This window comes from Trichormus sp. NMC-1 (genome assembly GCF_001858025.1).
GTDB lineage: Bacteria > Cyanobacteriota > Cyanobacteriia > Cyanobacteriales > Nostocaceae > Anabaena.
Window position 1 is genome coordinate 119,406 of the sequence record NZ_LZQD01000005.1, and the last position, 57,184, is coordinate 176,589.

A 57,184-nucleotide genomic window follows, 5' to 3' on the forward strand; every position below is an offset into this window, starting at 1 on the left:
GTATTGTCAAGTAAGCACTCTGGCTATTCCCCAAGAAGGATTAAGGACTCATCTGAAAGAATTTGGATTTATAAAATTGTTTAGGAAAGACTTTAAAAAGGAAGACTCTAGACATTATATTTTATATCTACTAGATGAGGAGAAAATCAAAGACATAACCAGAAGTACCTTTATCACAATTCATGATACCCATTGGGGTATTGAAACATTTCATCGAGCCATAAAACAAGTATGTGGAATTTGTCGGTTCATGGTTAGAGATACCTGTGCAATCAAAACTCATATATTTTGTTCACTTCAAGCTTTTGTGAAATTGGAGTTTATGCGCTCTGAAAATATAATTAGCAATTGGTATGAAGTACAAAGGAATCTGTTTACTTCTGTTGTCCGTGAGCATATTTTTGCCAACCTTCGCAAGGATGCCATTATCTAGACTACATAGATGATATTTTTTGTCAATGCGTAAGTCCTATGATCTTATGAAGTTCTAGGAAATTTAGAGGATGTTTTCAAAATATTTTATTTAGAGATCAAATTGCTCGAAACCTAACCCCAACCCCTTCTCTACCAGGGAATGAGAGTAAGAATCAAAGCCTCTCTCCCTGTATCGGATACCCTACGGGCAGCCTCTCCGCGTCTATGGAGAGGGGTTGCTAGTAAACTTGGCGATTTTTCAAACATCCTCTAAGGGAACACCAAAAAATAAATTACCCAAAACCAAAATTGTAGGGTGGGTTACGCTGCGCTAACCCACCATTATTCCTTCAGTTTATGGTGGGTTACGGACTACCGTCCTATAGCCTGCGTGGCGTAGCCATACCCACCCTACTTTGCGATTTTTCAAACATCCTCTAAAAGCCTGTTTCTTTGTAGGACATAGGACTCTTGAAAGTCTTGACAAAGAAATGATATTAGCGTTGCTAACTGCTAGTTGTTGGTGTTTTTAGTTCATTAGTCATCATTCACCTAACTGAGATTTTATTTTTTGGGTGGAGTAAAACCAAATATGGAAAAAATCCAGTGATACCATTCTTGATGAGTAGTCACGAAAGTTAAAGCTGATTCCAAATCTACATCTAAATCTTTGTTATAAATACTGATAATGAGATCATAAATCAAATCAAAGAGAATTCTATCTTGTTTATTGAATAAAATAAAGTTCCCATTAGCACTATTTTCTAGTTGTTTGATTCTTTCCTTACCTACCTTACCACTAATCTCTGGTTGACGTTCATCTCTAATTAAATCAAACTTACTTTGAGGATTATTAATAACTAATTCATTAAAATTAGTAATACGACTCGTAAAGGGAGTTCCACTAATTTCTAGAAAAGCAATTACATGATGTTTCTGCCCATGTTGTATAACAATATGTTCTGGTAATACCCTTTTACCTAAACGATATTGTGTTAATTTAAATGACTGGATGTGAGTTAAAGCTTCAGCAATATTCCTCAATTTACCAATATCATCACCATCACTAATAATCGCTGCATTATGATATTTTTGTTCCAACTCTGTTTTGTGTTCATTTAAATATTCAATCACAGGATTTACAGAGATTGTAGTTTCACCAGATAAATAGGAAGAAATATTGATTATTAGCTCGAAGATTAAAATATTTACTCAAATACTCTAAAGAATAACTATCTAAATTTGGAAAACAGTCTTTAGCTAGAATCCAGGTACAATCAAATTGTAAATTTTGCCAAGGTAAACCAACTTGTCGAAAACTACGTTTGAGGATATCAATATCATGTTCTGCATAGTGACAGATGATTTTTTTATCTTCAACAATAGTCAGAAATTCCGTTAATAATGTTTTCAGACTTTTGAGATTTAAAACATTTTGAAAACCATGAGAATTACCATCACAAAAACCTTCATAAATGACCACACCTTGACTATCAACAATAGCTAATTCACTTAAGTTGGGGTTGCCTTCAGTATCTAAGATAACAAAGTCCATAAAATTTTATTTGTAAGTAGATTATCGTAATGCCTGTGATAATTAAATCATAAACTATAAAAGACTGAAAAGTGTTTTAAGTAGCCATCATGAACTGCGTACACCAGGACACATGAAAAACTTCTTATTCCCCTCATCGCTTGCGGGGAGGGGTTAGGGGTGGGGTCCAGGAAGAATCTTTTTAAAGTTGGATTTAACTCACTGCTTGAGTCATTCCCAGGAATTTTTGTGTTTGTGCGGTGATACCAAATAAGCTATCTGCATGACAGAATATTTCCCAAGCGCGAACTCCCATAAAACCAATACCTGCAACTGCCAAGGGAATTGCTGCTGCGCCTAAAAGTGCCGCAATTGGCGGAAATATCATGCAGATTGTTAAAAGAATTCCTGTAATTACAGCACCAGAAATGCCAGCTTTGGCGGTAGCTATGGCAACTTTCTGCACTAACTCCTGCTGTGTAATTTTGCCTTCAACGCATAATAATGAGTTTTCCAATATGGAGAATACTAACTCAATTACTGCGGCGGCAACTGCTCCTTTGATAACTGCGCCAACTACCTCTGCAACTGCTGCTTTAAATGCTGCATCAGCCAAAACCTGCTTGGCAACTGCTAGTTCTTCTGGAGTCATATCCACACCACCACGGGCGCGATTAACCCAAAATTGCTCAAAAATGCCGTTAGTAGCTTCGCTTCCGCCACCATTGACATGAGCTTGAATATGGCTCCAGTCTTTATCTTGACAAAATTCACGAATTGCCTCTGGGCCTTGAGCGCGAATTTGTGCCGGAATGCTTTCAAATACGTTGGCTGCTTCTTGAATATTTCGCATTCCACCGCGCACACCAGCCCGTGCAAATTTGAGTTGTAAACCTGCTGGTAAGTTCTCAAACCGGATATTGTTGGCTATTTTGAAAGTTTCTTGAGTAGCAATTATACCAGCACTAGCTATGGAACTGGGCGCTGCTTGTGCAAAATCGACGATCTGAGTTGTAGTTTCTTGAACTTTAGCAATGACTTGGTTAGCCAAATTTTGAGTATCGGTAACTGCTGCTTGCACCTTAGCGGTTAGCGATTCAATAGAATTTAGGTTGATTTCCATATTTTAGATTTTAGTTAAACTTGCATACTTAGATTATCAGCCTATTAATCCTCATCTGGCAAGTTCAAAAAAAACTTGAGATAGAGATTGCCACAGTACATACACGGGATTATTATTCCTTTTTCGCTGACCAATTTCTAGCTAGTCAGGCTATATTGCAATTAATAGATCATGAGAAAAAACGCCTGTGTTTCCTCTTTACGACGAAAACCCAACGCGAATCACTCCGTATTTCACTTACGGATTGATTGGCATGAATATTGTCATTTTCCTGCATGAAGTAAGTTTGTCTAATGAACAATTGGAGCAGTTTTTTCAGCTATATGCCTTAATACCAAGAGAGTTCACAAACAACTTAGCTGGTGAGTGGACAACGTTATTTACTTCACAATTTTTACATGGCGGTTGGTGGCATCTCATATCCAATATGCTTTATTTATGGATATTTGGTAACAATATTGAAGAACGCTTAGGACATTTAAAATATCTGATTTTTTATCTGTCTTGTGGTGCTTCTGCTGCCTTATGTCAATGGTTTATTGGCATAAATTCTGCTATTCCTTCTTTGGGGGCTAGTGGTGCAATTGCTGGGGTTTTAGGTGCTTATCTTCTTTGGTTTCCGCAAGCGAAAATTAAAACCTTAGTTTTTTTAGGGTTTTTCGTCACCATCATCAATGTTCCAGCAGTGGTAATGATTGGTCTTTTCTTTATTCAAAATCTCATTTCTGGTTTTGCCAGTCTGCAAGCATCTGCCAATATGAGTGTTGAAACTGGGGGAGTTGCTTACTGGGCGCACATCGGCGGCTTTGTGTTCGGGATGATTTTTGCCCCTCTGTTTAGGTTGTTTCAGGGTGATTAGGCGCTATTTTTTGCGGAAAATAGCGGAAATTTCGGCGGCTGGTTCGATTACTTCCAGGTCTATCTCAGGCGTAGCGGTAGGTAATTCTACTAGTTCTTCAGGTAGATTAACTTTGATATCAGCACCATTAATAATAGATCCTAATAGTCCTAATTCATCTTCTAGCAATTGATCAATGGCTTCACCCAACATATTTTCTTGTGTATAGTTTGGTCGTGCCACCAGGACTATACCATCACTATAGGGTTGGATTAACAATGGATCATTGGAAATGCTGAGAGGATTAGTATCTAATATGACTAAATCATAGCGCTCGCGTGCGTCTTCTATCAGGCGGCGCATTTCGCTCGATTCTAGGATAGCAGCAGATTGACGTACTGGCCCTGCGCTGGGAATAATGTATAAATTTTCTACATCGGGAACTAAGCGAATACAGTCACTCAAGCTGGAATAATAAAGCAGTGGTTCCATAGTGGCATAGGTGTCAGGAGCAACTTTCAGAGACCAAGCGCGGGAGGGCGATCGCAAATCTGTTTCGATAATCAAGGTTCTTTTCCCAGCCAGTGCGGAAGCTATACCCAAGTTATAAGCACTCACTGTTTTACCCTCTTGGCTACTGACGCTAGTAATCAATATTACCTTTAAGTTTTTACCACCTATGCGGCGTAAATTACTGCGAAACTTTTCATAAAACTCTAAATATGGCGAATCTGGAGAAAGTATTACTGGTAAGGCTTCTGGATCTAAATTATCAACAGGGATCAAAGGCAATTCTCCCAGCAATAGCACTTCTTTTTGTTTGAGACTTTCGCGGATATCCTCTCTGGTTTTGAAAGTTCCTTCCAGTGACCCTAACAAAAATATCACACCACCACCAATGACCATACCCAAGAAACCACCGATAGCCAATGTCGCAGGGACACTCTTTGGTTTAATAGGAACAGCGCTAACTGTTGGCTGGCTGGCAATACTAAGACTACTGACAGTTTCTGCTTCTGCGGTTTTAGCATCAGTGAGCTTTGCTTGCATTTGGTCATAGATAGCTTTTTTCAGACCAACTACCTGCTCCAAACGCGATCGCTCTAATTGTTTATTGGGTACAAGCGAAGATTCTCGTCTTAATTGTTCCTCCTGTTCCTTTTGCTGTTTTAGTTGTTGTTCTAGCGTCTCTTTTTGGGTTTGCAAAGCCACCATTTGGTTTGCTAATGCCTGCCGTGTAGGATCTAGACTACTTTGGGTACGAATACCCTGAACATTACCTTGGATAGGGGCTGCAATCCCACCACCTCCTAACACCTCAGCGGCACGTTCTTGGAGTAATTCTTCAGAAGCTTCTTTTTGGCGCTGTAATTGAATCATTGTCGGGTGTTCAGGTCGTAAATCTTTTCTGAGAAGGGCAATTTGTGATTCAGCTTGATAAATTTGCGATCGCAAGTTGGCAATAATTGGATCAGCGCTCAAAGCCGAAGAAACATAAGCCTGTCCAACTGTTAACCCCAACTTATTTTCTAAACTACGGATTTGGGCATCAATTCCAGAAATGGTAAATTCAAGTTGCCTTTGTTGATTTTGGCTCGTAGTAATACCACCTAGCAAACTTCCATTTTCAGCTGCCAAAATTGCTGGTCGTTCCCGGCGATCATATTGTTCTAGTTTATTCTCAGCAGCTTGGAGTTCTTGCTTAAACTCTGGTAAGCGATCGTTCACTTTTTTAATAATAGCTTTTAATCGTCCAGTATTAATCTCGCCACTCAACTGAACCATTGACTTCATCAACTCGTCCAACACCTCTTTGCCTCGGTTGGGATTGCTATCTACATACTTAAGGATAATACCTGAAGAATTTAATTTCCCAGTTGCGTCTGCCTTAGGCAATTTAATTGACACATTTGCACCAATGGTTTTTGGCTTAGTTTTTACTTTGGCTGCTACATTTTCAATAATTTGGTTGGATAATAAAATTTCTTCTGTCAGTTCCTTACCTTGTTCTTGAATTTCCGTACCAGTTTTAGAGAAAGAAATTGTGGGACTAACGTAGTTCATAGCAGATTCTGCTACATAACTAACTGGTGGATCTGGTTGTATTGCCACTACTACTGAACCAGCTACTACCAAAGAAAAACTAGCTAATCCAATCCATTTATACTTTTCAAACGCAATAAGATAGCGTTTAACAATTGGTGGTGTCATATTATTTAATTAGTTATTAATTATTAGTTATGAGTCATAAATGGTTTCTGGAAATTATTTATTTGTACCTCCACCAAATAAGCCGCTACCAAAGTTTTCAAAAAAACGGATAAATGATTGCACATTAAAATAGGGCTGGGTAAGGGTACTCAATAAATTAGTAAGTTTACCAACAAGATTTCGACCAACAACAATCACATCATTATCTTGCAGTGCCACATTTTGAGAAGCATCACCACCAAGTGCCTTTTTGGCATCAAGCTTTTGAGTAACAGCTTTGCCTTTTTCAGGATCAAAACGAACCAAGGCAATATCCCTAAGATTAGCCGTATTCAGAGGAACACTTCCTAACACATCTAGAAATGTACTACCATTGGGCAGCGATTGTGTAGCAATTCCTCCTGCGGCATAGTTTAAAACTCGGATTTTAATCTGGGGGATAGCTAAATTGGAACGTGCCACCAATTTGCGATCATAACCGTCATCAGTACCTAGTTCCCGGCGAAGTATAATTATTGCATCCCCATCTTGTAAGCGCAGGTTAGGTAGTGAACCACCATTTTGCAACGCTGCATATAAGTTAATATTTTGGGAAACTATGGAACCATCTGTTAATTTACGACGAATTACCACTTGTCGTAGGTCTGCGGTCAAGGTGGAACCACCTGCTAAAGGTAAAATATCAGTAATTCGAGGCATTCCTGAACCCGCAGAATAAATTCCTGGACGAAATACTTCCCCCGTAATAGTAACTTGTACTGGTCGCATCTGTGCTAAAGATACTATAATTATATCAGTAGTAATACGACTTAAAGCCAAGCGAATTTTTTCTTGGGCTTCATCTAAACTTAAGCCTTGTATAGAAATTTGCCCTACTTGTGGAATCACAATATTGCCGTCTTGACTAATTGTGGCTTGAAAACTCAAATCTGGACGTTGCCCACTCAGTGATAACAATATCTTGGGATTAATGACATAACGATCTAAGCCTGCTCGAATTTTTTCCTGTGCTTCTTGCAAACTCAAACCTTTTAAAAAAATTACTCCCAATAGGGGGACGACAATATTTCCTTCTAAATTAATTGCAGCTTGAAAACTTAAGTCTGGAAAACGCTCAACTGTCACAGCAATAGAATCTCCAATTCCTAACTTGTATGGGCCAGGAGGACGCTGAACCACAACGCTAATTCCATCTCCTATGCCTAAGAGATAGCGGTTGAATTGCGGAGAAATTTCGTCTGCATTAGGAGATATAACTTCAGAACTTGTAGGAGGTATGGGAAATTGTTCTGGTGATTCTGTTGAAGATGGTGAAGGCTGCGCTACAACGGGTAGGATAGATGTGGTTAAGCTAACACTCACCTGAAGAGTTAAAAAACACAGGGCGCTGAATTTACGCATATAAAAACTGGGAACCATCAACATCAGTGTAGTATAGTTAAATAATATACTTTAAAGAGCTTTGGCCATCAATGCAGTTTGCACTGTTGCACCGAGAGACTCAAGCTTTGTCCAAGATGTTTCCACTTGCCCAAAAGGCTCCATTGGTATCAGAATGCTCACAGCCACCCAAGGAACACGCTTTTTTTGCCACTGTGCCAATTGGTCTGCCACAAACCACTTTAGTGGAGATGAAGTTCCACCATCGGGCATCGCGTACCATTGTAAAACAGCAAAAGTTTGTTGTTGTGTCGTAGCCCGAAAAAATCTAGCTTCAACTTTTTTGGTGGCATTTGACTCTGAAACGGAAGGCTGTTTCACAGTAAATTCAGCATCACGATATTGAGCTATGTTCCACTTTCCCCAACTTAATTTCCCCCAGCCGTTAACATCTGTCCACTCTATCTCTGGTTGATCTCTAGGTCCGTTTTGTGGTAGCAACAGCAGTATAACCTCAATTGCTGAATCTTCTGGCTTGAGTATCTGTAAAGACCATTTATGTTCGCCAATTTGTGATTCTGACTGTTTAATGGTTTGCCACCCAGGAAGACTTAATCCCACTTTCCGAATATTTTTCAATTCCTTGAGTTGAGTAATTGGTGGTGGCTGTTTCCATGACCATTTTCCTGTTAGGTATCCAGGAACTGCTCCCACTACTAACAGCAGTACCAGCAATATTAGCACTGCTACCTGACTCCATTGCTGTTCCTTGAAAAACTTGGATAAGGAAGTCATTAGTAAAATTTTCTACACGTAGGCTACATTATACTATAGCAGGTGACATTTTGTACTTTCTGCAACCTGCAATCTGCTGTATGTAAATATGAACTAGGCTAAAAATCTCTTCCTATTTGCTTTGTCCCAATTAAGTTGTTACACCCAGCTACTTGTATTAGAAATCGACCAAATTCAAATATGCGTGTTCCAGAACCCTTGTAGAGACGTTGCATGCAACGTCTCTACATCCTTGTTTCACAAGATGTCTATGGAATTTTAAATTGTTTAAACTTCTCCCATTTCCTCGTCTAACTTAATTGCTGATGCTTCTGAGAAATAACTATTCATCCAATTTAGCAAAGGTATTAGTAATAACAACATACAACCAGAGTATAGGTCGCCACCCCAACCTTCATGTAGCCATGAAAAAGCTCCATCTTGGCCTGTACCGTGAAAGTATGCCAGTAAAGTGTTACGAATGATATTAGCAGTCACACTAATGACGACAGCAATAGATAGAAAGCCAAAAGTTATCCGCCGTGAAGATAAAGCATCTGTCCAATAAAGCAGCATTAAGCCCACATAAAGAGTGGTAAATAACATTTTCAAGCCTGCACAATAGGGGGCTACTTCCACAATTCTCCCTCCTATATATAAATTTATACCATCTACTACTACTGTCATCCCAGATTGATTGAGGATAAAGGCAGCTGTACCAGCAATAAAGCTTTGCAGAGGAAAGCTATAGGGAGTTATCAAGTAAGGTAATGCTGTTGGAGTGGCTAAAAATACTAGTATTAGGGGAAATCCTTGTAATTTTAACCCTGGTATTCCCTTGAACCATAAGCAAAGTCCTGACAGTATGATGGGCAAGGAAAGATTAACCCATTCAGTTACACCACTTAAATAAAAAATCACCCCTGTTATTAATAAGCCAAGGCCAATAGGATGGGTAATATTAGCTAAACGTTGCCACTGTTTCCGGTTTGTCCAAGCCAGATAACCAGCAAATGGGAGACCGATAATACCGTGGCTGAAATACTCATGTTCTATACTGATAGTTTTGTGCAGCCAACCATCTAACCAATGTAGCAATATAGGAGCATAAAGCAAGAGCAAAATTCCGAAAATTCCGAAACTTAACAATTGGGCTGTGTTTCTGCTTTTAATTTGTTGCTGGAGTGCCATAGTTATAATTCAAAATTTAAAACTCAAAAGTTAAAATTCAAACTTGCCATGAATACTGGCTATTGCTGAGTAAGTAAAATAAATTAAACTCAGTTTTCTTTTAATTCCCAACTTGAATTAATAGCATCTATCACTTCTGTGATTTGACTATTTTTCAAACCTGGATACATTGGTAAAGATAGTATTTGTTGAGATAGCTTTTCTGATTGGGGAAAGTCTCCTTGTTGATAACCTAAATAACTAAATGCGGGCTGAAGATGGCAGGGAATTGGGTAATGAATGCCAGTTTGAATTCCGGCTGCGGTCAGTTGTGCTTGTAATTGCTGACGTGATAGGGGGCAAGAATCATCAATTTTGATCACATAAAGATGATATATGTGTCCTGTGCCGCTTTGGTTTTGCATAGGAATAATACCAGCATAAGCTAACGGTGCTAGTTCTCTATCATACATCTGGGCGATGGTCAGGCGATCGCTATTCCACTGAGATAAATAGGGTAATTTTTTATGTAGTACAGCGGCTTGCAAGGTATCTAAGCGGCTATTCGTACCTGATTCGATATGTACATACTTTTGAGATGAGCCGTAATTTCGCAAGCGGCGCATTTTTGCTGCTACATCTGCATCTGTGGTCACTACCATCCCTCCATCCCCAAATGCGCCTAAATTCTTGCTGGGATAGAAACTAAAGGCGGCGGCAGTACCCACTGAACCTGCCTTATATCCTTCCCGTTCAGCCAGGTGTGCTTGGGCTGCATCCTCAAAAATTAAGACTTTGTGAGTATTTGCAAAATTTAATAATTGGCTTGGTGATACCATCTGACCATATAGGTGTACGGGAATAATAGCTTTGGTTTGGGGTGTAATGGCTTGAGCGGCTGCCTCCAAGTCAATTAAGGCGGTTTTGGGGTCACAATCTACTAAAATTGGTTTAGCGCCAGCATTGATGACACCAATCAATGTGGCGACAAAAGTATTAGCTGGTAAAATCACCTCATCACCAGCACCGATGTGACAAGCTTGTAGACCAAGAGCGATCGCATCGGTTCCAGATGCTACACCAATTCCATATTCTGTCGCAGATGCGGCTGCAAAGGCTGACTCGAAATCAGATAAAGCTTGACCTAGAATAAAATCTCCCTTTGTGAATACATCCTCAATTGCCTGTTGTAATTGAGTTTGAATTGGCTGATGTTGTGAGTTCAGGTCTACAAAAGGAACTTTAATCACCATTTGATTTATTACCAAGTAGTATCAAAAATTAAGTAGCAATATCCTAGCTCAAAAAGTAAAAATCCTGAAACTCAGTAAAAAGCTTTACTACCCATGATTAATCAGTCCTAGATACTTTTTCACCAACTCCCATAACTAAATAAAAAATTTTTGCCAAATTTGTGAATCGGAGGTGAAATTTGGGAATGCTAATAAATAGTAACCTGATCACAGCGGTTATAAAACTTACAGTATCTAGAAGTATCAAGGTAGCAGCGGCAATGGTAGAGCATGACAATAAATTATTTGCCCCCAATGATGGTTGGAATTCTTTACCAACCAAAGAACAACAACGCCTCAAACTATTGTCAGAATTAGGGTTGAAGCAACCCCAAACAATTCCGGTATTTGAAGAAGCCGCTCAAACCGCTGCCCACTTTTTGGACGCAGAAATTTCCATTTTGGGATTTATAGATCAAGAAATCCACTGGTTCAAATCGTCGGTAGGCTTATCAAGATTAGGACTAATGAATGATTTGGCACAAAGCCGTCAATTATTACGCCGAGATTCCTTTTGCACCCAAGTAGTAGAGACATCGCGAATAGTAGTTATTAATGATACTAGCGATACTAACAATACAGAAATAGCCTCCAGCAAGTTAGTGCAGAATTATGGTATCCGTTCCTACTTAGGAGCGCCATTAATTGATGCTTCTGGATATTGCCTAGGTGCATTGGCAGTGATGGATCGCAAGCACCGCAATTTTACAGAGCGAGATATTGAGTTTTTGCAAATTATTGCTCGTTGGAGCATGAGTGAATTTGAACGCAACCGATTGCTGCAAGGAAAATCAGAAGAAAGTCCTGCCCGCAGAATTCCTAGTTTTTCATTCCCAGAAGACCAAACAATAGATCTGAAAATTGCCCCACCGATTTTAGAACAAAGCTCTAGTTCTACTCAGCAACTCAAACTCGAACTTTTAGACCAGTTAACTCAAGAGTTACGTACACCTTTAACATCTGTACTGGGGATGGCTGGTGTTCTCGGCCGGGAAATTTATGGGCCTTTAACGATTAAGCAGCGGGAATATCTAGAGATTATCCAAAATAGCGGGCGTTACTTACTTTCCCTAGTCAATGAAATTACTGGTCTAGGAATCATGGATGATAGTTCAAATGTGTTGAACTTAGTCCCTGTAGATGTGGAAATGCTGTGTCAACAAGCTATCAATACCCTAGCAGAAGTAGCTGGTCGCCGTGAGCAAGATATTCGCTTATCTATAGAACCAGGACGCAATCGCGTTTGGCCTTTGGATAAAGATAAAGTGCGGCAAATGCTGTATCACTTGATCTTTAGTGTGATTCAACTTTCTGCAACAAGTAGTATTGTTCGTGTTCACGTTGCTTATAAAGAAGATACACTCAGTATTACCGTTTGGGTTTCCCATCCCTGGTTGGGAGATGGCATCAGCGAGATTGATCCTTACTTGCGCGTCGATTCTTTGCCAATGTTGGAAATGGTACGCGAGGCAGGAAAGTATAATATTCATTTAGAAAATCAGGAGGCTTGTCCCAAAATATGGGAGGAGTCAGAACACTTGATGAATAATCATTTAGGAATTTTGGTTGGCGCTACTGATGATAATTTAGCCAATTTATCTGGTAATCTGTCTCGTGAGAAACTAGGTCTGTTACTTAGCTGTCAGCTGGCAGAACTGCACAAAGGACAAATTTCGATTCAAGGTTCCCCAGAATCAGGATATCGTTATGTGATTACTTTGCCACGGCAATCGTCCACTTCCTCACAATGAATGATGTTTAATGACCAAGGGGAGTGTCAAAGATCAAATCAATTGTTAATCCTGACGGTGATCTTTGTATAGCGACCCCGATTATCATTAAAGCCAGCAATCCGTCAGGAATTGTGAACACATATTTTATAGTGGGTGTTGGGTGACTTATATATGAGCGTGATCAGTTAATTACTGCGTAAGAAGCCAAACTACACAATGTTCACAACCTCCGCTAGGATTGCTGTAGCTGCTAATTGGTCATAACATTTCTATGAATTTAGTCTGGCAAAGATTTACTTTATCCTCTGTACCTCTGAAAGAATATTTGACTACCAGCTACCTGCATCGGTTTCTGGTCGGTATCTTGCGTCCGTGGCGGCAAACTAGTATTTTAATGCAGTGGGGAGATACAATAGCGGCGGCTCTTCTCAGCCTCATCTATGGTTTTGCACCTTTTGTGTCCAGTAGTTTAATGCTGGTATTGTTGGTGGCTTGTATAGGATTCTGGGTGCTGCTAACTTTATCAGATGAAAAAAATTCTGGAAATCCAGCATCTGTCACTCCGATTCATCTGTTGGTATTACTTTATTGGGGAATAGCCGCGATCGCTACAGCCTTATCACCAGTGAAAAAGGCAGCATTGAATGACTTGGCAACATTAACACTCTATTTGTTACTTTTTACCTTATGCGCTAGGGTGCTGAGGTTTTCCCGATTTCGATCTTGGCTGATTAGTCTTTACTTACATATATCGCTGATTGTCGGCGTATATGGCATCCGACAATGGTTTTTTGGCGCTAAAGCCTTGGCAACTTGGGTCGATCCTGAGTCTCCTTTATCCAAGACTACAAGGGTTTACAGTTATTTAGGCAATCCCAATTTACTAGCAGGATACCTGATACCCGCCGTGATTTTCAGCTTGGTGGCTATTTTTGCTTGGCAGGGCCCGATGAGAAAAGCTTTAGCTGTAACGATGTTTGTTATTAATATTTCTTGCTTAGTTCTCACTTATAGTCGTGGTGGCTGGATTGGTTTATTGGTGGCACTTTTGACTGTGATGGCATTGCTAGTTTATTGGTGGAGTTTGGAAATGCCGACCTTTTGGCGAACTTGGTCACTGCCAATTATTGTGGGCGGTTTAGTTGGGGTATTGGTGCTGGCTGTGATTTTTGTCGAACCTGTACAACAGCGGGTTCTCAGTATATTTGCCGACCGCCAAGATAGTAGTAATAATTTTCGTCGTAATGTCTGGGATGCTGTTTTTAAGATGATCCGCGATCGCCCAATTATTGGTATTGGACCTGGACACCATTCTTTTAATCAGGTCTATCCTCTCTACCAACAACCCCGATTTACGGCTTTGAGTGCATATTCAATTTTTCTGGAGATTGCTGTAGAAACTGGCTTTATGGGTTTAGCTTGTTTTCTCTGGTTAATAATTGTCACCATTAATGCTGCATTTATGCAAATGCAACGGTTGCGACAATCCAGAAGTTTAGAGGGATTTTGGGTAATTGGAGCGATCGCTACTATTTTTGGTATGCTCGCTCACGGCACAGTAGATACTGTCTGGTATCGTCCAGCTGTTAATACTCTCTGGTGGTTCATGGTCGCCTTAATTGCCAGCTACTGGACACCTTTAGCGCCAGAAACTGCTCAACCCAACCCAGAAACCGCAACCAACTGATTTTCTTGAGTAAAATTATTCAGAGGTTTGATGTCAGCCTATACTGTATGAGGATTTGATGCTAATTTGCGGATAAGTGTGGTTGTCAGTATCTTTCTACTGACAACAGACTATTTTATTTTCATACCCAATTTGGATAGATCGTACTGTGATGACAAATTCCCAAAACTAACTCACATTCACTATACCCAATTCCAAATTTAAAATCCCAAATCCAAAATTGATACTAGTCCCTGTAGGTGCTGGCCCCTGGGGTATTGGGGTCACGGTAACGGGTTGGTTCATTTTCACGCTTTTTACCCGCTAAACCCGCTAGACCTAATAGACCAATCAATCCTAGCCAACCCCAATCTACATCGTTGCGATCATAAACAGTCGTGGTGCGGTCAGTATCAGTTCTCGGTTGATTCACTTGGGCTTGTGCGGGTAGAAGGCTTAAGGGCAAAATCCCCATACTCAAAGTGAGAACCCCAGCGCCAACAGCTTTGGTAAAATTACTTTTCATAGTCAGAAAGCCTCATCCTTTACTCAGATAATCACCACTGTACCGATTCTCACAATAAGCCACATCAACCTGCGGCTATAAACTAGGTTTCATCCCAAATCAGGCTGAGGATATATAATATTCTCTTTGCTGGAAGCCGTTTCTCAGTCCGCTGTGGTATTTGATTGACAGTCTCGCTCAATAACTTTTCATTGCCCGTTGAATATCGCGCTGGTCTTGACGACGTTTGAGGTCTTCGCGCTTGTCGTGAAGTTTCTTTCCTTTACCCAAGGCGATACTCACTTTTACCCAGCCGCGTTTAAGATACATTTTCAACGGGACGAGGGTTAAACCCTGCTGTTCTACCTTACCAATTAGCTTCCGAAGCTCTTGGCGATGCAGCAATAACTTGCGTGTGCGGCGCGGTTCATGATTAAAATATTGTCCACTAGAGGTGTAAGGTGAAATATGTGCATTTATTAGCCATGCTTCACCGTTACGAATCAACGCATAACCATCTTGGAGATTAACTTTACCCGCACGGATTGACTTGACCTCTGTTCCTGTTAGCTGAATTCCAGCTTCGTAGGTTTCCAGGATTTCATACAAATAACGGGCTTGACGATTGTCGGTGATAACTTTATAACCTTCGTTTTTGTCACTCATTGAAAATCTTGTTTGTGTTAAATATGCCTAAAAATTTCTTGAGACTGTTCTGTGAATCTATGGGAATAGTAATTTTAAGTGTAAATCAACTAAAAATGCATTCTTCCGTTAAATAATATAGGCTTGAGACTAATCAAGCTTACGTTTCAAGTAATCCTTTATCATAGCATTATAAATGCTTGATTAGATATTATCATCATAATTTCTTGATAGGTGAGCAATGGCTGCATCTGCTGAGAGAATTGTTACGAATTACAAAACTCTCAGCACTTAGTACACAACGGCGTAAGTCAACCAATCATTAAAAATTCCCGAAAAGCAGCTTAAACCAGCTTTTTTAAGTTTTAATTTCGCCCTGTAATACTACTCAACACAGAGAGTCTAATTTGCATCAAGTTTCATAAACACTTCTAAAGAATTTAAGATTTTCTTTATAAATAACTCTTAAGGCAGTCATTAGTAGGTAATCCTGTCATATTATGAAACATAAGAACACTATATATTGCCAGTGTCTATTAATAGTGTTCATAAAAGCAAATTGCTGAGTAACAAAAATGGTAGGGGTGTACTGTCCATGCCCTTGAAGATCCTTGTAGTGGATGACGACCTGGGCACTCGTCTGTCTATTAGTGATTATCTTGAACTGTCTGGCTATTCGGTGATCATGGCTGATAACGGTCAAGAGGCTTTGTCTATGGTTGACCAATATCATCCTGATTTGATTGTCACAGATATTGTCATGCCAAGGATGAACGGCTATGAACTGGTGCGTCGGGTGCGTCAACAAGCAGAATTTAGGTTACTACCTGTAATTTTGTTAACAGCGCGAACCAAAACCCAAGAAAGAATTCTGGGCTATCAATCAGGGTGCGATTTATATTTACCTAAGCCTTTTGAACTAGAAGAATTAGCCGCAGCTATTCGTAATTTGCTAGAGCGATCGCAAATTATCCAAACGGAGTACCGTTCTTCTCATCAAGATAATTTAGGCGCTTACACCGCTACAAAAGCAAAGGAAGCCCATAATTCTCTGTCTACTCAAATCCATTCACCCCAACTACTCTCATCACTGACTACCAGAGAACAGGAGGTTCTATATCTACTGACTCATGGTTTATCTAATGCCGAAATGGGTCATCAGCTACATCTGAGTGCGCGAACGGTAGAAAAATACGTCAGCAGTTTATTGAGAAAAACTTCAACTAGCAACCGAGCCGAACTCGTGCGTTTTGCGATGAAGCATGGTCTGGTGGAATAGAGTCATGGGGTGATGGGGTGACGCTCAAGACGCGGAGAAATAATTATCTACTGCCCCCTGCCCCCGTATGGCTATAGCTTGCGTGACGACGTAGGAGTCATACGCCACGCTACGCTATCGGCTACGCTCACGGCAAGCCAGCACCCTGCCTCCTGACTCCTGACTCCTGACTCCTATTTCCTAAAGTTGTTGACTTTTAACATAGTCCAGCAAACCTTCACAAGCATCAAGCAGTAGGTCAATAACCTGATTGAATCCTTCTGAGCCGCCATAATAGGGGTCGGGAACTTCTCTGATTGTATGTCTAGAACAAAAATCACACATTAAGCGAACTTTATGGTGATATTGCCCAGAAAGGTCAACAGCGAGGATATTTTCAAAATTGTCTTTATCCATCGCCAAAATCAAATCAAATTCTTGAAAGTCAGATTTTTGAAATTGGCGAGCTTGACCACGTAGTTTAACTCCCAACTTTGTAGACGCTGCCGCACTCATGCGTCGGTCAGGTGGACTACCAATGTGATAGCTAGAAGTACCAGCAGAATCACAGTGAATACTAGCGCTCAAATCAGTCTGCTCAATCAGATGATTCATAATATTTTCTGCCGAGGGCGAGCGACAAATATTCCCCAGGCAGACAAATAGTAACTTGTAAGGCATAAATTTTGCTTTGCGTGTCAGATGTCAGATGTCAGATGTCAGTTGTTGTTGCTAGTGACAACTGACCACTGAACTAATGACTAATGACTAAAATCCAGGTAGTTCCAGTCCACTGGTTAATTCTTCCATACGTTCCCGCATGGTGGTAGTGGACTTGTTGTAGGCATCTTTCATGGCTGCTGTCAGAAGATCAGAAAGTACTTCCGCACCTTCTCCCAAAGCATCTGGGGAAATTTCCACCCGCTTCGGTTCTTGGTTCCCACTGACAATTACCTTAACCAGTCCACCACCCGATTCTCCTTGAATCTCCATTTGCTCCAATTCTTCTTGGAGACGTTTTGCACCTTCTTGAACTTGCTGGGCTTTTTTGAAAGCGTCAGCCAGTTCTTTCATTTTTCCTAAGCCAAAACCAAAGCCCTGTCCTTTTCCTGCTGTCATAATTAATTTTCCACTTATGCTTTGAATAACAAATCAAATTCAATTATAGATGTGGTGGGTAATTGGTAATTGGTAATTGGTAATGGGTAATAGGTAATAGGAAGATAATATCCCCCTGCCCCCTGTCAAGAGTCACCTGCCCTCTGTAACCTATCAGCAAACAGGTTGAAACTCGCCGATCATTTTAACTTCTGGCTCTAACCAAATTGACCAGCGTTCTTGTACCTGATGTTGAATATGACTAATGAGACAGAAGATATCGCTGGCTTTAGCCCCACCACGATTAACGATAAAATTGGCATGAAGTAGTGCTACTTGCGCTCCACCGATTTGATAGCCTTTTAAACCAGCTTGTTCAATCAACCACCCAGCAGTATAAGGTTTAGGATTGCGGAACACACTACCACAACTAGGAAAATTGTAAGGTTGGGTACTAAGCCGATGCTGTTTGTTTTGTTTGGTTGTGGCTATAACTTGTGCTGGATCTGCACCTGGTTGGAGTTGGAAGGTAGCTTGCGTGACTATACGTTTGCCGCCTTGCAATAAAGAACTTCGGTATTTATAACCTAATTCAGATGGGGTGAGAGTTTCTAATGTGCCATCGGGTGAGAGTACTTCGGCGCTAATTAACATATCTGCAATACAGCTATTATGCGCTCCTGCATTCATGACCACAGCACCCCCAACTGTTCCAGGGATACCAACAGCCCACTCTAAGCCTTCCCATCCTAAATCTGCTGCTTCCCATGCCAAGCTGGGAATAGATTCTCCGGCTGCGACGGTTAATTGACCGGTTTGTGAGTCGAAGTGCTTAGAGCGAAAATGACGAGTAGCAATAACTAAACCGGGTATACCTTGATCACTTACTAACAAGTTAGAACCGGCTCCCAATATAGTTACTGGTAAAGCCAGTTCTTGGGCATACTTAATACTTGCTTGTAATGCTTCTACGTTGCGGGGGGCAACATACCATTCTGCCCCGCCCCCAACTCTGTAGGAAGTAAACGCTGATAAAGAAGCCTGGGGCTTGATTGCACAATCAGTGCCGGGTAAGTAAATTAATTTACTATCGACCACCTTAATTGCTTCCTGTTTCTTGGTAGTCAAAGCCGAAATAGTACAGACGTTTCCAACTGCCTGGGAGATTGTCATCGTTGCTTTTATTGGTAATTTCTATGACATTTATTTACCGTTCAGATCCGGTAATAACATTAACTAATGAAACCATTGCTAGATAGAGAATGAACTCACAAAACAAAACCTAGCAAGCTTGCTCCACTTAGGATGTGGCTGTAACCAGTTCCCGAAGTGTGGCAATGACTTCGGGAATCGCCTGATTTAAATTACCGGCACCAAGAAACAATGCCAAGTCACCAGGGCGCAGCGTTGACAACAAGAATTCACACACTAAAGATAAAGTTGGTTGATAAATTACCTGCTGGTGCTGTTTGGCAATTTCGGCTGCCAGTTTTTCACCGCTAATTTGTCCTAAATCAGGTTCACCTGCACTGTAAATGTCAGTTATGACTACTAAATCAGCATGGGTAAAGGATTCGGCAAATTCTTCTAAAAATGTCAGTGTCCGACTATAACGATGGGGTTGAAAGATGGCTACTACTCTCTGTCCTGGTCTGGCTTGGAGACGTGCTGCGGCAAGAGTAGCACGAATCTCACTAGGGTGATGGGCATAGTCATCAATAAAGGTAATACCGGCTGCTTCCCCCCGGAACTCAAAGCGCCGTCTTGCACCTTCAAAGGTGGCGATACCTTTAGCAATTTCCCCGAATTCTAAACCGAGTAAGCGTCCCACAGCTACTGCTGCCAGAGCATTGCTGAGATTATGCCGACTCAAGAGGCGTACATTTAATACACCTAATGCTTTACCTTTTTCCCAAACGAGTGCAGTTGTACCATCAGCGCGATAGTCAATGTTGGTAACGGTATAGTCAGCGTTGGTATCTGGATTTAGGCTATAGCTGATGGTTGGTTTCAAACTATCGCGCACTGTGGCACAATCAATGCTACCTATTAAAGTTTTGCAACCTTGGGCAAATTTTTGGAAAGTGTCAATCACTTCCTCTAATGTGTCGTAATGGTCAGGGTGATCAAGTTCAATATTAGTGATGATCCCAATTTCTGGGGCGTGTTTCACCAGAGAACCATCTGATTCATCTGCCTCAGCTACCAGATACTGACTTGCGCCCAGTCGAGCATTTCCTTCCCAAGCGTTGACTTCACCACCCACTAAAATGGTAGGATCTAGACCAGCTTGCAAGAGCATATAACCAATCATGCTACTTGTTGTAGTCTTGCCGTGAGTTCCTGCCACAGCAATACTATGGTAATCAGCAATCAAGGCAGCTAGGACATCAGAACGATGTAAAATCGGGCAACCCAATTCTAAGGCTGCTTTGTATTCCAAATTATTGTTGTTTATAGCTGTGGAACAAATTACTTGAGGAAGTATTGTCTTGTGATCAGACAATTGTTCTTGTGAATTTAATGATACTCCATTCGCCGATACTTGAGGCAGAAAGAATTCAAGATTGCTGGCTTCTTGTCTGCTAAAAATGTGAGCGCCGAGAGATTCTAACTTGCGGGTAATTTGGTTAGGACGCAAATCAGAACCGGATACTGGTAATTGACGCTTTGCCAAAACATGAGCCAGGGCAGACATTCCAATGCCACCAATCCCAATGAAATGAAATGGTCTACCGCTAAAATCTATAGAATTACTCATTTTTTATTCCTCTTACACCACACCACACAATCATCACAAATGACACGCGTATCATAACAGGATTTTGATTTTTACTGATACTGCCCTTGTAAGATGTTCCTACCTGAATAAAGGGTTAATTTTTTAGTTCGTTTTTGCTTATTCAGAAAGATATTACCCTCATAAGAGATTTTTTCTATTTTTAATATCTTCTTATGACTATTCTGAAAATTGGGGCTACATCGGGAAAAAAAATCTTGTAATCTTAAATACATATTTTTGTTTGTTTTACTGGAAATAGCTACGAAAGTCCTCAGGTCTATGAAACTGATAGGAAATTGCATCAAGCCTCACTATGAATTGACTACAATAGTACATTGACAGTGAAAATATTATTCAACTCCTTAGAGCAAGAAGTTTCTGATCTCAAGGGAATAGTCCCGCTAGAAAAGCTCTTCAGCCCTTCTGCTGCCTTTAACCCAATCTCTGGACTGGATGCAACGATTAGCAATTTTTGGTGGCACATTTGACCCAATTCATTGGGGACATCTACTTATAGCTGAAACAGCATTAGCTCAAGTACACGTAGAACAAGTAATTTGGGTACCATCAAGAAATCCTCCTCATAAACAAGCAGCTTTGTTTGAGCATCGAGTAGTAATGCTGCAACTTGCCACAATGAATAACCCAGCGTTTACTATCTCTCTAATTGATAGAGAACGCTCTGGGAGATCCTATGCTATTAACACCCTGATTGATTTATCTGCTTGTTACCCAAATACTCATTGGTATTGGATTATCGGTTTGGATGCTTTCCAAACTTTACCCCGTTGGTATCGTGGACATGAATTAGCACAAATGTGCGATTGGTTAATCGCACCCCGACTACTAGGTGGTGAGACTATAGCTCAAAGTGAGTTAATCTGCAAGCAAGTTGAGCAACAAGTGAGAGAGCAGTCTCGTAGCATCAACTGGCAATTACTGCATACACCCTTAGTTAAGGTTTCGTCAAGTATCATCCGTGAACTTTGTGACCAAAGCCATTCAATTATTGATTTAGTACCGGAATCGGTGAGATTGTACATCGCCACTCACAACCTTTACTCGCATAATCCTGAATAAATTGTGTGTTTTTTTTTAGATCTAACACTTTATGGTTATAAACACTCCCCCCCTTTGCGATATGATTGGGGTCAACGATATCAACTTATAGGCATAAATACAGAGGGCAAGACACTGTGATTAGAGTTGCAATCAACGGTTTTGGGCGCATTGGACGGAACTTTGCACGTTGCTGGGTGGGTAGAGAGAATAGCAATATAGATCTTGTTGCTATTAATGACACATCAGATCCCAGAACCAATGCTCACCTGCTAAGGTATGACTCGATGCTAGGGAAGTTAAAAGGTGCTGATATCAGTGCCGATGATAACTCCATCACCGTCAACGGTAAGACGATTAAATGCGTATCTGATCGCAACCCAGATAACTTGCCCTGGAAAGCGTGGGACATTGACCTGATTATTGAATCAACTGGTGTTTTTACCAGCAAAGAAGGGGCAATGCGGCACGTCAATGCTGGAGCTAAAAAGGTTCTGATTACAGCCCCTGGTAAAAACGAAGATGGCACTTTTGTGATGGGTGTGAATCATCATGATTATGACCACAACATCCACAATATCATCAGTAACGCCAGCTGTACCACCAACTGTTTGGCTCCTATTGCCAAGGTGTTAAATGATAAATTTGGCATCATTAAAGGTTCGATGACCACCACCCACAGCTACACTGGTGACCAGCGCTTGCTAGACGCTTCTCACCGTGATTTACGTCGGGCTAGAGCGGCAGCTATCAACATTGTACCTACCTCTACTGGTGCGGCAAAGGCTGTAGCACTGGTAATTCCAGAGCTAAAAGGCAAGCTGAATGGTGTTGCTTTGCGTGTACCCACTCCCAACGTGTCAATGGTAGACTTCGTGGTTCAGGTTGAGAAGCGTACTATTACTGAAGAAGTTAACCAAGCGTTGAAAGATGCGGCTGAAGGTCATCTCAAAGGCATTTTAGGCTACACCGAACTGCAACTGGTTTCATCTGATTATCAAGGTACTGATGAATCTTCTATTGTTGATGCCAGCTTAACTTTGGTTATGGGCAATGACATGATCAAAGTCATGGCATGGTATGACAATGAGTGGGGCTATAGCCAACGAGTTCTAGATTTGGCGGAATTAGTAGCTCAGAAGTGGGCATAGTTAGGTGATTGGGGGTAGAGTCAGTTTTACTCAGCACTGTTTCGGTGACAGTAATAACTAACTCCTGAAATCTTGACGATTGATAAGGGCGGGTTTTCCCATTGGTGTCAACTTAACGTGAAAGACTAGTCAATGACGTTATATCCAACTTACTCAATTACCAATCTATCCAGAATCACCCCACCCCCGTTTTACTAACGTAAAACTTCCCCTCCCCTCAAGAGGTGAGGGGACTAAGGGGTGGGGTAGAATGGCTGTGGGAAAACGGTTTGAGCTTAAGTTGATACTCATGGGGTTTTCCGCGCCCCTACTTGGTAAAATGTTTAAATCCTTGATTAAGGCTGAGAATTTGGTCAGGTATTTTTTGATTTTGATCATGCAATAAGACTGTTAAATCTGGTGTGATTGTGCCAATGATGGCTGCATCTGTGCTGAGTTGTTTTACCAAAGTCTCTGCTGTATCTTGGGGTAAACACAGTACTAATTCAAAGTCTTCTCCACCATAAAGAGTATATTCTCGCGCTTGTGCTGCGGTTAGCCATTTTTCAAAAGCTTTGGGAATGGTGATTTGGCTATATTCCAGCACAGCACCGACATGACTAGCTCGGCAGATTTGTAGCACAGCATCTGCTAAACCGTCACTGCTATCCATACCGGCTATAGGAATAGGGCAGGGGGATATGAGAATTTCCTTGAGTATGGGTATAACATCTAAACGTGGGTTGGGACGCTGGTGGGCGGTGATTAAAGCTGCCTTTTCTTCAGTTTTGAGGTTTTGCCCTATTTCCGGGTGTAAGAGTAATTCTAAGCCTGCACGGGAGGCTCCGTGAATGCCTGTGACAACGATCGCATATCCTACTTGTGCAGCGGAACGACGAATAATGAAATCGGGTGTAGCTTGACCAAAAGCGGTAATTGCTAAAGTGGTGATGGGCGATCGCACAATGTCACCGCCAACTATAGGCACATTATACTTTTGCAAGCATTCTGTCATTCCCTGATATAGTCTTTCCACCCAATTAACGCTGATATCACCAGGTAAACCCAGTCCAACGGTGATCCCCAAGGGAAACGCACCCATTGCGGCTAAATCTGATAAATTCGCTGCCGCTGCCCGCCAACCTGCATCTTCTGGGGAAGTGGTAACATCACTAAAATGCACACCATCAACGAGCATATCTGTTGTCACTACCAAAGATTTATTTGGGTTAGTGGTTAATACTGCGGCATCATCTCCAATTACATCTGGTGGACAAAAGCGTTGTAATCTTTCTAAAAGACCTTGTTCACCAATATCTTTTACTTGTAGAGAAGATAAATTATTATTCATCATAAAATTTCCCTATTACTTTACAGACTAAAATAAAAGTATCATCTAGGAGACAGTTAATATGGTTTCTACCGTTGGCATTACAGACACCATTAAAAGCTTGAGTGATTTACAAACTCGTTGTAACTTACACCAAGCAGAAGATGAAAACTTTTTTAACGAATGGTTGACAGACTTACCCCAACTCAATCCACAAGAACAATCAGGTGTTACTCGCATCAAACAGCGTTATGATTATCATCGCGTTGATGGTCTATTATTAGAAGGGACAATTAATCTTTTAGTAGTCTCGCCACTTTTGGAAATTGCAGGTTTTCTAGATTCACCTTACCGAATTCGCTCACCTTATGGCATAAATTTAGAAATTGAAGAACCAGAAGAAACAATTCGCAGTTTTATTGATGTCCTAGTTGTACAGGAAAAACTTTGGATTTTTGTGATTGAATCTAAACGAAATAGCATTCCAGTTGTTGCAGCAATACCGCAGTTATTAGCCTATATGTTAACTACTCCCCAGCCGGATAAATCTGTATTTGGTATGGCTACAAATGACGATGAATTTATATTTATAAAACTATCTATCACAGATAAACCTCAATATGACGTATCACGCACATTTTCCCTATTTCCCCGTCGACATGAATTAGCTGAAGTTTTGCAAATTTTAAAACGATTGCAACTGTTGTTCTAGAAGGGAAGTAAAATATGAAACAATTCCTATTATTGATGATTCAGGTGCGCCTTGATGGTTTTGAATAATTACAAATGATATTGATTCGGTATCGGTTTACTGTCGGTTTGGTAGGGGTTTAGCAATGCTAAACCCCTACCGGATTAACCGGCTAAAAAATAAGATATAATCAGCAAAGGTCGTTTTTAACAAATGATGAGGATTTTTAATTATGACTCAAGCACTGGAAAAGCCTAAATCTATCTTAGAAATTATCGAAAGTTTAACACCTCAACAACAGGAAGAAGTGTTAAATTTTATTGAATTTTTACAGTTTAAATCACAAAAACATGATCCAGACACAAAAATTCAACCTCAACAAAAATCACCAGAAGAATTAGGCTGGCCTTCTGGCTTTTTTGAACAGACCTATGGTAGTTGTCAGGATGATCCCATTATTCTTGATGATGATGATAATTTTGAACAAAAAGAACAAGCTGCATGATTTATTTGCTAGATACTAATGTTTGCGCTCGTTATCTGAATGGGAAATCGTTGACAATTCGGCAGCGTTTACGAATTCGTGCAGAATTATCAGCAAAAGGAATTATGATTGGTTCTAATGATTTACAAATTGCGGCTATTGCTATGGCAAATAATTTGATATTGGTGACGCATAATGTCAAAGAATTTAGCCGGGTAAATGGTTTACCGTTTGAAGATTGGGAAGTTTAATTTTAATTTGCTAATATTAAAAATATACAGCAGGAGTCAGGAGTCAGGAGTCAGGAGTCAGAAGTAAAACTGGCGAATGTGTATAGGTTTCAATCTAGATTCTGTACCTCATTGATCTGCAATCTGCTATAAATAATATAAATATACTTCACGCCAAGGCTTAAAGACTTAAAGTTAATAAGATAGGACTTACGCATTGACAAAAAATATCATCTATGTAGTCTAGATAATGGCATCCTTGCGAAGGTTGGCAAAAATATGCTCACGGACAACAGAAGTAAACAGATTCCTTTGTACTTCATACCAATTGCTAATTATATTTTCAGAGCGCATAAACTCCAATTTCACAAAAGCTTGAAGTGAACAAAATATATGAGTTTTGATTGCACAGGTATCTCTAACCATGAACCGACAAATTCCACATACTTGTTTTATGGCTCGATGAAATGTTTCAATACCCCAATGGGTATCATGAATTGTGATAAAGGTACTTCTGGTTATGTCTTTGATTTTCTCCTCATCTAGTAGATATAAAATATAATGTCTAGAGTCTTCCTTTTTAAAGTCTTTCCTAAACAATTTTATAAATCCAAATTCTTTCAGATGAGTCCTTAATCCTTCTTGGGGAATAGCCAGAGTGCTTACTTGACAATACTTGTGTGGCTCATTTGAAACAGTTCTATTTTTTTCAATTCCGAATAGGAAACCCAATTTCTGGTTTTTTAGAAATTTCAAGTTTTCTACTCCAGAATACCAACTATCTCCTGTTACCATTCTGGGTTTGACTCCCCAGCTTATTATTTCAATTACCATTTCTCTAAAATAATCGTTTTTTGTTTTTCCCTCCTTTTTATCATATATTCTATAATTTATTGGTACTGAATTACCATTAATATCACTGTAATATAGACTAATTAAATTTAAGCCAATAATAGTTTTATGGGCTTTCCCTGACCAAAAATAACTGATTAATTCCGCATTTTTAGGGTCGCTGTAAATCTTTTCTATGACTGTATCGTCTACACTTAATATCCCTCCTTCCAGATTGATAATTTTCTCTATTATGCTGAATAAATCTTTGGGTTCGTATCTCTCTCTCAATAAAAAGCGGTTTACACTATCATGTGAAACATCTCCCAATATCTCCGCTAACCTACTGCACCCTCCATACTTTGGCTCTGACAGCAAAAATAAGGTGTAGATGTCTAGATTGCATTGTGCTGTCGAGGGTTTAGTAATTTCTCTCATTCTCTCATACCCATTACTCGACGACTCTTATTTATCAATGCACTATTTTGTTATTCTGTCAATGCGTAAGTCCTAGATCATTGTACTTACTAAGACTTACAGCACTTCCCGGTGTTATGAGGTACAAGAACCCCACCCCCAACCCCCTCCCCGCAAGCGAGGAGGGGGCTAAGATGTACCTCATAAGAGCGGAAACCGCTGTATACTAGATTAAGCTGTATATATTACCTCTGTATCGGTTTTTAGGTGCAATTAGACTATGCTACTAGGTGGACGTTATGAGATGATCGAAGTTTTAGGAACTGGTGGTTTTGGCATTACCTATAAAGCTACAGACACCCAAAAACCCAGTAAACCTATATGTGTGGTGAAGGAACTTCTACCTCAACACCATTTCAATACTCGCGTTGCCAATTTTTTTGAAAAAGAAGCGAGAATTTTAGAAGTATTGGGTACACATTCCCAAATTCCTCATTTACTAGCGTACTTTGAAGAAAAGGAAAAATTCTACATAGTCCAAGAATTTATTCAAGGAAAGTGTTTAGACAAAGAAATTCTGCGAATAAGAATAAGAGCAGAAATAAAAAAGTACACGACAGCAAACAGAATAGATTTTAGATTTCAGAATTAATCCAAAATCTAAAATCTAAAATTAATTAAGCTGGTTCTGGCTGCACTAAATTTTCTATGCCCTGAACAACGGTTGCAGATTCAATCTTGTCATCTGCGTTCAGTTTATCTAAAATTTCTCTACCTTCTGTCAGATAGCCAAACACAGTATAACGACCATCTAAAAGATTGCGTCCTGCGGGAGTAAGTTCTGGTTCAAAGAGGAAAAAGAAAACTTGAGAAGAAGCGCCATTTACGTCACCTTCAGGACGCGCCATTGCTAATGCACCAAAAGAAGAAAAAGGCAATACTGGCATATCCAGATAACGTCCAGCATCTTCTAGAGTAATGCCGTAGGTTGGCTCTTTTTCGCCTTCAACTAAGATTTCTAAAGGAACAGCGCGATATTTGCCAGTTTGAGGATCAATGAAACCGACTTCTTTACCAGAAGGATCTCCGGTTTGGAGTACGTAAGATTCTTCAGAACGGGTAAATTCCAAACCGTTATAAAAACCTCGTTGAACTAAATCGACAAAGTTACCAGCAGTGACAGGGGCGCTATAGCCGTCTACAACTACGGTAAGGTCGCCCTTATTAGTTTTGATGGCGATAGTGGCACGACCTTTGAGTTGAGGCAAATTACTGTACTCAGCAGGGATTTCAAAGGGGAATTCCTTCACCATTGATTCTTCTAACAAGCTGACAAGATTTAGTAATTTGGCTCTTCCGTTAAGAATAGGTTCTTTTTGTTTGGTTTTAACTACTTCTTGCAGTTCTGCGATGCCAGATTTCAACTCAGTAATCCAAGCTTGGGCTTGAGGTTGGCGTTCTTCCGGAACGCTTGCTAATATTTGGGAAGGTTGATCGAGTATCCGCGATGCTTGTTTGAGGTCATTATTAACTGCGCCCCATCGCTTATTAGCCCGCAGTTGGTTAGAAATATCCTCTAAACTGACTTGCAGTTTGCGTACTGGTTTGTTATCGATGGGAAGTGCATACCGTAACAAAGCTTTACCATCGGTAATTGCATTTCCAGATGGCAGGGCTGCGTGACCCGAAGGAGTCCACCCAGCTGTAATTATGCCTAAAAATATAGTTACCAGGAGTATTGCCTTGAGGCTGTTCTTTAGCCAGGACTTAAATAAGTTAAACATGGGATAGTTCAAATGCAGCATTAATTAAATTGTTGAGAAAGAAATCACCCATGAATAATCTTCCCACAGTAACAGTCCTGAGTGTTGAGTTATGACTGCTGAGTTTTTTAACAGTAGTTTGTTGCTATTTGGCAGTCACTTCTTGGGGAGCAACTGACAACTGACTACCTTTGAAGGTTACAATAAATGCCGATTGTCTTCCAAAAAATTAAAGTTTCATGATCTCTAGTAACGACTTTCGACCCGGTGTCTCTATTGTCTTAGACGGGTCTGTATGGCGAGTGATAGATTTCCTTCACGTTAAACCGGGCAAAGGTTCTGCCTTTGTGCGAACAACACTAAGAAATGTCCAGAGTGGGAAAGTACTCGAAAAAACTTTCCGGGCTGGGGAATCTTTGCCACAAGCTACTCTGGAAAAAATTACGATGCAGCATACCTATAAAGAAGGCGAAGAGTTGGTCTTTATGGATATGGAAACCTACGAAGAAGGCAGATTGACCGTAGCGGAAATTGGCGATCGCGTAAAATACCTAAAAGAAGGTATGGAAGTCAACGTCATTCGTTGGGGTGAACAGGTTCTAGAAGTAGAATTGCCTAATTCTGTAGTTCTGGAAATTATCCAAACAGATCCTGGCGTTAAAGGTGATACTGCTACAGGTGGCACTAAACCCGCAATTGTGGAAACTGGTGCAACTGTTATGGTTCCCTTGTTTATTACTCAAGGGGAACGTATCAAAATTGATACCAGAGAAGATAAATATTTAGGCAGGGAATAATTTTCATAATACCAAATTGGGATAGTGACTGGGTAATAGGTAATCATTCTCCAATTACCAATTACCAATCCAAAATTGGTATTACCGATTTCAATCCCTTGTTTATAAAGGGATTAAATCTCTGCCACACTTAAGATTTTCATTTACGTTTAGGTCGAGGTAAAAAAAACTGTGCCATTAGACTTTAATGAAATCCGCCAACTACTGGCAACTATTGCACAAACGGATATTGCAGAAGTAACGCTCAAAAGCGATAATTTTGAGTTAACGGTACGGAAAGCTATCGGTAATCATGTACTCGCGGTAGGTCAAGCTACACTAAGTGGTGTGGTGGGTTCGGGATTGACATCGGTAACGACAGGAAATCAGATAGCACCCACACAGTTACCAGAAACAACGACAAGCCGTGATAATTCTGTGGCTGGGGCGCAATCACCGTTATCAGTGAATACACCCGCTGCCAGATTTGTAGAGGTACAGTCCCCTATGGTGGGAACTTTTTATCGCGCACCAGCACCAACTGAAGGGCCTTTTGTGGAAGTAGGCGATCGCGTCCGCACTGGTCAAACAGTCTGTATAATTGAAGCCATGAAGCTCATGAACGAAATTGAAGCCGAGGTTTCTGGACAGGTGATGGAAATTTTGGTGCAGAATGGCGAATCGGTAGAATATGGTCAACCTTTGATGCGAATTAACCCTGATTAAGTATTAATATCTATATGAAATGAGTCAAAATAATTCGTAATTGATCATTCGTAATTCGTAATTCTTGCCCCACGCTGAAAAAGCATTTTTTTATCAATAACTTAAGTAAGTATGTACATTAATTACGCATTACCGATTACTAATTATTTTGTTCACTGTTAACACTTAGTCAGTCCTTGCGGGTTAATCCTGATGAAACAAACGTTGCCTGTACCACCAGAAGTAGTGCAACAAGTCGCTGAATACTTTAGCCTGTTAAGTGAGCCGATGCGTCTGCGGCTGTTACACTTGCTACGGGATGAGGAAAAATGTGTGCAAGAGTTGGTAGAGGCAACACAAACGTCTCAGGCAAATGTGTCTAAGCATCTAAAAGTAATGTGGCAAGCAGGAATCCTTAGCCGCCGCAGTGAAGGAACTTGCGCCTACTACCGGGTGGAAGATGAAATTATTTTTGATTTGTGCAATCGTGTTTGCGAGCGCTTGTCCACACGGTTAGAACAGCAAGCCCGCAGCTTTAGGGTGTTAAATAAGTCTTAGTCATTGGTCATTGGTCATGAGTTTATTTTTTGGTAAACTGACCACTGACCATTGATTATTTGCTAAAGCGGATAATTTTTATTAAAGCTTTCACGAGTTAAAGGCTGTTCTAGTTCCACTCCTTCACCACCTAAAACATCCAACTGTTTGCCATTTACTTCAATGTAAACTTTGGCGTTAGGATTGAGAGTTGTAGCGGTATAGACAACCTGACCTAAACGACCCATCATGGAAGTGCTACCACCACCACTGGTAAAATCTGATGATAAATTAACGTGGACTTCATTCTTGTCCGCTTTTAGTCCCAGTAGCTGAGTACCTTGGGGAATGGTTGTAGAATCTGTAGATTCAGTTGGCCCCGCTAATAATGTTTTAAAAGCAGCTTCTAAAGCTTGGTTGGGTTGTGCCGCAGTAATTTTTATCGGCTGAGGAACTAACTCAACGCTTTTGTCCGTTGGTCTCAGCCAATATATACTAGCGGTTTGCTCATTACCCGGCTGGATTGTTGATGGTTGTTTGATGATTTGAGAGGGGTTTGCTGGTGTGGAAGTATTGGGAGTTTGGGAAGTCAACCAAGCTACCCCGCCACTTACCGCGACAACCGCAGCTGAGACGGCTGCTATTACACCTGAGGAAATATTCCGGTTAGTTCTTTGTTGGTCATTCATATCTAAAACCTACTTGACAAAGGGCTGAAATAGTGTTATCGAGAGGAGACACCTGGTTAAAGACGATAGGGATGCATGGTTTGGTTCTTAAAATCGATAGATGCTTTAATGTATGAAAATTCTGCTGATTTTAATTTTGCCTGTTTCATACCAATTTGGGATTGGGATTTTAGATTAAGAATCTTCTTGGTTAGGCTATTTCAGCATTTTGTAATCTTGCACCCATAGTAACTTTATCTCATCTTTAATTTTAGGTTGACTGTTCTAGTCCGTCACCGAAATTTTGATGTAAATATAATTGTTTCTTGAAATACGGATATGAAAATGGTGTACGGGAAGATATTTAATACTATGTTAATACTCTACATCCTCATTATTGATGAGATTGAATATCCAAAAGTATGAATTATTTCAACTTATGTGTACTTTTGCTTACTCCTTGAATTTACTCCTTTAATATAGGATTCAAATCCTCAATAGCCATTTCCTGAAATAGATGGATAGATATTTACACAAATTTAATTTTATTTGTAATATTTAACTTTCTGGCGTTGCTAAATTCAAATAGGAAATTGAAAAATAACTTTACCAAAAATATCCCGCAGTAAATTGAGTTGTCCAACTTTTGCTAATTCACTTAAGGGAGTTGTATCGGAGACAATAATCACTTTTTATACTGGCTTAAAATTTCTACTGTTTGAGTAACTTCTTCCTGTAGTTCTTCCTTGGTTTGGGTAGGGAAGGGAGATATTTGATAAATATCCATTAATTCAGAAAGTTGCCACCGTTCAATTTCTAATAATTCTGCTGCACGTCCAGCACTAATATCTCCATGACGTAATAATGTCATGATGTATGCTTCTTTGGCTTTTTTTTTCTGCTTCTAAACGATGAATTTCTGGGACTTCGGGTAAGGTGAGGGTAAATTTGATTTCTGTTGTAGCCATTTTGTTTTACCTTTTCTAATTTTAGGAAATGTTGGGTTTCCTTGCGTCAACCCAACCTACTACTGACTGTCTGATAGCGTAGCCATATCAGGATTTTTAGGATTAAAGGATGTACAAGATTGACAATTTAGGGGGCTAACCAAGAAAAAAACCTCTGCGTACCTCCGCCTTTACCTCAGAGGATGTTTGAAAAGTTGCAAATTATACTCTAAACCCCTCTCCAAACCTCTCCCCCACAGGGAGAGAGGCTTTGATTCTTACTCCCCTTCCCTGGTAGGGAAGGGGTTGGGGGTTAGGTTCTGAGACTTTTGATGTTACCAAAAATACTTTTAAAACATCCTCTCAGCGCCCCTCTGCGTTTAATTTTACCCTTCTATCGCGTCTTTAATCCACTGTTGCAACGTATTGACAACTTCCTCAATCGGGATTTCTTGAGATTCACGAGTTGCGCGTTTTACTACTTCAACTTTACCGTTAGTAATCGCTCTGCCGGTAACAATTCTAAAGGGAATTCCGATTAAATCGGCATCTTTGAATTTAACACCTGCACGTTCATCTCTGTCATCTAACAAAGTTTCTACACCTGAAGAGTTGAGTTCGGTGTAAAGCTTTTCGGCTACTGCGATTTGTTGGGCATCTTTAATGTTAGGAATTGTGATAATGGCGTGATATGGTGCGATCGCAACTGGCCAAATTATGCCATCCTTATCATAGGATTGCTCTACCGCTGATTGTGCTAAACGAGACACACCTACACCGTAGCAACCCATCACCAAAGGCTTTTCTTCCCCTTGTTCATTAGTATAAGTTGCACCCATCGCTTCAGAGTATTTTGTCCCTAATTGGAAGATGTGACCGGCTTCGATACCTCTAGCTGTTTGTAGGGTTTGGTTTGAATCGTGAAGTGAGCGATCTCCTGCTTTTGATTTACGAATATCTACTGTTAAGGCAGGTAGCTTAAATTGCTCACCCCAATTTGCGCCAACAACATGAAAACCAGCTTCATTTGCACCAGTGACAAAATTCTTTAATTCCACAGCGGTTTTATCCACCAAGCGCACAAACTGGGAATTTACCTGTTTACTTCCAGCGATATAATCATCAGCAATATCTGGTGCAATATAACCTAAAGGTAAAGATTTTGCTGCCCAAGTGGCAATTGTTTCACTAGTAGGTATACTAAAAGCAATAATAGCTTTTGCACTAAATTGAGGAGCTAATTTAGTCAATTCATTTTGTAATTTGACTTCATTAACTTCCTGATCTCCGCGAATATTTACCAACACCAAAACCGTTAAACCGTTATCATATACAGTTTGATATAAAACGTTTTTGACAATTTGAGTAGGAGAACATTTGAGAAAATTACAAAGTTTTTCAATTGTATCAGTTCCCGGAGTTTCCCGTTTTTCGTAAGTTGTAAAAGGTGAAGTTTCCGACTCAGCAGGAAGAGAAACTGCTTTTTCTACATTCGCTGCATATTTACCATCTTCAGTGTAGAGAACTTCATCTTCTCCCGCATCTGCTAACACCATAAATTCTGTAGAACCAGAACCACCAATAGCACCAGAATCAGCTTCTACTGCTCGGAAAGCTAAACCAGAACGTCGCAACATATTACTGTATGCTTTGTACATATCCTGGTAAGTTTTTTTCAGACTTTCTTCATCAGCATGAAAAGAATAACCATCTTTCATGATAAATTCTCTACCGCGCATTAAACCAAAACGGGGACGAATTTCATCACGAAATTTAGTTTGCAGTTGATATAAATGTAGAGGTAATTGACGATATGAACGAATCATATCACGGGCAACTGTTGTAATTACTTCTTCATGAGTTGGGCCAAGTCCTAATTGTTGTTCTCTTCTATCAACGAGAGAAAACATAATTCCCTCAGCCTTAGTATAGGTGTCCCAACGTCCCGACTCCTTCCATAATTCAGAAGGTTGTAATTGTGGTAATAAACATTCTTGTGCGCCGGTAGCGTTCATTTCTTCCCGCACAATTTGGGAAACTTTTTGCAAAACCCGCCACATTAGGGGAAGATAAGCGTAAATGCCGCTACCGATGCGACGGATATAACCGGCACGCAGTAACAATTTATGACTAGGGATTTCCGCATCAGCCGGATCATCCCTCAGTGTAACAAATAACATTTGTGATAATCGCATCGTTTTTTACCTTTACTTCCTAACTTTTCAAATCGGTTATGTTTAAAGTGTTTCCATTTAGTGAGGACTAAAGTCCTTACTACTAACCAAATTCTGCTTTTTCTATGTAACTTGAGGAGATAACTACCTTGTCTGAAGTAATGTATCAAGCACAACCACCTTTAGAATTTATTCCGCCAGCGCTGAACCCCTTACTATTAAGATTTGTTCATCTTTTTTTACCCGACTGGATACGCTGGAAAACTCCTATTAGCCAAATTGAAGCAGAAAATGTGGAAGTTTTGCTTGATCTTTATCAGCAATTTCAGGAGGGGAAAATCCGCTTTATGCTGGCGTTTCGTCATCCTAAAACAGAAGATCCACTTTGTTTAGCTTACTTGTTTTCCCAACTTGTGCCAAAGGTAGCACGACAGCGGGGTGTACAGCTACAGCATCCGATTCATGCCCATTTTATCTATGATCGGGGAATTCCTCTATGGGCGGGTAAACATATTGGTTGGCTTGCTTCTCATTTAGGTGGTACTCCCATTCAACGCGGTAAAGCTGACTGGACTGGTTTACGTTCAGCGCGGGATTTATATATTAATGGTAAGTTTCCAATGGCTGCTGCGCCGGAGGGTGCGACAAATGGGTTATCAGAGATTGTTAGTCCTTTGGAACCGGGTATTGCTCAAATGGGTTTTTGGTGTGCAGAAGATTTGCAAAAAGCCAAAAGAGATGAGAAAGTTTTAATTTTACCAATTGGAATTAAATATAGTTATGTTAATAAACCTTGGGATAATATAGCAAATTTGTTAACTGAATTAGAAGCAGCTAGTGGTTTATCTGTCAAGTCAACAAATAATAATTCTTTTGATGTGCTTTATCCTCGGTTATTGACTTTAGCAGAACATTTATTATCGATAATGGAGCAATTTTATACCCGATTTTATCATCAAACATTGCCAGATACAAAGATTACCAATGGAGAAATTAAAGATAGAAATGAAGCTTTAAGTTATCGTTTACAAGCTGTGATGAATATCTCGTTATTCATTGCTGAACAGTATTTTGATTTGTCATCTAGGGGAAATTGGGCTGATAGATGTAGACGGGTGGAACAAGCTGGTTGGAATTATATCTTTAGAGAAGATTTTAAGGATATTAAATCATTATCACCTATTGAGAAAAGTTTGGGGGATAGAATTGCGGAAGAAGCATATTTTCGGATGTGGCACATGAGGTTAGTTGAGAGTTTTGTGGCTGTTTCTGGTATTTACATCCGCGAAAAACCCACGGTAGAAAGATTTGCAGAAACGACTTTAATTTTATGGGATATGGTTAATAAAATTAAGGGTAATAATCCTTTACCTCGTCCGCAATTGGGTAAGCAGCAGGTGAAGATTACTGTGGGTAAACCGATATCGGTTTCTGAACGTTATTCGGGTTATAAAAGTAGTCGGGTTGCTGCGAGACAAGCGGTGTCTGAGTTAACGAGTGATTTACAGCAGGTGTTGGAGGGTTTGGTTGAGAAGGGATGATAAATAACTTGTCTCACGCAAAGGCGCAAAGGCGCAAAGGAAGGAAGAAATACAGAAGTTAAAAGTGCGGTTTAAATCCTCAACTATTGAAGAAGGTTGAGGATTTGGGTTATTTATTTGGCGCTATTTTTTAACTCGTTCCATGCTTTGACTACTTCATCTAATTTATTTGGTAGTTGAGATTGAGAAATATCATCGTATTGTGTTGTGGTTGTTTTACTTGGTTTTACTTTACAGCAGATTGCAGATCAATGAGGTACAGAATCAAAATTGAAACCTAGACACATTCGCCAGTTTTACTCCTGACTCCTGAATTCTGCTGTATATGAATTTCGCGCCTAGATCCAAAGGTGCAATCCAAATTACAGATCTATTTTTATGTTAACTCTTGACAGTAAAAATAGGCGAATGAGAGTTGTTCTCTTTCACCTTTGCAATGATTTCATAACATATCTTGATAACTTAACTCAAATGATTCTCTAACAAAGAGGCTATAGCTTCTGGATGAACTTTCTTGTATTGCTTTTTACCCAGCATCAAAACACAATTGGGAGCGCTGCTACAACGTTTTTGACAATCGGTATGTTCAATTGTCACTTTATCAGATAAACCGCGATCGCACAAAGTTTTCTCTAAGTCTGATAATAACCCCTTTCCACCCCGTTTCATACAACCAGATTTTTGACAAACCATAATCTTGGCTTTGGTTTGAGGTTGACGATTTTCAATGAAACACAAACCAACTGCTTCTACTTGATAAGCTTTGAGTTTGATCTTTTTTGTGCGAGAGTTCAATTTACTGATAGCACCAACGCGAATTTGTTCACCAGGTACTAAAGAAGAAACTGGAGAGCAGCGCAAATCTTTAGGTAGTTTAACTTTCACCTTCCCAGAGGGAATCGCTAAACTTAAATATTTATATTTTCCTGGTTTATCACCAACAAAACCTAAAAACTGTCCTTCAAGATTCAATTCTGATAACGACTGATACTTTTCACCCATGTCGATAACTCAAAATTACAAAATTAACTTTTAGTCAAACTGAGTTAGATAGGGTGAATCATGTCTAATTCGTAATAGAGCCTCCGGCACGCTACGCGAACGTAATTCGTAATTGAAGAGAGTAAACGACACTATCAATTAAGCAGTTCAATTTCTCAATGATGAGAATTACAAATTAAGGATTATCAATTACGAATTATTTTGACATGACTTCAAAGATGGATTTTCACCATCTCCCTACCATCAAATTTCTAAGCGAGGCGTTTAGCTTCTACAGTGAGGGGTAATTTTTCTGTAGCTGGTAACTCACTAAATTCTAATTCCCAACCATTAGCTAAAGTGAGAACTTTACCTGCATCACTATCAGTTTGTTTGACAACTTCTTCCTCAAGGTCTTTTTTAGCAACGTAAACAACTAAAGTACCAGCATCATTCATTCTTAGCATTACTTTCATTATTTTCCTCAACAATTTCTAGTTCTTTCTTTTTACAACCGATGACGAACCCTGTATCTAAGAAATGCACAGCATATATATAGGTATTTTGTAAAAATGTGCCTATACTTGCCACATAACCAACGTCTCCCTTTTGAGCCAAAACTGCACCAATGTCTTGGCCAGGAAACGTACCATCATTTTTGATCAATTTACGAATTCGTACTTTTTGACCAATTTCAAAAGCGGGAGGTAAGTCCAGTTCTAATTCATCGCGCTGCATGAGAATACCTCTGTTCACGTACTAGATTTAACAGTTCTTCTGTAGTGAGACTACGTTTTTTTAGTGTTGATTGTTGACGTACTGCATCTAATATAGATTGGGTTTCTTCTGAATTCAAAAAGATGCCATATTGTTCTAACAAATTAGATACTAAATGCCGTCCAGAATGTTTACCTATGACTAAACTTCTCTCCCAACCTACTTCTTCAGGAGCAAAAGGTTCATAAGTTTCTGGGTTTTGTAATACACCATGAGCATGAATACCAGATTCATGAGCAAAGGTATTTTTACCGACAATTGCTTTCCAAGGTTGAACATTAGCACCTGATGCAGCAGCAACCAATTGAGATAGTTCTAATAAGTGTCGGGTTTTAATCCCTAAATCAACACCATAGATGCATTTTAGAGCCATAATAACTTCTTCTAAAGCTGCGTTTCCGGCTCTTTCACCTAAACCATTAACGGTGGTATTAACAGAAACGGCTCCAGCTTTTATCCCAGCAATAGCATTAGCAGTTGCTAAACCAAAATCATTATGGGTGTGAATTTCTACGGGAATTGATAAAGTAGATACTAACCGTTTAACTTTTAGATGAGTTCCAAAAGGATCAAGAACTCCAACTGTGTCGCAAAAACGAAATCTTGATGCACCCCATTCTTGAGCATATAATGCCACATCTTCGAGGAAATTTTCATCGGCTCTAGAAGAATCTTCTCCCCCGACTGCAACCCAAAGACCATTATCAACTGCGAAGCTAATACAGTCTTTAAGTCTTTGTAAACTTACTCTCCATTGACCATGAAATTTAGCAGCAATTTGAATACCAGAAACGGGAATAGCAATATGTACTCGTTGCAGTCCACAAGCAATAGAAGCTTTAATATCTGAAATTACAGCGCGGTTCCAACCGAGTAATTTCGCATCTAAATCTAAGTTAACAATGGCAGTAATTGCCCGAATTTCTTCTTCTCCCATTGCCGGAATACCGACTTCTAATTCGGGTACGCCAATGGCATCAAGAAATTGAGCGATCGCTACTTTTTCTTCTAGGTTAAAAGCAACACCTGCTGCTTGTTCACCATCACGTAATGTAGTATCATTAATAATGATTTCACTCATCTCAAATATCCCTCTAGTGGAGTTTTTACTAATACTCTTTAACGCTACAATTCCTAGTAATAATAGATATAAAAAAATTATTAAAATTTCCAATTTAAATACTAAAAATAGCGCTAGTTATTAAACAGGGTTTATGAACTTTAATTATTGCTCAATAACTCACACCACATCTGTATGACAGAAAACAAAATCTTGGTATAATTTAGGAAGATTTTTTTCTGCTTTCATTTGGCTGCTCTACAAATAGCCAGTAGCTAATATAGCTATTAGTAAGTCCTGTCAATAATAAGATACTCAGTCCAGCAATTAAACTAACAATCATAGTAGTAGCCTCATTTGTGTACAATAATTGATATTTTGTATAGACAATAGATGTCTCACAAATATTCGCTTCATATCTAAGATGTAATAATTTTGGCTAACAATTTAGACTAGTACCGCTGTCTCGGAATTTTAATTTAAAATTTCAATTAAAATTTCAATTAAAATTAAGAATTTAAAAAGCACATTAAACAAGCTGTTCATTAATTTTTGTTTTGTACTAGATGCAAGAGTCATTACATCATATTTTTGAATTGTTTAAGCGTGTTCTGCTAACCAATCAAAAATCTTTTCTAACTGCTCTAAATCAATAAAACCATATTGCCAAAGCAGCATCGGTATTGGTCCTTTATCTAACTCACGGTGTCGCAAAGCAACAGCAATATTTGCTTTTGGAAGTTCCAGTTCATTATGCAAAAAGTGAAGTAATTTCTTATCGCTGTTACGCTGTACCATAATTTGACGTTGAAAATATCAAGTTAGACAATAATTTTTCAAATTCCATCCCCAATGTTAGTTACTAATTTCACTGTATTCAGAAATGAAATATGTCAGAGAAGTTTGAGATTTAGTAGATTTAGCAGATTTGGAAAAGTGAGTGAAACCTAAGCTTAGGTTAATTCTCTTCAGTCTGCAAGCTAATTTGTGAGTGAACAATAACTTTGAGCTTTTCAGAGTCTAAATCATGCTTGCATCATGAATTACGCTCTGATATTGTATTGATTAGACATTCTAGAAGTTGTAAATTGTGATTACTCACACACTTTTTACTCAAAACTGTGAAGCCAACAATCTTCTAACCATGTCACTAACTCACAGCGAGAAGCTAAAAATTGCCTAACTGCACTACGGACAAGAATGGCTTCTTGGAAACTATTGATTTGCACTCGCAAAGAACCATCTGGAGGACAAGAACAAGTAATCATTAATTCTTGCAAACGGTGATAAACTTGCCATCTATCACTCAAAGGAATCTGCAAAACTTGTTCTCCTAGTGAAAACATAATTCAACTATCCTCGTGCTGCTGATGATTTGTCAGGGTTTGCAGTTGTTGTTCAAGTTTCTCAATTCTGGAAAGCAAAGAACGAATTATACCTGCTTCAACATCAGGAAGTTTTCCATGTTCTAAAGGAGAGAGACGTTTGCTTTGTTTATGGGAAATAATGCGTCCAGGAATCCCCACAACAGTGGAATCTGGAGGCACATCACCTAAGACAATTGAACCTGCACCTATACGGACGCGATCGCTAATTTGAATATTTCCCAAAACTTTTGCACCGGCACCCACGACAACGTTATTACCTAAAGTGGGATGACGTTTACCGCTTTCTTTCCCAGTTCCACCCAATGTTACACCCTGATAAATTAGTGTGTAATCTCCCACAATGGCAGTTTCACCAATCACAACACCCATGCCATGATCGATAAATACACCTTTACCAATTTCTGCACCTGGGTGAATTTCAATACCTGTGAAAAACCGTCCCAAGTGAGAAATGAAACGTGGGATAAAACCCACTTTCCGCAGGTGTAACCAATGCGCGAGACGATGTAAACACAGAGCATGAAATCCAGGGTAACAAAATATTACCTCTAACCAATTACGTGCTGCTGGATCACGCTCAAAAATGATGCGAAAATCGCTCATTAATGTCTCCAAAAAACCGCCAGAACGTTGATTTTTCCGCAAGTCTGTAATTGCAGTTTTGGGTTTACTAATACTGTCTAAAGACTGTTGCATCGGTACTGTCTGGTTAAAAAAGCCATGTTGTATTTTTATGCTTATATCAGGTGACTCGAAAGCAAACATAACCGCAGATACCGATTAGATTTATTGAATTTATTACGATTGTACTCAATAGGTTTAAACCCCTATTTGACAGAACTTTACATTTTCTGTTGGGGTAGGGGTACTAGCTTTTTATAACAGGGGTACTGGTATTTCTGGGGTGGGGATTCAGTTTTTTTGTACTCAAGATAAATCTCTTTACCTGTGAGGCTTGACAGCGATTTAGGCAAGATAATTAGCTATATATTTCAGTTGTACTCATTGCCTAAAAATGGCAGATAGAAGGGATTACAACTTGGATTTCTGTATACTCAGCTACTATTATTAGTGTAGGGTTTTGGTAGTCAAAAAAGCGATTTCTTTATTTTGTTTTAGGATTTGTTTGCTGTATGTGGGAATACAAAATAGAAATATAGGGAGATGGATGTTATTGAGTTATCTTGTGTTATAATTTTTGTCTGAATCAGGATGTCCAGGATTAAAGGATTTACAGGATGAGAATATTCCATGTTGCATTTATTAAAAAGGAAAGATTGAATTTACTGAACTTCCCAAAAATGTGAACAATAAATAATAGCAACTATGCAATTTACTACCCTCACTAACCCATTAGATAATTTTCTTCAGCAACCCAATATTGAAGCCTCTCCTGCCTGGGAGTTTATCCAGGGACAAGCCCAGCAAAAGCCCATGCCAACGCTGTTTCATTCGCGCCTCCAACGTAACCTTGTTAACGCCATCAACAGCCAAACTAACGCCTACGAAGCTATCCAAGAACTCCGGTGTATCGTACCTCCCATGTCTCCCGTACCTTATATTGCGGTTGTTAAGAGTGAACGTCTTACTGATGAAGATGGACCGCTACAAGGTTCACCAGACTGGTTAATTGAAATTCGTTCTCCTGATCAAAGCACCTTAGATATACAACAAAAAATCCTGCACTGCTTGAGTAACGGGACACAGCTTGCTTGGCTCATTGATATTCAGCGAAAGCAAATCTGGGTTTGGGAAAATAAAGAGTTACCACTCGTTTATGCAAATAATGATACACTCCCCAGCCTTGGCAATATCTCAGAATTGACTGTTGCAACCGTGATGGCAATGACTCAGCAAAGATGATATTTTGATATATTAAAATAATGAATATGTTTATTATGATTTTGGATGCAGTAAACGAATAAAGCCTTCTTGCTCAAAGTGTCGATCTGTTGTTAAAGCTTCGTTAATACTTCTTTCACGCATCAGTACAAAGCTGATGGAGTCGCATAAAGAGTAACTTTTATCCTGCCTTATCATCAATAGCTCAATTGCTTTTCTGTACAATGATTCATTAATCCAAACCGTTTCAATATCTGGGTTATCCAATAAGTCAACAACAAAAGCAAGTATGGATGAGCGAGGAAAGCGTCTGGCATTTGCTAAAGCAACATATTCAGCAATGATGTAACTGTGAGTTAGTTTAACTGTAGCCTTTTTGTATGCAGTACAAGCTAGACTATGAAGTGGCTCAGTTGGATAATGTAAACAAAGTAACCCGGAGGTATCAATTAGCATTAATCCTCCTCGTAGTTATTAGCATACTCTCTCGCTAAGTCTGCATCAATGCTCTCATTATCAATATTTGTACTACTATAGATATTGAGTGTGCCAAAATGACGCTCAAATTTCGCCTGTGCTAATTCTTTTTGCACATCTGTAGATACTGGCAAAACTTGGCTAAAATGCTGTTCTAGCAATGCTGTTGCTAAATTTTCTGGAGAAATACCGACATTATTAGCTTGTTGCTGAATAGCGATCGCTATCTTATCGCTCAGTTCCAGAGTTAGAATTTGGCTCATAACAGGATACTCAAGAATTAATGTTATTATAACATTGATTGTGTACAGCGGAAAAAGGCAAATAATAAATCACCGTAGAAATTAAAAGCTTTATTATTCCGATTCTACCTGCTTTACAACTTCCAAAGATAAATCTAGCACCTCTGCAATTTGCTCGTCACTTAAGCCAAAATACCGTAATTTATCAATTCGTTCAATCTTAGTTTTATTCTTACTTCGCTGCTGGAACTTAGAAGCAACAACCTGATTTTTATCTGGTTCATTTTTGGGTTGTTTTGAACCAACATTTATACAGCCGTTTCCAAATATATTACTACTATTTTTACCCAAAGAAATATTCACATTTCCTTGACGTTATAGAACTGATTTAAGATTACCTTTATCAATTGGTTCATCAAAAATATCAGATAACATTTGCAAAAGTTCGTAACCTACATCCTTGATATGACCTGCGCTACAACCACAAATTTCTGCAATATCAGCATACTTTTGATGCTTTAGCGTTCCCTCAATAACTCCACGCTGCAAGTCATTGAGATGCTGTCCTGTATTGGTATAAACAGCGTCATCCACAAATTGTAGTATTTCATGAACGTGCATATCTAGCAATGTAACGCGACATATGTAATTTTAGCAGACTTTATCCGTATATTTCAGCTTTTTTCCGTCTGTTTGGTAATTTTTTTTGCGATCCGCCTTTTTCCGCTTTTCAGGTTTAGGTAAGTGCTGTAGTTTCGGTAAAGATAAACGTGAGTCAATTTTACGAGAAGCCACTTATGCCAGCAAATAAGAAAGATGAATAATAATACATTGGCTACAATTATTGTTGCAGTGATTGGCACAATAGGAACAATTGCTGCTGCATTGATTAGCAGTAATCATACTAAAACACCACCAGGCGGTAGTGGTTCCACATCGAATCCTGGGAATACTATCAGTCCTATACCCTCAAAATCATTTACCAACACAACAATTAATCAAAAAATCCATAAGCCGGTAGGTACTCATGAAGGATACCAAAAAGTCAAGACTGAGAATGGCGATGGAGCAAAACTATCAGTTACAGTGAGTAATATCCCAGGAAATATCGAACGTAGTCAATACAAACTTGTTGCATTTGCAAAATATAGTGATAATCTCTATTGGACTTCACACGGATGTGAAAGTTTATCGAGCGAACCAGTTATTTTCGATCTGCATCTCTGGAATAACCCAAAAGGCGATAAAAGTTACTATAAATCTAAGACTATCCTTTCTTCAACCTTCAATGATAATGGTTGCAATGCTAAAGAGTATAAATTGGATGAGTTGAATAGTTTTGCATTGCAACAGAGTGATGCTCTAACTTTTTATAGAGATGATTCGGCTAACAATTAGAATAGCGTGATTTTATCCATTTTTTAGTAATCGTAGGGTGGGTTAGGCAGATGAGGTAATAAAGAAGTAAAATAGAATAATGATTATGTGCCGTAACCCACCATTCACTATCAATAATAATGGTGGGTTACGCTGTTGCTAACCCACCCTACAAAATAATAATTTACTGATTAGCAATAACTACCCAGACCCCAAATATCTATTTAGACTTCAGTCAATAACAGTTTAATATCTTTCAACAACAGCGAATTATTTTATCCTTGCAAATCTAATCTGAGTTTCAGTAACTACTACAAAACTATCCGCTAACTGTTCCATATACTTTTCAAATACCTGCTGTAAAATGTAGATTTTATTGGCAGAACGTTCATTTTCCAAACGGAGAAGAATCACACCCCGATGTGGACACTGATCCCGATAAACCTTATCACCAAAATCTTTGTCGCTAGTAATCAAAATCCAGTTTTCATCAAAAGCCTTTTGAATAATTGTGCTATCATCAATTCCTCGTGCTTGTTCATAAACTGAGAAAACTTCGTGACCTTGTTCACGTAACCAACGAGCGACAGCCACACCTGTATTTTCATCTACCAAAAATCGCATCTACGCAATCTCCGCTGTCAAAGGCATGAAAATTGTACTTTCTAGAGAGCGAGATGCAAATAATAAACAAGCTCTAATATCTGCTTCTACTAAACCTTCATATTCTTCCAGAATTTCTGTTACTGTTGCGCCGTGTGCCAAGAGATTAAGAATATACTCGACTGTTAAGCGTGTGCCTTTGATTGTCGGTTTTCCAACCATTACTTTCTGGTTGCTAGTAATACGGTTCAAGAGTTCTTGTTCTATCATATATTCTCAGGTGGTAAATAGTAGAGCAGTTCCAATACCGTGCTGAATTTATATTGCCATTATGCAACGCCAATATTTAAATTAGCCACCCAAAAGGTATTGCAACTGAATCTGAATATCAGTACTAGGCCCAACTACTAAAACAGCAGCATTGTTAAACTTGGGTGGGCCTGTTAGAATCAATGGATTATTGGAAAACCCAAAACCTTCTGTAGGGATACCAAAAGAATTGCTATTGAGAATACCGTCTGCATTGGCATCATGAATTAATGCAACGGCATAATTGCCTGCTTTCAAGTTCTTGAAAATCAGTTTTTGAGGCGGTTCTTTCATCTCGATACACTGGAATTGCAAAGCTTTTTTACTGTCACTAGGAAATCCTTTGCTTTGATGGAAAAGACTAGCACAAATTTTTCCAGTTTGGTTTTTTATTCCATTTACATTAACTATCAGATTACTATTTAAATTTGCTCTGGCACTAGCTAAAGATAGAAAATTGCCCAAAATAGGGAGTAACAATATCAGCCCCTGGATTGATGTTGTGCGTAACGCAATTTTTAAATGTTGCCTCATTAATTTACCCAGTATTAAATACAACTAATATTTTAACAAAAAATATTGTTATTTGGGATTTTATTGTCGCTAATAGACCAAAGAATCTCGATTTAACCAGAAACTGCGGCCAGCGTCACTATCGCAATTTTCCCCACCGCACGCTCACCTTCACTATATCGATGAGCCTCAGCTAATTCTTGCAAAGGATAAGTGCGATCGCATACTGTCCGCATTTTACCCCCTTCAATCAAATTTTTTAAATAAACCAAATCCTTGTTATTAGGTATTTCCAACACAAATTTTACCTTTTGACCAGGCAGAAACATTGTTAAAAAACCCTGTAAAATTACTTCCGGGGTAGGTAAAGTGGAAACATAAACCCCATTTGGCTTTAAAACTTTTCTGCAATTAGAAAATTCTCCTTTGGCAACAGCATCAAAAATAATATCGTACTGCACATTACCTGCGGTAAAATCCTGCTGCGTATAGTCAATCACTAAATCTGCATTCAAAGATTTCACCAAATCCAAATTTCTGGTACTGCAAACGCCCGTCACCTCAGCCCCCAAAGCTTTAGCAATTTGCACCGCAAAAACGCCTACACCGCCCGATGCACCATTAATCAATACCTTTTGACCTGATTTGATATCACCCAAGTTTTGCAGGGATTGTAGAGCCGTTAGCGCCGCTAAAGGTACAGTGGCTGCTTCCTCATAACTCATATTGGTGGGTTTGGGAGCCGCAAAATTTTCCGGGATAGCAGCGAATTCTGCATAAGCACCCCCAGGAAAGTTAGTGCTGCCATAAATAGCATCTCCTACTTTGAACCGCGTCACCTGGGAACCAACTTTCACCACTTCTCCAGCCACATCAAAACCCAGAATCATGGGGAAGTTGTTCCCCGTCAACAAACTCAACATTCCCTTCCTGGTTTTCCAGTCAATGGGATTGACACTACTAGCGTGAACCTTGACAAGTAGCTGCTCAGGCGTGATTTTCGGCTGTTCCACCTCTTCATACTCCAACACTTCCGCAGAACCATAGCGACGGATAACTACAGCTTTCATGACATTTCCCCCTGTTTAACTTGTTCTCTATAAATATAGTGTAGCGATGCTAAAAGTTCAGAACGATTATTTTTTTCTTATTCCCTATTCTGTAATTTGACATTAGTTCTCATTCCTGAACAGCTTTGAGAAGGTGAAACCCAGAAAAACTGACATAAAAAATTAAATTTGTTGCCAATAATCTGCATTAATAGTTATGATGTTATTCAAGCCATAATGCTTATTCAACATAAATTTAAAGTGCAATTAACATCATTAATCATCGAAAAGTTAAAAGAATATGAACTGCATTTTTACCTCAAAAAAAATGATATGTTGGATACAGAATATAATTTGGCAGATCTCTGGACTCTAACAACGTTTTCTGCTTCAGAGTTACACCTCAAATACCTTGCAAATTAGGGCTTTCAGCAGGATTTGAGGAGCGTTTGAGTACATGGTTAATGTAGCCCAAAATAAACCCAAATATTGCCCAATACCTCTCAGGGATTGGGTTTGGACTGAGTACAAATAAATCCTGAACCCCACTCGATCAATACTCGTACCCCAACCGAAAAATACTAGAACCTCTACCCGAAAAAATTTTATTTAATTTTTGTAACCCTGGCAAAGATTGGGGTTTATAGATTTGAGTACAAACATAATATATCCAATAAATCCTATCCTAGACAGCCAAACCACCTATCTAGAAACGGCTGCTATAAATCATTTATCGCCAATCACTTAACGCTCCTTAACAAAGATTAGAAGCCAAAAGTGAGTGGAGGGATGAGATAGCACCATGCCTGAAGTGAATCGAAGTCGCGGCTGTATACACAAAGTCTACCCAAGACCTGACGGGGCGACACACACCAGCCGAACCTTGGAGAAATTTTGGATTTTAGACTTCGGCTGCGCTCAGTCGAACGATTTTAGATTTTGGGTTAAAAGTCCTAATTAATAGACTTTTGCCATGATCTCAAATAACACTAAATAATCCACAATTAGTATCATACTCCTGCAAACAAAATGAGTATAAGACGCGACTTCAGTTCATAGGCATTGGCAGTAGTAACAGCATCTCCCACAGTGGCTCTTTAGTCCACCGACCTTGCGAAATTCAATGACACTACCTGCTACAAACATTCTCACCTCCTCCAATCAGGAAACCATCATCACCCCAGCCAAATCTGGCGGTTGTGGTTGCGACAGCAGCACCACCCCTGAAATGGACGAAAAACTCATAGAACGCATCGCTAAACATCCCTGCTACAGTGAAGAAGCTCATCACCATTACGCCCGGATGCACGTTGCAGTTGCCCCAGCTTGTAATATTCAATGTAACTATTGTAACCGCAAGTATGACTGTGCTAACGAAAGTCGCCCTGGAGTGGTAAGTGAGTTGCTCACACCTGAAGAAGCCGCACATAAAGTGTTGGTAATTGCCGGGAAAATTCCCCAAATGACAGTTTTGGGAGTTGCGGGACCTGGTGATCCTTTGGCTAATCCAGAAAAAACCTTCCGTACCTTTGAATTGATTGCAGACAAAGCACCAGATATTAAACTGTGCTTATCCACTAACGGTTTGATGCTCACAGAATATGTTGATCGCATCAAGCAATTAAATATAGATCACGTTACTATCACCCTTAACACCATCGACCCAGAAATAGGCGCTCAAATCTATTCTTGGGTTCATTACAAACGCAAGCGTTATAGAGGCGTTGAAGGGGCAAAAATTCTCCTAGAAAAGCAGTTGGAAGGATTGCAAGCTCTCAAAGAAGCTGACATCTTGTGTAAAGTTAATTCCGTGATGATTCCGGGAATTAATGACCAACACTTGGTTGAAGTTAACAAGGCAATTCGTGCCAGAGGTGCATTCTTGCACAACATCATGCCGCTAATTTCTGCACCAGAACATGGTACACACTTCGGTTTAACCGGTCAACGGGGACCCACAGGTAAAGAACTGAAGGAAGTCCAAGACAACTGTTCTGGTAACATGAAAATGATGCGTCACTGTCGTCAGTGCCGAGCAGATGCGGTAGGATTATTAGGAGAAGATCGTAGCCAAGAATTCACCAAAGATAAGTTCTTGGAAATGACTCCAGAATATAACTTTGAAACACGCCAAGAAGTTCACGAAGGTATTGAGAAATTTAGAGAAGAAATTAAAGCAGCTAAAGACAAAGCCAAAGCAACTGCTGTAGAGAGTAACAATGGCAAATCTCTACAAAACAAACCCAAAATCCTAGTTGCAGTAGCCACAAAAGGTGGTGGATTAGTTAACCAACACTTCGGACACGCTAAAGAATTTCAAGTCTATGAAGTTGATGGTAACGAAGTACGCTTTGTCAGTCATCGCAAGATTGATCAATATTGTCAAGGTGGTTACAGCGAAGAAGCTACCGCAGACAATATAATGAAAGCGATCGCAGATTGTAAAGCAGTCTTGGTTTCCAAAATCGGTAACTGTCCCAAAGAGAAATTGCACGAAGCTGGGATACAGACTGTTGAAGCTTACGACGTAATTGAAAAGGTTGCTTTAGAGTTTTACGAGCAATATGTAGCGGAATAGGTGACAGGTTACAGGTGACAGGTGACAGAAAATCAGTAGGGGCGGGGTCTCCCCGTCCAGGTTTCCTAATCACCTTTTTCCCAATCACCTATTACCAATCACCTCATCCCCAATTCACACCAAGGTAAATAATCATGGCTTACAAAATTACTAGCCAGTGTATTTCCTGCAAGCTCTGTCTGTCTGTTTGTCCCACCGGTGCAATCAAAGTAGTTGATGGTAATCACTGGATTGATTCGGAACTTTGCACAAACTGTGATGGCAGTATTCACACTGTACCTCAATGCAAGGCAGGTTGTCCCACTGCTGATGGTTGCGTTAAACAACCAAGCGATTATTGGGAAGGTTGGTTTGCTAATTACAACCGTGTCTTAGCTAAATTAACAAATAAACAAGATTACTGGGAAAATTGGCGGAACACTTATTCCCAGAAGTTCTCTGAAAAATTGCAAAAGCATCAAGGCCAAGTACCAGCTTGATGCAAAATGCAGAGGGACAGGGGGGATAATTAGTAATTAATATCTCTTATCTCTATCCTGTCCCCCATCATTAATTAATGACTAATGACTAATGACTAATGACTAATGACTAATGACTAATAACTAATGACTAAAATGCAAAAAAATTGCATCTATCTCGATAACAATGCTACCACCAAAGTAGATCCTCAAGTTTTAGAGGCGATGCTGCCTTACCTGACAGATTATTACGGTAATCCTTCTAGTATGCACAGTTTTGGTGGACAACTTGGCAAAGCTGTAAAAACAGCCAGAGAACAAGTTGCTGCTTTACTAGGAGCAGAAGAATCAGAAATCATCTTTACCAGTTGTGGAACTGAAGGAGATAATGCTGCTATTCGTGGTGCATTATTAGCTCAACCAGAAAAACGCCACATCATCACAACTCAGGTAGAACACCCCGCAGTTTTGAATGTCTGCAAACAATTAGAAACCCAAGGTTATACTGTTACTTATTTGTCAGTAAATGCGAAGGGACAGTTAGATTTAAATGAACTGGAAGCTTCCCTGACAGGTAATACTGCTTTGGTGAGCGTGATGTATGCCAATAATGAAACCGGCACTATCTTTCCTATTGAAGAGATTGGTGCTAGAGTTAAAGAATATGGCGCTCTCTTCCACGTCGATGCAGTCCAAGCGGTAGGTAAAATACCCTTGAACATGAAGACCAGCACCATAGATATGTTAACTATATCTGGTCACAAAATTCACGCACCTAAAGGTATCGGTGTTTTATATGTGCGTCGTGGGGTTCGGTTCCGTCCTTTCCTCCTGGGTGGACACCAAGAACGGGGACGCAGAGCAGGTACAGAGAATGTTCCCGGAATTATTGCTCTAGGCAAAGCTGCGGAACTGGAAATGCTACATTTAGAAGAGGCAACGAAAAGAGAAAGAAAGTTGCGCGATCGCTTGGAAAAAGCTCTTCTTGCTAAAATTCCCGACTGTGAAGTAAATGGTGATATCAAAAATAGATTGCCAAATACCACAAATATCGGTTTCAAATATATTGAAGGTGAAGCAATTCTGCTCTCCTTAAATAAATACGGTATTTGTGCTTCCTCTGGTTCTGCTTGTACTTCTGGTTCTCTTGAACCTTCCCACGTCTTACGAGCGATGGGTTTACCTTACACCACTTTACATGGTTCCATTCGCTTCAGTCTTTGTCGCTACACCACCGAAGCTGAAATCGACCAAGTAATAGCTGTAATGCCGGAAATTGTTGAACGTCTTCGGGCTTTATCTCCCTTCAAAAATGATAATGCCGGTTGGTTACAACAACAATCCGTAGGGGCGAAGCATTCGGAAAATAGCCTTTCGGAAACTGCTGTAATTGATCGCCCCAATGCTTCGCCCGTACATTAGTGTAAAAGTCTCCTAAATCTTGTAAGGGTTTAGCAATGCTAAACCCCTACCCAACGCTCAATTAGTTCTTATAATCCAAAATCTAAAATCTAAAATCCAAAATTAGCCATGTGGGACTACACCGATAAAGTATTAGAATTGTTTTACGATCCCAAAAATCAGGGTGCAATTGAAGAAACAGGCGAAGCTGGAGTTAAGGTTGCAACTGGAGAGATAGGCAGTATTGCTTGTGGTGATGCTCTCAGATTGCACTTAAAAGTTGAAGTTGCATCTGATAAAATTCTCGATGCTCGTTTTCAAACTTTTGGTTGCACCAGTGCGATCGCTTCTTCTAGTGCTTTAACCGAAATGGTAAAAGGCTTGACATTAGATGAAGCCCTAAAGGTGTCTAATAAAGATATTGCCGATTACCTGGGCGGTTTGCCAGAAGCGAAAATGCACTGCTCAGTTATGGGTCAAGAAGCTCTAGAAGCGGCTATCTATAATTATCGAGGCATTCCTTTAGCTGCCCATGATGATGATGACGAAGGCGTACTAATTTGTAGCTGTTTTGGTATCACTGATACTAAGATTAGAAAGGCAGTTACACAAAATAATCTCCTCAGTGCAGAGCAAGTAACAAATTATGTAAAAGCTGGTGGCGGATGCGGTTCCTGTTTAACGAAAATTGATGATATAATAAGAGAAGTAAAGCAGGAAACCGCCAAACCAAATCTCAACACCAACGGCGTGAAAGCTACTACAGAAATTGCTAATTCAATGTTTAATGGGGGGCAACAAAGACCATTAACTAATGTTCAAAGAATTGCCCTGATTCAAAAAGTATTAGATGAAGAAGTCCGACCCGTATTAATTGCCGACGGGGGAGATGTAGAACTCTACGATATAGAAGGCAATAAAGTACAAGTTATTCTCAAAGGTGCTTGCGGTTCTTGTTCCAGCAGCACAGCCACTTTGAAGGTGGCGATTGAAGCGAGATTACGCGATCGCATCAGCAAAGAAATCATCGTCGAAGCAGTTTAGAAATTAGTCATTAGTCAGTGGTTATTAGTCATTAGCAAATGATCAAGAACAATTGATAAATGACACACCAGTAATCCTCACAACCTAATAAATACAATGCACTCAACACTGATTCTATGTTTGGTAGAGCGTTCGCCACCATAGCGACGTTCTACACACGCTCACTGCCGTAGATAAATAGGCGTGAGAACCAAAAGACGAAAGACAAAACACCAACCAACCAACCAATTCTAGGAAAAAACGAACAATGAGTACTGACGCAAATATTAGACAAATAGCATTCTACGGCAAGGGCGGTATCGGTAAATCTACCACCTCTCAAAACACCCTTGCAGCTATGGCTGAAATGGGTCAACGCATCATGATCGTAGGTTGCGACCCTAAAGCTGACTCTACCCGTTTGATGCTGCACTCCAAGGCTCAAACCACCGTTCTTTCTTTGGCTGCTGAAAGAGGTGCAGTTGAAGATTTAGAACTCCACGAAGTAATGTTGACCGGTTTCCGTGGTGTTAAGTGCGTAGAATCTGGTGGTCCAGAACCCGGTGTAGGTTGTGCTGGTCGTGGTATTATCACCGCTATTAACTTCCTAGAAGAAAACGGTGCTTACCAAGATTTAGATTTCGTATCTTACGACGTATTAGGTGACGTTGTATGTGGTGGTTTTGCTATGCCTATCCGTGAAGATTAAGCTATTTTGTCTAGGGTTTTTGTTAATACTATTGGTTGGGAATTTTGATTTTTTTATGCCCTATTTTTGCCCTGGGAAATTTTGGGGAAATGGGGTTTTTGTTGTAGGTTTATTGTTTTTTTACCCTATTTTTTACCTGGTGTCAAGAGGGATACATAATTTTTGATAAATGTATAACAAATTGATTCTCTAATAATTAAAAGATATATCTAAGAATGTTATATTATAGAATGGTTTTACAGAGAAAATGGCTTATTTACAATATCCAAATACTTAACATAACTCTATGTTCGATAATGAAAATAAAGAAAAAATTATTCAATCAACAGGACAGTTTCTGAAAATTGGTATTGAGCTTGAAGCTGCTATAGAACAAGCTGGTATGAATATACGTGAACAAGCTAAAAATTCATACAAGCAAGAGTGGTTAGATGCTCGGTTGATGTTGGTAGCAGTAATAAGCTATCTCCAATCATTCAGAGCTAATATACCTGGTAAGACAAACCCAAATATTGACGAAATATTAACACTAATATCAGTTTTTATTCAGGGAGTTAACTGGGTTGAGCGGCTAATTTCTGAAGGACAATATGTGAAAGCATCTGCGGTACTAAAACAAGATTATGAAATACTAACGCGGATTAATGAGATTAAAGCAGGTGTTGCAAAACCAGGTACTACACCTAATGTCAGGCACGCACCCAAAGGAAGTCAAAAAGTTTATGGTGACTTGAACAATGTTGCTCATCCTTCAAATCTACATCTGCTGAAAAACCTTCTTAACCAATTACATGAGGGAAAAGTACATGGAGTTTCAGCTATTCCCATTTTTAATGAACAGGTGCTACGTGAACTATATGAATTGCACGTCTGGTTAATCCTCCAGATAACTCGTGAGGCAATTATTCTAGCAGGTGAGATGTATGGTAAAGATGAACCAGATATATATATTGCAATAAATTATTGGCTTACAGCAGTAAAGGTATTAGAAAAGTTTGGTTCAGATAATCCAGAATAGCGAGACTGATATTTTATTTTTCGTAGAGAAAGCAATAGCTATACCGACACATTTCCGATATTGTAGGTTTGAGAGCGATCGCATTTTGGCTATGTCATTGATACTCCCTTCCCAGTAAAAGAATACTAATCTTCTTCTTTCTTTCTTCGCGTCCTTTGCGTCTTCGCGGTTCATTTAATCTTTATTCTTCTGGTGTTGTAGGTTGTGGAGGTGCGATACCTGCGGTGAGCTACGCTATCCTGGTAGTGTGAATCACAAATCTTATATCCAAATGATGGACAAAGAAGCGCAAGAAGCCAAAAAAGATGTAAAAGTGCAAATTAGTCCTAACAGTGTATATTTCGATCCTGATCTTATCCTAAATTAATTGTGGAAGTTATTTCTCCTGATACAAGCAGTAAAGATAGAGGTGAAAAATTCAGATATTATCTAACAATACCCAGTTTACAAGAATACATCTCGATTGATTCTGAAAAAATATCCGTTGAAAGTTATTGTCGGGGAGAAGGACGAATGTGGCTTTATTATCCTTACACTACTGGAGATATCATCACTTCATCAAGTATCGAATTTGAATTTCCAATTGAAATGCTTTATGATGGTGTTGTAGTGGAAACTGAAGAAAAACACTACAATTAACATACTCTAGCAAACAGGACTTACGCACAAGAGAATGAAAGTAGGGAATAATTCATGAATTACCCCTAAGCAAGAATCAGGTTTTCAGTCACATCTTGCGTAAGTCCTAGCAAATAAATATTACTGTAAAATAAAATTTCTTACCCCATTACGATTATGGCAAAACGTAAAAAAAGTAATTTTCAGTGGATTAAAGAAACCCTGGAATTAAAACCAGATCATCATTGGGAATCTCCCCCAGAATATAATATTTTCGTAGCAGGTAGAGGTGCTGTGCGGTTTAATGTTCCTCGCGGTTGGGTATCTAAACCACAGGAAAAATCATTTAAGTTCATGGATAAAAACCCACCTGATGATGATTGTTGTTTAGAGGTATCTTACAATCATTTACCAGCTAATGATTGGACTCTATTTCCTCTCAAATCTACTTTAAAAAAAATCATGGAAAATGATAGCCGGGACGTGATTGAAAGAGGAGAAGTGATTACCGTCAAGCGACAAACTGCCAGAATTATGTGGTGTGAAATTAAATTTATTGATACTCAAGCAGAACCAAGGGAAGCTTTTTCTCGGACTTGCGTGGGTTTAGGTTCTAATATTCAATGTTTGATTACCTTTGATTATTGGGCAGATCAAGCAGAGCAATTAATACCTGTGTGGGATGAAGTGATGCGGAGTTTGACATTAGGATTATATATCAGAGATCCGAGTACCGGTTTAGCTTTCCCAGATTAAAATGCCGAGAAAACAACCTAATCTTGAGTTTATTTATCACAAGTGGAAATTGTGAGTTTGAAAAGTTGTGGATTTTAGTCAACATTATGTTCAAGATTTTGGGTAAACTGGAAGCGACAAAATAACCCATTGCACAGATTAGTAATTCAATATTCATGGCAAATCCCACCGCAACTCTGGAAACGTCCCTTGGTACTATTACTCTTGAGCTATTCACCGATGTTATGCCCATAACTGCGGGAAATTTCATCAAATTGGCTAAAAGTGGCTTTTATGATGGTCTGCATTTCCACCGTGTGATTAAAAACTTCATGGTGCAGTTTGGTTGTCCTCACAGTAAAGATCCTAGCTCTCCTCGTGCAGGGACAGGTAATGCTCCTGATGGGTGCATTCAAGATGAGCATCCCGCAGATGGAAAAATTTCCAACGAACCAGGAACTCTATCTATGGCTAATACGGGGGCCCCTAATAGTGGGAGTTGCCAGTTTTTCATCAACACTGTCCACAACTCCTATTTAGATTGGTTTACACCCGGTCCATCCAAGCATCCTGTTTTCGGTCGAGTTACTGAAGGCATGGATGTATTGAAAGCCATTGAAACGACTCCAACGGGACAAGGCGATCGCCCCAAAACTCCAGTTAAAATGATCAAAGTTACAATTCACGAATAAACAGAAAAATTGGTGCGGAGAAAATCTCCGCACATATCTTCAGGCAAAATTCCCTGTTTCTCATGAAAGAACTCCACAAAAAAACTAATCCAATCAAACAAACTAACCTTGAGTTTCTTCTTCAGTAAAAATAGGAGGCCATAATTCAGAAATAGCTAATTCCCAACCTGGAAAAAGTTCAGGTAAAGTTAAAATATCGCCATTGATTAAAAAGGATTATAAAAGAACAGCTACTATTTCCGAAGATGTCTATGATGATTTTACCCAATTTGGTAGAGATTCTGTAACCCTGCCGTTGAGCTATGGTTAGCAGGTGACAATCATGATTGAGAACAGATGCAATTGTTTAATTGGCGCTCTACCGTCTCTGCTGGCTGGTTTCATCCGCTGCTATTACTGATTTGGTTTATTATTGGTCTTAGCTTGCGTTTAGCTAATTTGACTGAAAAGCCTCCTTGGACTGATGAGTTTGCTACTTTAGTGTTTAGTTTGGGGAATAGTTTTTTACCAGTACCCCTTGATCAAGCAATTACACCTGATATTTTATTACAACCACTTCAACCAAATCCAGCAGTTAGTATTGGAGATGTAATTCATACAATAGTCACACAAGATACCCATCCCCCACTTTATTTTGTTTTAGTTCATCTGTGGATGAAGCTATTTCCCCATCCAGAAGGCTTGGTATCTTTATTTGCAGCGCGTTCACTTCCAGCTTTACTCGGTGCAGCCTCAATTCCCCTTGCTTATATATTAGGTAGATTGGCCTTTCGTTCTCGATTAGTGGGACATCTAGCTGCTGCGATGATGGCAGTTTCACCCTACGGTATTTTTATAGCACAAGAAGCTCGTCATTATTCGTTGGCAATTTTGTGGGTAATGGCTTCCTTAGCTTGTTTAATAATTGCCACACGTCACCTACAAAACCATACACAATTACCTATCTCTGTAGCACTTTCCTGGTTAGGAATTAACGCTTTAGGAATTGCTACTCATTACTTATTCACCCTCACACTTTGCGCTGAGGCTTTGGTTTTAATCCTGCTACCTTGGTATCAGCAAACACGGTTAAATGTGAAGATAAATTCTCCCCACCTCCCTCTTTTCTATTCACCTCTTTGGTGGCGTATTTATGCAGTTGCAGTTGGTACTGGTGTAGCAGGTTTAGTTTGGTTGCCCAGCTTTTTAAATAATCCCTATCGTAGTACTTTAACTAATTGGATTCAAGGTTCGCGCGTCGGACTAGATTGGGTAAACCCCATTTTTCAGGCTTTAGGAACATGGATTACAATGATATGTTTGCTGCCAGTAGAAGCACCACAACTAACAATTGTGATTTTCTCTGGTTTGTTAATGTTGATATTCTTTATTTGGGCAACACCGATTTTAGTTCGTGGCTTCAAATTGCAGCTACAGCAACCAGAAAACAGTTTAATGACTCAGGTGTTAGCTGGGGTAGTATTGGGAGCGATCGCTTTATTCTTTATATTTACCTATTTTCTGGGTATAGACCTCACACGAGGCGCTCGTTATCACTTTGTTTATTTTCCCGCTGTCATCATTTTATTAGGGGCTAGTCTAGCAGTTTGTTATCAAAATCAAGAAATCGGTAAATGGGGAATCACTGG

The 57,184-nt window shown here is 39.6% G+C and carries 60 protein-coding genes and 3 pseudogenes (1 of these 63 running past the window's edge); 27 read left to right on the plus strand and 36 right to left on the minus strand.

Annotated features, from left to right (window positions below):
• Nucleotides 1-433 (plus strand): annotated as a pseudogene (locus A9Y75_RS16745) (IS701 family transposase); the annotation flags it as partial.
• Between the two features lie 545 nt (nt 434-978).
• On the opposite strand, the gene A9Y75_RS29725 reads toward A9Y75_RS16745, so the two are convergent.
• From A9Y75_RS29725 to A9Y75_RS16760, 3 genes are all read right to left on the minus strand, one after another.
• Nucleotides 979-1,548 (minus strand): hypothetical protein, encoded by a 570-nt coding sequence (locus A9Y75_RS29725; RefSeq protein WP_071190689.1) that lies wholly within the window; start codon nt 1,546-1,548, stop codon nt 979-981.
• Nucleotides 1,549-1,570: 22 nt separating this feature from the next.
• Complete coding sequence (locus tag A9Y75_RS29730) at nt 1,571-1,969, minus strand: exonuclease domain-containing protein (protein ID WP_071190690.1); 399 nt, start codon at nt 1,967-1,969, stop codon at nt 1,571-1,573.
• A gap of 193 nt (nt 1,970-2,162) precedes the next feature.
• Nucleotides 2,163-3,071 (minus strand): hypothetical protein, encoded by a 909-nt coding sequence (locus A9Y75_RS16760; protein WP_071190691.1) that lies wholly within the window; start codon nt 3,069-3,071, stop codon nt 2,163-2,165.
• Nucleotides 3,072-3,258: 187 nt separating this feature from the next.
• On the opposite strand from A9Y75_RS16760, the gene A9Y75_RS16765 reads away from it, so the two are divergent.
• On the plus strand, nt 3,259-3,930 hold the full coding sequence (locus A9Y75_RS16765; RefSeq protein WP_071190692.1) for a rhomboid family intramembrane serine protease: 672 nt from the start codon (nt 3,259-3,261) through the stop codon (nt 3,928-3,930).
• A gap of 3 nt (nt 3,931-3,933) precedes the next feature.
• On the opposite strand, the gene A9Y75_RS16770 is transcribed toward A9Y75_RS16765, so the two are convergent.
• The 5 genes from A9Y75_RS16770 to A9Y75_RS16790 all read right to left on the minus strand — a co-directional run bounded on the left by A9Y75_RS16770 (nt 3,934) and on the right by A9Y75_RS16790 (nt 10,697).
• Nucleotides 3,934-6,120, minus strand: a complete 2,187-nt coding sequence (locus A9Y75_RS16770) for a polysaccharide biosynthesis tyrosine autokinase (RefSeq protein WP_071190693.1) — start codon at nt 6,118-6,120, stop codon at nt 3,934-3,936.
• Between the two features lie 54 nt (nt 6,121-6,174).
• Nucleotides 6,175-7,545 carry a polysaccharide biosynthesis/export family protein gene (locus A9Y75_RS16775; protein ID WP_071190694.1) on the minus strand — a complete coding sequence of 457 codons (1,371 nt, stop codon included), beginning with the start codon at nt 7,543-7,545 and terminating at the stop codon, nt 6,175-6,177.
• A gap of 27 nt (nt 7,546-7,572) precedes the next feature.
• Complete coding sequence (locus tag A9Y75_RS16780) at nt 7,573-8,295, minus strand: cyanoexosortase B system-associated protein (RefSeq protein ID WP_071190695.1); 723 nt, start codon at nt 8,293-8,295, stop codon at nt 7,573-7,575.
• 267 nt (nt 8,296-8,562) lie between these two features.
• Nucleotides 8,563-9,465, minus strand: coding sequence for a cyanoexosortase B (gene crtB / locus A9Y75_RS16785; protein ID WP_071190696.1), 903 nt, complete (start codon nt 9,463-9,465; stop codon nt 8,563-8,565).
• A gap of 89 nt (nt 9,466-9,554) precedes the next feature.
• Nucleotides 9,555-10,697 (minus strand): DegT/DnrJ/EryC1/StrS family aminotransferase, encoded by a 1,143-nt coding sequence (locus A9Y75_RS16790; protein ID WP_071190697.1) that lies wholly within the window; start codon nt 10,695-10,697, stop codon nt 9,555-9,557.
• 260 nt (nt 10,698-10,957) lie between these two features.
• Here A9Y75_RS16790 and A9Y75_RS16795 point away from each other — a divergent pair, with 260 nt between their 5' ends.
• Both A9Y75_RS16795 and A9Y75_RS16800 read left to right on the plus strand, forming a co-directional pair.
• Nucleotides 10,958-12,487, plus strand: a complete 1,530-nt coding sequence (locus A9Y75_RS16795; RefSeq protein ID WP_071190943.1) for a GAF domain-containing sensor histidine kinase — start codon at nt 10,958-10,960, stop codon at nt 12,485-12,487.
• Nucleotides 12,488-12,740: 253 nt separating this feature from the next.
• On the plus strand, nt 12,741-14,156 hold the full coding sequence (locus A9Y75_RS16800) for an IctB family putative bicarbonate transporter (protein WP_071190698.1): 1,416 nt from the start codon (nt 12,741-12,743) through the stop codon (nt 14,154-14,156).
• A gap of 226 nt (nt 14,157-14,382) precedes the next feature.
• Here the strand turns inward: A9Y75_RS16800 and A9Y75_RS16805 are convergent, their stop codons facing one another.
• Complete coding sequence (locus tag A9Y75_RS16805; protein ID WP_071190699.1) at nt 14,383-14,661, minus strand: WGxxGxxG family protein; 279 nt, start codon at nt 14,659-14,661, stop codon at nt 14,383-14,385.
• Between the two features lie 177 nt (nt 14,662-14,838).
• Complete coding sequence (gene smpB / locus A9Y75_RS16810) at nt 14,839-15,306, minus strand: SsrA-binding protein SmpB (RefSeq protein ID WP_016951742.1); 468 nt, start codon at nt 15,304-15,306, stop codon at nt 14,839-14,841.
• 574 nt (nt 15,307-15,880) lie between these two features.
• On the opposite strand from smpB, the gene A9Y75_RS16815 reads away from it, so the two are divergent.
• The gene (locus tag A9Y75_RS16815) at nt 15,881-16,564 is read left to right on the plus strand and encodes a response regulator transcription factor (protein ID WP_071190700.1); all 684 of its coding nucleotides are present in this window, start codon (nt 15,881-15,883) and stop codon (nt 16,562-16,564) included.
• Nucleotides 16,565-16,744: 180 nt separating this feature from the next.
• On the opposite strand, the gene A9Y75_RS16820 is transcribed toward A9Y75_RS16815, so the two are convergent.
• From A9Y75_RS16820 to murC, 4 genes are all read right to left on the minus strand, one after another.
• Nucleotides 16,745-17,224 carry a low molecular weight protein-tyrosine-phosphatase gene (locus A9Y75_RS16820; RefSeq protein WP_071190701.1) on the minus strand — a complete coding sequence of 160 codons (480 nt, stop codon included), beginning with the start codon at nt 17,222-17,224 and terminating at the stop codon, nt 16,745-16,747.
• An 87-nt stretch (nt 17,225-17,311) separates the two neighbouring features.
• Nucleotides 17,312-17,662, minus strand: a complete 351-nt coding sequence (locus A9Y75_RS16825; RefSeq protein ID WP_016951738.1) for a YbaB/EbfC family nucleoid-associated protein — start codon at nt 17,660-17,662, stop codon at nt 17,312-17,314.
• Between the two features lie 153 nt (nt 17,663-17,815).
• On the minus strand, nt 17,816-18,814 hold the full coding sequence (gene murB / locus A9Y75_RS16830; protein ID WP_071190702.1) for a UDP-N-acetylmuramate dehydrogenase: 999 nt from the start codon (nt 18,812-18,814) through the stop codon (nt 17,816-17,818).
• 127 nt (nt 18,815-18,941) lie between these two features.
• Entirely contained in the window at nt 18,942-20,402 is a 1,461-nt protein-coding gene (murC, locus tag A9Y75_RS16835) for a UDP-N-acetylmuramate--L-alanine ligase (protein ID WP_071190703.1), read from the minus strand.
• A gap of 474 nt (nt 20,403-20,876) precedes the next feature.
• Here murC and nadD point away from each other — a divergent pair, with 474 nt between their 5' ends.
• Both nadD and A9Y75_RS16845 read left to right on the plus strand, forming a co-directional pair.
• Entirely contained in the window at nt 20,877-21,503 is a 627-nt protein-coding gene (nadD, locus tag A9Y75_RS16840) for a nicotinate (nicotinamide) nucleotide adenylyltransferase (protein ID WP_071190704.1), read from the plus strand.
• A 116-nt stretch (nt 21,504-21,619) separates the two neighbouring features.
• On the plus strand, nt 21,620-22,633 hold the full coding sequence (locus A9Y75_RS16845; RefSeq protein ID WP_071190705.1) for a type I glyceraldehyde-3-phosphate dehydrogenase: 1,014 nt from the start codon (nt 21,620-21,622) through the stop codon (nt 22,631-22,633).
• A gap of 307 nt (nt 22,634-22,940) precedes the next feature.
• On the opposite strand, the gene thiL is transcribed toward A9Y75_RS16845, so the two are convergent.
• Nucleotides 22,941-23,963, minus strand: a complete 1,023-nt coding sequence (gene thiL, locus A9Y75_RS16850) for a thiamine-phosphate kinase (protein ID WP_071190706.1) — start codon at nt 23,961-23,963, stop codon at nt 22,941-22,943.
• Nucleotides 23,964-24,024: 61 nt separating this feature from the next.
• On the opposite strand from thiL, the gene A9Y75_RS16855 reads away from it, so the two are divergent.
• The 3 genes from A9Y75_RS16855 (at nt 24,025) to A9Y75_RS16865 (ending at nt 25,368) form a co-directional block, all read left to right on the plus strand.
• The gene (locus tag A9Y75_RS16855; protein ID WP_071190707.1) at nt 24,025-24,654 is read left to right on the plus strand and encodes a type I restriction endonuclease subunit R; all 630 of its coding nucleotides are present in this window, start codon (nt 24,025-24,027) and stop codon (nt 24,652-24,654) included.
• A 211-nt stretch (nt 24,655-24,865) separates the two neighbouring features.
• Nucleotides 24,866-25,138 carry a DUF2281 domain-containing protein gene (locus A9Y75_RS16860; RefSeq protein WP_071190708.1) on the plus strand — a complete coding sequence of 91 codons (273 nt, stop codon included), beginning with the start codon at nt 24,866-24,868 and terminating at the stop codon, nt 25,136-25,138.
• Complete coding sequence (locus tag A9Y75_RS16865; RefSeq protein WP_071190709.1) at nt 25,135-25,368, plus strand: type II toxin-antitoxin system VapC family toxin; 234 nt, start codon at nt 25,135-25,137, stop codon at nt 25,366-25,368. Before A9Y75_RS16860 ends, A9Y75_RS16865 begins: the two co-directional genes overlap by 4 nt.
• Nucleotides 25,369-25,590: 222 nt before the next feature.
• Here A9Y75_RS16865 and A9Y75_RS16870 read toward each other — a convergent pair whose 3' ends face one another.
• Nucleotides 25,591-26,556, minus strand: coding sequence for a transposase (locus A9Y75_RS16870; protein ID WP_083389514.1), 966 nt, complete (start codon nt 26,554-26,556; stop codon nt 25,591-25,593).
• A gap of 319 nt (nt 26,557-26,875) precedes the next feature.
• Between A9Y75_RS16870 and A9Y75_RS16875 the strand changes: the two genes are divergently transcribed.
• Nucleotides 26,876-27,247, plus strand: a complete 372-nt coding sequence (locus A9Y75_RS16875) for a protein kinase (protein WP_071190710.1) — start codon at nt 26,876-26,878, stop codon at nt 27,245-27,247.
• A gap of 25 nt (nt 27,248-27,272) precedes the next feature.
• Here A9Y75_RS16875 and A9Y75_RS16880 read toward each other — a convergent pair whose 3' ends face one another.
• Entirely contained in the window at nt 27,273-28,379 is a 1,107-nt protein-coding gene (locus A9Y75_RS16880; protein WP_071190944.1) for a peptidylprolyl isomerase, read from the minus strand.
• Between the two features lie 218 nt (nt 28,380-28,597).
• Here A9Y75_RS16880 and efp point away from each other — a divergent pair, with 218 nt between their 5' ends.
• The 3 genes from efp to A9Y75_RS16895 all read left to right on the plus strand — a co-directional run bounded on the left by efp (nt 28,598) and on the right by A9Y75_RS16895 (nt 30,397).
• Entirely contained in the window at nt 28,598-29,155 is a 558-nt protein-coding gene (gene efp / locus A9Y75_RS16885) for an elongation factor P (RefSeq protein WP_071190711.1), read from the plus strand.
• A 171-nt stretch (nt 29,156-29,326) separates the two neighbouring features.
• Complete coding sequence (gene accB, locus A9Y75_RS16890; protein WP_071190712.1) at nt 29,327-29,860, plus strand: acetyl-CoA carboxylase biotin carboxyl carrier protein; 534 nt, start codon at nt 29,327-29,329, stop codon at nt 29,858-29,860.
• Nucleotides 29,861-30,052: 192 nt separating this feature from the next.
• Nucleotides 30,053-30,397: a metalloregulator ArsR/SmtB family transcription factor gene (locus A9Y75_RS16895; RefSeq protein ID WP_071190713.1), complete on the plus strand. Its 345-nt coding sequence runs from the start codon at nt 30,053-30,055 to the stop codon at nt 30,395-30,397.
• Nucleotides 30,398-30,459: 62 nt separating this feature from the next.
• On the opposite strand, the gene A9Y75_RS16900 is transcribed toward A9Y75_RS16895, so the two are convergent.
• From A9Y75_RS16900 to A9Y75_RS16910, 4 genes are all read right to left on the minus strand, one after another.
• The gene (locus tag A9Y75_RS16900; RefSeq protein WP_071190714.1) at nt 30,460-31,065 is read right to left on the minus strand and encodes a GerMN domain-containing protein; all 606 of its coding nucleotides are present in this window, start codon (nt 31,063-31,065) and stop codon (nt 30,460-30,462) included.
• A gap of 664 nt (nt 31,066-31,729) precedes the next feature.
• Nucleotides 31,730-31,915, minus strand: coding sequence for a UPF0175 family protein (locus A9Y75_RS16905; RefSeq protein WP_236721438.1), 186 nt, complete (start codon nt 31,913-31,915; stop codon nt 31,730-31,732).
• On the minus strand, nt 31,887-32,012 hold the full coding sequence (locus A9Y75_RS30205; RefSeq protein ID WP_269086308.1) for a hypothetical protein: 126 nt from the start codon (nt 32,010-32,012) through the stop codon (nt 31,887-31,889). Before A9Y75_RS30205 ends, A9Y75_RS16905 begins: the two co-directional genes overlap by 29 nt.
• A gap of 365 nt (nt 32,013-32,377) precedes the next feature.
• Entirely contained in the window at nt 32,378-34,186 is a 1,809-nt protein-coding gene (locus A9Y75_RS16910) for a proline--tRNA ligase (protein ID WP_071190715.1), read from the minus strand.
• A 128-nt stretch (nt 34,187-34,314) separates the two neighbouring features.
• Between A9Y75_RS16910 and A9Y75_RS16915 the strand changes: the two genes are divergently transcribed.
• Entirely contained in the window at nt 34,315-35,706 is a 1,392-nt protein-coding gene (locus tag A9Y75_RS16915; RefSeq protein ID WP_071190716.1) for a glycerol acyltransferase, read from the plus strand.
• 462 nt (nt 35,707-36,168) lie between these two features.
• Here the strand turns inward: A9Y75_RS16915 and A9Y75_RS16920 are convergent, their stop codons facing one another.
• The 7 genes from A9Y75_RS16920 to cysE form a co-directional block, all read right to left on the minus strand.
• Entirely contained in the window at nt 36,169-36,708 is a 540-nt protein-coding gene (locus A9Y75_RS16920) for a (2Fe-2S) ferredoxin domain-containing protein (RefSeq protein ID WP_071190717.1), read from the minus strand.
• Nucleotides 36,709-36,959: 251 nt separating this feature from the next.
• On the minus strand, nt 36,960-37,163 hold the full coding sequence (gene nifT, locus A9Y75_RS16925) for a putative nitrogen fixation protein NifT (RefSeq protein ID WP_071190718.1): 204 nt from the start codon (nt 37,161-37,163) through the stop codon (nt 36,960-36,962).
• The gene (locus A9Y75_RS16930; protein ID WP_016951714.1) at nt 37,138-37,425 is read right to left on the minus strand and encodes a nitrogen fixation protein NifZ; all 288 of its coding nucleotides are present in this window, start codon (nt 37,423-37,425) and stop codon (nt 37,138-37,140) included. The genes nifT and A9Y75_RS16930 overlap by 26 nt, the downstream gene beginning before the upstream one ends.
• Nucleotides 37,412-38,545 carry a homocitrate synthase gene (gene nifV, locus A9Y75_RS16935; RefSeq protein ID WP_071190719.1) on the minus strand — a complete coding sequence of 378 codons (1,134 nt, stop codon included), beginning with the start codon at nt 38,543-38,545 and terminating at the stop codon, nt 37,412-37,414. Before nifV ends, A9Y75_RS16930 begins: the two co-directional genes overlap by 14 nt.
• Nucleotides 38,546-39,124: 579 nt before the next feature.
• Complete coding sequence (locus A9Y75_RS16940) at nt 39,125-39,322, minus strand: DUF2949 domain-containing protein (protein WP_071190720.1); 198 nt, start codon at nt 39,320-39,322, stop codon at nt 39,125-39,127.
• 311 nt (nt 39,323-39,633) lie between these two features.
• The gene (locus tag A9Y75_RS16945) at nt 39,634-39,870 is read right to left on the minus strand and encodes an Asr1405/Asl0597 family protein (protein ID WP_071190721.1); all 237 of its coding nucleotides are present in this window, start codon (nt 39,868-39,870) and stop codon (nt 39,634-39,636) included.
• 3 nt (nt 39,871-39,873) lie between these two features.
• Nucleotides 39,874-40,608 (minus strand): serine O-acetyltransferase, encoded by a 735-nt coding sequence (gene cysE, locus A9Y75_RS16950; protein ID WP_071190722.1) that lies wholly within the window; start codon nt 40,606-40,608, stop codon nt 39,874-39,876.
• Nucleotides 40,609-41,238: 630 nt separating this feature from the next.
• On the opposite strand from cysE, the gene A9Y75_RS16955 reads away from it, so the two are divergent.
• Complete coding sequence (locus tag A9Y75_RS16955; protein WP_071190723.1) at nt 41,239-41,775, plus strand: Uma2 family endonuclease; 537 nt, start codon at nt 41,239-41,241, stop codon at nt 41,773-41,775.
• Between the two features lie 33 nt (nt 41,776-41,808).
• Here A9Y75_RS16955 and A9Y75_RS16960 read toward each other — a convergent pair whose 3' ends face one another.
• The 4 genes from A9Y75_RS16960 to A9Y75_RS29740 form a co-directional block, all read right to left on the minus strand.
• On the minus strand, nt 41,809-42,210 hold the full coding sequence (locus tag A9Y75_RS16960; protein WP_071190724.1) for a PIN domain-containing protein: 402 nt from the start codon (nt 42,208-42,210) through the stop codon (nt 41,809-41,811).
• The gene (locus A9Y75_RS16965; RefSeq protein ID WP_071190725.1) at nt 42,210-42,494 is read right to left on the minus strand and encodes a hypothetical protein; all 285 of its coding nucleotides are present in this window, start codon (nt 42,492-42,494) and stop codon (nt 42,210-42,212) included. Before A9Y75_RS16965 ends, A9Y75_RS16960 begins: the two co-directional genes overlap by 1 nt.
• A gap of 93 nt (nt 42,495-42,587) precedes the next feature.
• The gene (locus tag A9Y75_RS29735; protein WP_236721439.1) at nt 42,588-42,836 is read right to left on the minus strand and encodes a hypothetical protein; all 249 of its coding nucleotides are present in this window, start codon (nt 42,834-42,836) and stop codon (nt 42,588-42,590) included.
• A 12-nt stretch (nt 42,837-42,848) separates the two neighbouring features.
• A complete protein-coding gene (locus tag A9Y75_RS29740) occupies nt 42,849-43,094 on the minus strand; it encodes a hypothetical protein (RefSeq protein ID WP_236721440.1) in 246 nt (81 codons plus the stop codon).
• Between the two features lie 195 nt (nt 43,095-43,289).
• On the opposite strand from A9Y75_RS29740, the gene A9Y75_RS16975 reads away from it, so the two are divergent.
• Entirely contained in the window at nt 43,290-43,871 is a 582-nt protein-coding gene (locus A9Y75_RS16975; protein WP_071190726.1) for a hypothetical protein, read from the plus strand.
• Between the two features lie 249 nt (nt 43,872-44,120).
• Here the strand turns inward: A9Y75_RS16975 and A9Y75_RS16980 are convergent, their stop codons facing one another.
• From A9Y75_RS16980 to A9Y75_RS16995, 4 genes are all read right to left on the minus strand, one after another.
• Nucleotides 44,121-44,474: a DUF5615 family PIN-like protein gene (locus A9Y75_RS16980; RefSeq protein ID WP_071190727.1), complete on the minus strand. Its 354-nt coding sequence runs from the start codon at nt 44,472-44,474 to the stop codon at nt 44,121-44,123.
• Nucleotides 44,475-44,723 carry a DUF433 domain-containing protein gene (locus A9Y75_RS16985; RefSeq protein WP_071190728.1) on the minus strand — a complete coding sequence of 83 codons (249 nt, stop codon included), beginning with the start codon at nt 44,721-44,723 and terminating at the stop codon, nt 44,475-44,477.
• Nucleotides 44,724-44,804: 81 nt separating this feature from the next.
• Entirely contained in the window at nt 44,805-45,320 is a 516-nt protein-coding gene (locus tag A9Y75_RS16990; RefSeq protein ID WP_343232443.1) for a DUF2141 domain-containing protein, read from the minus strand.
• Between the two features lie 68 nt (nt 45,321-45,388).
• Nucleotides 45,389-46,345 carry an NAD(P)-dependent alcohol dehydrogenase gene (locus tag A9Y75_RS16995; protein ID WP_071190730.1) on the minus strand — a complete coding sequence of 319 codons (957 nt, stop codon included), beginning with the start codon at nt 46,343-46,345 and terminating at the stop codon, nt 45,389-45,391.
• 1,102 nt (nt 46,346-47,447) lie between these two features.
• Between A9Y75_RS16995 and nifB the strand changes: the two genes are divergently transcribed.
• The 10 genes and pseudogenes from nifB to A9Y75_RS17050 all read left to right on the plus strand — a co-directional run.
• Nucleotides 47,448-48,902, plus strand: a complete 1,455-nt coding sequence (nifB, locus tag A9Y75_RS17005) for a nitrogenase cofactor biosynthesis protein NifB (protein ID WP_071190732.1) — start codon at nt 47,448-47,450, stop codon at nt 48,900-48,902.
• A gap of 134 nt (nt 48,903-49,036) precedes the next feature.
• Nucleotides 49,037-49,381 (plus strand): 4Fe-4S binding protein, encoded by a 345-nt coding sequence (locus tag A9Y75_RS17010; RefSeq protein WP_071190733.1) that lies wholly within the window; start codon nt 49,037-49,039, stop codon nt 49,379-49,381.
• 135 nt (nt 49,382-49,516) lie between these two features.
• The gene (gene nifS, locus A9Y75_RS17015; RefSeq protein WP_071190945.1) at nt 49,517-50,782 is read left to right on the plus strand and encodes a cysteine desulfurase NifS; all 1,266 of its coding nucleotides are present in this window, start codon (nt 49,517-49,519) and stop codon (nt 50,780-50,782) included.
• A gap of 108 nt (nt 50,783-50,890) precedes the next feature.
• Nucleotides 50,891-51,805: a Fe-S cluster assembly protein NifU gene (gene nifU / locus A9Y75_RS17020; RefSeq protein WP_071190734.1), complete on the plus strand. Its 915-nt coding sequence runs from the start codon at nt 50,891-50,893 to the stop codon at nt 51,803-51,805.
• A 247-nt stretch (nt 51,806-52,052) separates the two neighbouring features.
• A pseudogene (locus A9Y75_RS17025) lies at nt 52,053-52,487 on the plus strand (AAA family ATPase); the annotation flags it as partial.
• 292 nt (nt 52,488-52,779) lie between these two features.
• Entirely contained in the window at nt 52,780-53,511 is a 732-nt protein-coding gene (locus tag A9Y75_RS17030) for a hypothetical protein (protein WP_071190735.1), read from the plus strand.
• A 304-nt stretch (nt 53,512-53,815) separates the two neighbouring features.
• Nucleotides 53,816-54,150, plus strand: a pseudogene (locus A9Y75_RS17035) (Uma2 family endonuclease); the annotation flags it as partial.
• Between the two features lie 156 nt (nt 54,151-54,306).
• Entirely contained in the window at nt 54,307-54,885 is a 579-nt protein-coding gene (locus tag A9Y75_RS17040) for a hypothetical protein (protein WP_071190736.1), read from the plus strand.
• Between the two features lie 155 nt (nt 54,886-55,040).
• On the plus strand, nt 55,041-55,556 hold the full coding sequence (locus tag A9Y75_RS17045; RefSeq protein WP_071190737.1) for a peptidylprolyl isomerase: 516 nt from the start codon (nt 55,041-55,043) through the stop codon (nt 55,554-55,556).
• 336 nt (nt 55,557-55,892) lie between these two features.
• Nucleotides 55,893-57,184, plus strand: partial view of a phospholipid carrier-dependent glycosyltransferase gene (locus tag A9Y75_RS17050; protein WP_071190738.1) — the 5' portion only. 436 nt of this gene lie beyond the right edge of the window; the window shows 1,292 of its 1,728 coding nt (coding positions 1-1,292); its start codon is at nt 55,893-55,895; the stop codon falls past the right edge of the window.

Bases quoted from the DNA above. Each gene is read 5' to 3' on its own strand.
- A9Y75_RS29730 (WP_071190690.1), bottom strand. From the start codon at position 1,969: ATGGACTTTGTTATCTTAGATACTGAAGGCAACCCCAACTTAAGTGAA.
- A9Y75_RS16760 (WP_071190691.1), bottom strand. From the start codon at position 3,071: ATGGAAATCAACCTAAATTCTATTGAATCGCTAACCGCTAAGGTGCAA.
- A9Y75_RS16770 (WP_071190693.1), bottom strand. From the start codon at position 6,120: ATGACACCACCAATTGTTAAACGCTATCTTATTGCGTTTGAAAAGTAT.
- A9Y75_RS16775 (WP_071190694.1), bottom strand. From the start codon at position 7,545: ATGTTGATGGTTCCCAGTTTTTATATGCGTAAATTCAGCGCCCTGTGT.
- A9Y75_RS16780 (WP_071190695.1), bottom strand. From the start codon at position 8,295: ATGACTTCCTTATCCAAGTTTTTCAAGGAACAGCAATGGAGTCAGGTA.
- crtB (WP_071190696.1), bottom strand. From the start codon at position 9,465: ATGGCACTCCAGCAACAAATTAAAAGCAGAAACACAGCCCAATTGTTA.
- A9Y75_RS16790 (WP_071190697.1), bottom strand. From the start codon at position 10,697: ATGGTGATTAAAGTTCCTTTTGTAGACCTGAACTCACAACATCAGCCA.
- A9Y75_RS16795 (WP_071190943.1), top strand. From the start codon at position 10,958: ATGGTAGAGCATGACAATAAATTATTTGCCCCCAATGATGGTTGGAAT.
- A9Y75_RS16800 (WP_071190698.1), top strand. From the start codon at position 12,741: ATGAATTTAGTCTGGCAAAGATTTACTTTATCCTCTGTACCTCTGAAA.
- A9Y75_RS16805 (WP_071190699.1), bottom strand. From the start codon at position 14,661: ATGAAAAGTAATTTTACCAAAGCTGTTGGCGCTGGGGTTCTCACTTTG.
- smpB (WP_016951742.1), bottom strand. From the start codon at position 15,306: ATGAGTGACAAAAACGAAGGTTATAAAGTTATCACCGACAATCGTCAA.
- A9Y75_RS16815 (WP_071190700.1), top strand. From the start codon at position 15,881: ATGCCCTTGAAGATCCTTGTAGTGGATGACGACCTGGGCACTCGTCTG.
- A9Y75_RS16820 (WP_071190701.1), bottom strand. From the start codon at position 17,224: ATGCCTTACAAGTTACTATTTGTCTGCCTGGGGAATATTTGTCGCTCG.
- A9Y75_RS16825 (WP_016951738.1), bottom strand. From the start codon at position 17,662: ATGACAGCAGGAAAAGGACAGGGCTTTGGTTTTGGCTTAGGAAAAATG.
- murB (WP_071190702.1), bottom strand. From the start codon at position 18,814: ATGACAATCTCCCAGGCAGTTGGAAACGTCTGTACTATTTCGGCTTTG.
- murC (WP_071190703.1), bottom strand. From the start codon at position 20,402: ATGAGTAATTCTATAGATTTTAGCGGTAGACCATTTCATTTCATTGGG.
- nadD (WP_071190704.1), top strand. From the start codon at position 20,877: ATGCAACGATTAGCAATTTTTGGTGGCACATTTGACCCAATTCATTGG.
- thiL (WP_071190706.1), bottom strand. From the start codon at position 23,963: ATGAATAATAATTTATCTTCTCTACAAGTAAAAGATATTGGTGAACAA.
- A9Y75_RS16855 (WP_071190707.1), top strand. From the start codon at position 24,025: ATGGTTTCTACCGTTGGCATTACAGACACCATTAAAAGCTTGAGTGAT.
- A9Y75_RS16860 (WP_071190708.1), top strand. From the start codon at position 24,866: ATGACTCAAGCACTGGAAAAGCCTAAATCTATCTTAGAAATTATCGAA.
- A9Y75_RS16865 (WP_071190709.1), top strand. From the start codon at position 25,135: ATGATTTATTTGCTAGATACTAATGTTTGCGCTCGTTATCTGAATGGG.
- A9Y75_RS16875 (WP_071190710.1), top strand. From the start codon at position 26,876: ATGCTACTAGGTGGACGTTATGAGATGATCGAAGTTTTAGGAACTGGT.
- A9Y75_RS16880 (WP_071190944.1), bottom strand. From the start codon at position 28,379: ATGTTTAACTTATTTAAGTCCTGGCTAAAGAACAGCCTCAAGGCAATA.
- efp (WP_071190711.1), top strand. From the start codon at position 28,598: ATGATCTCTAGTAACGACTTTCGACCCGGTGTCTCTATTGTCTTAGAC.
- A9Y75_RS16895 (WP_071190713.1), top strand. From the start codon at position 30,053: ATGAAACAAACGTTGCCTGTACCACCAGAAGTAGTGCAACAAGTCGCT.
- A9Y75_RS16900 (WP_071190714.1), bottom strand. From the start codon at position 31,065: ATGAATGACCAACAAAGAACTAACCGGAATATTTCCTCAGGTGTAATA.
- A9Y75_RS16905 (WP_236721438.1), bottom strand. From the start codon at position 31,915: ATGACATTATTACGTCATGGAGATATTAGTGCTGGACGTGCAGCAGAA.
- A9Y75_RS30205 (WP_269086308.1), bottom strand. From the start codon at position 32,012: ATGGCTACAACAGAAATCAAATTTACCCTCACCTTACCCGAAGTCCCA.
- A9Y75_RS16910 (WP_071190715.1), bottom strand. From the start codon at position 34,186: ATGCGATTATCACAAATGTTATTTGTTACACTGAGGGATGATCCGGCT.
- A9Y75_RS16920 (WP_071190717.1), bottom strand. From the start codon at position 36,708: ATGGGTGAAAAGTATCAGTCGTTATCAGAATTGAATCTTGAAGGACAG.
- nifT (WP_071190718.1), bottom strand. From the start codon at position 37,163: ATGAAAGTAATGCTAAGAATGAATGATGCTGGTACTTTAGTTGTTTAC.
- A9Y75_RS16930 (WP_016951714.1), bottom strand. From the start codon at position 37,425: ATGCAGCGCGATGAATTAGAACTGGACTTACCTCCCGCTTTTGAAATT.
- nifV (WP_071190719.1), bottom strand. From the start codon at position 38,545: ATGAGTGAAATCATTATTAATGATACTACATTACGTGATGGTGAACAA.
- A9Y75_RS16940 (WP_071190720.1), bottom strand. From the start codon at position 39,322: ATGGTACAGCGTAACAGCGATAAGAAATTACTTCACTTTTTGCATAAT.
- A9Y75_RS16945 (WP_071190721.1), bottom strand. From the start codon at position 39,870: ATGTTTTCACTAGGAGAACAAGTTTTGCAGATTCCTTTGAGTGATAGA.
- cysE (WP_071190722.1), bottom strand. From the start codon at position 40,608: ATGCAACAGTCTTTAGACAGTATTAGTAAACCCAAAACTGCAATTACA.
- A9Y75_RS16955 (WP_071190723.1), top strand. From the start codon at position 41,239: ATGCAATTTACTACCCTCACTAACCCATTAGATAATTTTCTTCAGCAA.
- A9Y75_RS16960 (WP_071190724.1), bottom strand. From the start codon at position 42,210: ATGCTAATTGATACCTCCGGGTTACTTTGTTTACATTATCCAACTGAG.
- A9Y75_RS16965 (WP_071190725.1), bottom strand. From the start codon at position 42,494: ATGAGCCAAATTCTAACTCTGGAACTGAGCGATAAGATAGCGATCGCT.
- A9Y75_RS29740 (WP_236721440.1), bottom strand. From the start codon at position 43,094: ATGCACGTTCATGAAATACTACAATTTGTGGATGACGCTGTTTATACC.
- A9Y75_RS16975 (WP_071190726.1), top strand. From the start codon at position 43,290: ATGAATAATAATACATTGGCTACAATTATTGTTGCAGTGATTGGCACA.
- A9Y75_RS16980 (WP_071190727.1), bottom strand. From the start codon at position 44,474: ATGCGATTTTTGGTAGATGAAAATACAGGTGTGGCTGTCGCTCGTTGG.
- A9Y75_RS16985 (WP_071190728.1), bottom strand. From the start codon at position 44,723: ATGATAGAACAAGAACTCTTGAACCGTATTACTAGCAACCAGAAAGTA.
- A9Y75_RS16995 (WP_071190730.1), bottom strand. From the start codon at position 46,345: ATGAAAGCTGTAGTTATCCGTCGCTATGGTTCTGCGGAAGTGTTGGAG.
- nifB (WP_071190732.1), top strand. From the start codon at position 47,448: ATGACACTACCTGCTACAAACATTCTCACCTCCTCCAATCAGGAAACC.
- A9Y75_RS17010 (WP_071190733.1), top strand. From the start codon at position 49,037: ATGGCTTACAAAATTACTAGCCAGTGTATTTCCTGCAAGCTCTGTCTG.
- nifS (WP_071190945.1), top strand. From the start codon at position 49,517: ATGCAAAAAAATTGCATCTATCTCGATAACAATGCTACCACCAAAGTA.
- nifU (WP_071190734.1), top strand. From the start codon at position 50,891: ATGTGGGACTACACCGATAAAGTATTAGAATTGTTTTACGATCCCAAA.
- A9Y75_RS17030 (WP_071190735.1), top strand. From the start codon at position 52,780: ATGTTCGATAATGAAAATAAAGAAAAAATTATTCAATCAACAGGACAG.
- A9Y75_RS17040 (WP_071190736.1), top strand. From the start codon at position 54,307: ATGGCAAAACGTAAAAAAAGTAATTTTCAGTGGATTAAAGAAACCCTG.
- A9Y75_RS17045 (WP_071190737.1), top strand. From the start codon at position 55,041: ATGGCAAATCCCACCGCAACTCTGGAAACGTCCCTTGGTACTATTACT.